This window comes from Marinobacter daepoensis DSM 16072, assembly GCF_000421165.1.
Taxonomy (GTDB): domain Bacteria; phylum Pseudomonadota; class Gammaproteobacteria; order Pseudomonadales; family Oleiphilaceae; genus Marinobacter; species Marinobacter daepoensis.
Genome location: NZ_ATWI01000010.1, coordinates 342,428 through 397,886 on the forward strand (window position 1 = coordinate 342,428; position 55,459 = coordinate 397,886).

Consider the following 55,459-nt stretch of genomic DNA (forward strand, 5'->3'; position numbering starts at 1 on the left):
GTCCAGCGGAGATCTGAGGGCGGTACAGGAACTGTTGGGCCATGCGGACATCGCAACGACTCAAGTTTATACTCATCTTGACTTTCAACATCTTGCCCGGGTTTATGATCAGAGCCATCCCCGGGCTCGCCGACGAACGACAGATCGCACCGGGTGCGAAGCGGAAGAAGGTCGTTCCGGCCAATAAGGGAGTGGTTCATGGCATCTGATGATTCCTGGAAGGAAAAGTATTTCAGGGAACTGGAGGACGCTGAGCACCGGGAACAACAGTGGGAATCTGAACGTAACCTGCTGGAGAGAATGCTGGTGCGCACCAGCCTGGCCTCGGAGGGGCAGCGTCCGGATCTTGATACGCTGTTGGCTCAGTTGCGGAGTGATCTCCGAAAAAAGCGGTTTGATCTGCAGAGCTGGCGAGAGCTGCAGGACCAGATCGATCGCCAGATTGCCTTGCTGGATGAGCAGGGGCCGTCCCGGCCGGTCCCGGTTTCGCCCGGTACGGCGGAGCGTGAGACGGGGGGCGAAGCGGAACACCATATCCAGCGGTTGCGGATTGCCCGACGAATTGGCCAGCTTCTGGGGCAGTTGATACAGCAGGTGGCTTTCGAGCCCCCCACGGAAGCGGAAGCCCGCGCGCTGCAGCAAACCCTGCTGGCGAGCCAGGACTGGGAGGTGTTGCGTGAGGGGCTGAACCGGGTGGCTGACCTTGTGGTCGCCGCTATTACCCGAAGCCAGCGTGAATTTGAGGCATTTCTGAAACGTCTGGATGAACGCTTGCAGTCACTCCGTGAACATTTCGCCGAACAAAGCAACGCGCACTCTGGTCGGCAGGATGCCACTGAAACGCTCAACCGGGAAATTCGTTCGGAGTTGGATCTGGTGGGGGATGATCTCCGGACCAGTGAGGATTTCCACTCCCTGAAACAGTCCGTGAGTCGCCGCCTGGAGTTCATTGGCAACGCTCTGGAAAAATTCCGGACCCGGGAACGTGAACGTGAGAGCACACTGACTCATCAGTTAGAGGCCATGCAGGAAAAAGTGGTTGCCATGGAGGCTCACTCGGAACAGATGCAGGCCCAGGTGCGTGAAGAGCGCCGGCGGGCCATGACGGATCTGCTTACGCAGCTTCCTAACCGTGAAGCCTGGCAGGAACGGTTGTCGTTCGAATACAACCGCTGGCTGCGTTACCAGAACCCACTGACCGTCGCCGTTCTGGATGTTGATCTGTTCAAGCGCATCAACGATTCCTACGGACACAAGGCCGGGGACCGGGTGCTTCAGCTGGTGGCCCGTGAAATGGGCGCACGATTACGCTCCACGGATTTTATTGCCCGGTTCGGGGGCGAGGAATTTGTCGTGCTGTTGCCAGAGACCCGGGCGGCAGATGCCTGTAAGGTGCTGGACGAGATCCGGGGGCACGTGGCCAGGCTACCTTTCCACTTCAGTGGCGATCCGGTCAGCATTACCTTTTCTGCCGGCGTGGCGGAATTCCGGGACAGTGATACTGAAGAATCGGTGTTCGACCGTGCTGACCGGGCGTTGTATCAGGCCAAGGAAGAGGGCCGGAATCGTGTGGTTACCATCTGAGTGCCCGCTCAGTGCCTGAGCAGGGCGTCCAGCTCATCAATCACTTCTGCCCAGTCGCTATCCTCTTCCAGCCCTTCTTCCAGAAAGTGAGACTGGCTCGCTGACCAGAACGGCGCATCCTGAAGGGCGATGTCGCTGGGCAATGGCGCGTACCGGGCAATAAAGCGTTCGATGTCGCCTTGCCCGGACGGTAATCCCAGTTGTTCAAACAAGGTGCCCAGGCTGTGTTGGCTGGTGTCCATTGTACTGTCCTCCCATCCGATCAAGAGCAAAATGCAATTCTGCCGTTTTGCAGGTATCGTTTCCATGAAATGTAGTGGACCCGCCGAGGATATCCAGTGAAGTCTCGTTCAGCGATCATGTTTTGCCTGTTGTACCTGCTGTTTCAGGGAGTGGCGTTGGCGGATCCACCTCAGGCATCGCCTGCCCCTGTGCTTGGGGTTGAGGATCTGCGCTGGCTGTCTGAACAGAAGGGATTTAATGTCGGCGTGCGGCATACTCAGGTGCCTCTGGTGTTTGATACCGGGGAAGGCCGGATGGCGGGTATCTGGGTGGACTATCTTAATCGGCTGTCCACCAAGCTGGGGTTGCCTATAGAGCCGTTCCAGATGAACCGCACACTGGCGGAAACGCCCGAACCCGATGTGATCCTGACCACCCGGTTACCCGGAGCCCCGGTTATTCCCGGTGTCAGGCATACGGCACCGCTGATGACATTGACCTATGGAGTGTTTGTTAATGCAGGTGATGCCGGCATCCGGAACCTGACGGATCTTGAGTCGGCAAAAGTCGTGATCGTAGGGGATGATCCCAACCAGTTTCCGCTGCTGGACCCGGTGGAAAACTTCACCCCCGTGCCGGTCTCGAATCTGGGGGAGGCGGTCAGCCGGGTGATGTCCGGAGAAGCCGATGCGTTTCTCGGGCCGGTTCCAGTGGTGTCGGACTACCTGGAATCGGCCATGATCAATGGCGTTGGGCTGGCGGTACTGCTGGACCGCCGCCCAGTGGATGTGGTGCTGCAGGTGCCGGTGGACAAGGAACGCCTGTTTCGGGTTTTTGACCGAACGGTGACGGCGCTGTCCCATCAGGAACATCGAAACATACGTCAGTCCTGGCTGGCGGGTGAGACGCCTGAGATTCAGAGCCGGAACGTAGTCCTGACTGCCAGTGAACTGGACTGGTTGGCCAATAATGCCGGAATAACGGTCGGGCTCCGTCCGGATTGGCCGCCGTTTGAGTTTGAGCAGGATGGCCGGCCTGCGGGCCTGGTGGCCGATCTCCTCAACCGCCTGGAAAAGGATCTGGGCATTCGTTTTCAGAGAGAGGTGGTGAGCAGTCGCGCCAGTGCGGAGGAACAACTGAAATCGGGGGAGTTGAGCATCCTTCCGGGGATGTCGAGAACGCCCCGCACCGAACAGACTTTTCTGTTTACCCGCGCTTATGTCAATGTGCCGATTGCCCTGGCGATCCGCGATACTGGCCGCTTTATCGGCGATCTGCGTGAACTCCGTGACGAACGCGTGGGCGTGGTGAACCGTCAGGCCAGCCATGACTACCTGCTGATTAATCACCCCAACCTTGATCTCTATCCTCAACAGACGGTAGAAGACGGACTGCTGGCCCTGTCCAATGGTGATCTGGATGTGATGGTGACCCACATTCCCGCTGTGAGTTACACCGTTGCGCGACTGGGACTGTCAAACCTGAGAATCACCAGTATTACGCCTTACCAGTATGACTTGCGACTGGCGGTGAATCCGGATAACCCGGAACTGCATCGTATCCTCAACAAGGCGCTGGGTAGCTTGCCGCCCTCGGAGACCGAGGCCATCTATAACCGCTGGATTCACCTGGATATTGAGCAGGCCGCGGATTACACCGTGGTTCGGCGGATCATCCTGATCGCCATCGTCGTGGTGCTGATCTTCCTCTACTGGAACCGGAAGCTGTCGCTGGAAGTGGATGAACGCATCCGCTCAGAGAACGCCTTGCGACGAAGTGAGGATGAGTTGCGAGCCGCCAAACTTGAAGCGGAACGGCTCGCGCGGGAGGCCGAGGCGGCCAGTCGTACCAAGAGTGAGTTCCTGGCCAACATGTCGCATGAGATCCGGACGCCGATGAATGCGGTGATCGGGTACAGTGATCTGCTTTACAACTCGGTGACGGATCCCCAGCAGCGAAACTATCTGAATGCGATTCGCGCAGGCAGCCGAAGCCTGCTGATGCTGATCAACGATATTCTCGATCTGTCCCGGATTGAGGCGGGAAAAATGCGTCTCGACTTCGGCCCGGTGTCCGTGCGGCGTCTTCTGAGCGATGTTCGCCATATCTTTGATCTGAGGGCGACCGAACAGGGGATCACGTTGGAAGTGAGTGTGGTTTCAGGTATGCCGTCGGCGATGATGCTGGATGAAACCCGTTTGCGACAGGTGTTGTTCAATCTGGTGGGCAACGCGATCAAGTTTACCCACGACGGTGGCGTGACGGTGCGGGCGGTTGCGGAAGCGTTGGGGGAGCCGATTGATGACGCCCCGGACGTTTGTTATTACCGGCTCGAGGTCACGGTCTCCGATACCGGGATTGGTATTGCCCCGGATCAGCAGGAGCGCATCTTTGATGCCTTCGAACAGCAGGAAGGACAAAGCTCCCGTCGCTACGGCGGCACCGGTCTCGGGCTGGCAATCAGCCGGAAACTGGTTGAAATGATGGGTGGAGAGCTGACGGTGGAGAGTGAGGCCAACGTCGGCTCCACCTTCCACGTGGTGCTGCCGAGGGTAGAGGCGAGCGTTGAGCAGGTCGATGATGACGGCGCACCCGAGGAGTCCGAACGGCTTCTGGCCCAGACCATGAGCATGCATGAGCGTGGCTGGCTGCGGGAGAAGCTGGCCGAAGACTTCGGTGATGAGTGGCAGGACGTGCGGGAAAGCGGGGACCCTGAGGAAATGAAGGATTTTGCGGTTAGGGTGATTGAATGGGGGCGCCGGCACCGGTCATCTTCGGTGACCCGTTATGGCGAAAAGCTGCTGGTTGATGTTGAAGCTTTCAACCTGGATGCGGTCAACACCGCTCTGGACACGTTCCCTCGCCTGCTTGGTCAGGATTAAGGGGAGCGTTCAGAGGCAGTCGAACTGGGACTGGCGATCAAAAGCGACAGAGACCATGTCGTAGCCGGAATCGGACAGAGAGCGGATCAGTTCACGGTCTTTCAGGAGCGTCATGCAGACTTTGTGTACGCTGGCCTGCAGTTGTTCGGAGGGCAGCTGCTGGTTTTGGAACCGGAAATCGACAATCAGGTACTTTCGTTCAATCTGGGACTGAACGGGAATATCCTCTCGTTCGACGCTCTCGTACCCGATGTAGGTCGCCTCGTTGGCCTGGAAAACTCCGCTCATGAGCACATCAAGATTCTCGGCAGAGACCTGGGCCGATGCGCCGTATAGCGCCAGGCCAGTCAGTAAACTTGTGATGAGTGCGCGCATAGTGAACTCCCGAGGCAGGCTGAGGTACGTGTGTGACATCACGTAACGCTTGGTTACTTTTTATTGTTGCAGAGTGTTGGCGGTTTTTCCTCCTGCCAGCAGAGAATTTTTCAATTGTTTGCAATACTGAAATAATATCCGGATGGTAAGCCGCGGCGGTGGTTTAGGCCTGTAGCGCCCCGTGATTTCCGTTATGATTGGACAACAGTTGTTGTAAAGCAGAGGGATAGCCATGTATCAGCTTGTGTTCAGAGGCGAGTGCACCCCAGGCACCACCCAGGAAGTCGCCCGAAACAATGCCCGGGCACTGTTCAAGGCCAGTGTGGAACAACTGGACCGGATGTTCAGTGGTCAGCCGGTGGTTATCCGCAACAAGCTTGAGCAGGAACAAGCTGAGAAATACCTGGCGGTTCTGAAGAAGCACGGGATGGTTGTTTACGTTCAGCCGATGCCCGGAACTGAACCCGCCAAAGTGTCCCCTGCTCCGGAGGCACCGTCCCGGCCAGCACCTGCCGCCCCCCGTGAGTCGGCCGGTCCTGAGACGGCAGCGGCTGGCCCGGCACCTTCGGTTGAGCCCGGCGACCGGCTGCCCGTGGCCGGAGAAAAAGTAGATGATATTCTCGCCGGTTCCGGGTTGAGTCTGGACCCGGTTGGGGTGACCCTGGTGGAACATGAAGACGTTGAAGCGCCGATGTTCGAGCACCTGGATGACTGGACTCTGGCGCCGGCCGGCAGCGATCTGGGTGTGGAACGTGACGTGCCGCCGCCCATTGTTCCGGATACCTCACACCTGTCTCTGGCTGACGATGATTCCAAGTCGAGTTCGTAACCGTTCCCTGATCAAACGCCATTGTGCCCTGCAGGTTTGCGTGCTGATGGGCCTTCTGTTATCTCCCTTGGCCGGTGCGCAAACAAGTGGGGCGGACCGGCCGACCATTGGTCTGGTCCTCAGCGGAGGCGGTGCCAAGGGCATGGCGCATGTTGGTGTGCTGCGGGTGCTGGAAGAGATGCAGGTGCCCGTCGACCTGGTGGTTGGCACCAGTGCTGGCTCAGCGGTTGCGGCGCTCTATGCCACCGGGATGCCGGTCGCAGAGATTGAACGCCGCTTTATTGCGCTGGACTGGTTGTCCAGTTTTCGGGATAACCCGGGCAGGGCCTACAAACCCGTGCGCCGGAAACAGGAGGACTGGCGGCTGCCTCTGGTGCCCGGCATTGGTGTGAGCTCAGAGGGCCTGCACGTTGGCGGGGGCTTGGTCACCGGCCAGAACCTGGGGTTCATCCTGAACGAACTGACCCGTAATGCTGCACTGGTGGATGATTTCGACCAGCTGCCGCTTCCCTTTCGCGCTGTCGCCACTGATCTGGAAACCGGCGTTGAGGTTGTCATCGGGGATGGCAACCTAGCGGATGCTCTTCGTGCCAGTATGAGTGTTCCAGGAGTCTACGCGCCGGTAGAGCGGGGCGGGCGTCTGCTGGTCGACGGTGGGGTAGCCAATAACCTTCCCGTCAGCGTAGCACGCGACATGGGGGCTGATGTCGTGATCGCTGTGGACATCACGGACCCGTTGTTGAACACAGATGATATACGGGAAGCGTTTTCCGTGGTGGGGCAGTTAACCACGCTGATGACCCGGCGAAACACGGATTACCAGTTGGCTCTGATGACGGATCAGGATGTGCTGATTCAGCCCGATCTTGAAGGACACACCTCTGCAGATTTCTACGATGCCCCGGTACTGTTTGAATTGGGGGCCAGTGGTGCCCGTGAACATGCGGTGGACCTGAACCGGCTTTCCGTGAGCGATGCGGAATGGTTGGCCTACCGTGGCAGACTGCAGGTAGAAGCGGTGCCTCCTGGCCCCATTGCCCGAATTGAATTCCAGAAGGGCAAACGCCTGGCCAGTGACTTTTTACGGGAACGTATACGACAGAAAGAAGGTGAACCGCTGGATATTGAGGCTCTGGAGGCCGATCTCAAGCGGATATACGGCCTGGGTTATTACGAAACCGTTTCCTGGTCTCTGAGCCCGTCCCGGGAGGGGCCGGTTCTGATTATTCAGGCCAGAGAGAAAAGCTGGGGGCCCAATTATCTCTCTTTCGGCCTGAATTATGAGGACAACTTTGACGGAGATACCCGTTTCAATCTGGCCGCGGGTCTTCGAATGACCGAGCTCAACCGCCTGGGCGCGGAGTGGCAGAACAGTTTTCAGCTGGGCACCCAACCCTGGGTGCGCAGCCAATGGTATCAACCTCTGGATTACGGCTACGACCGGTTTGCCGTTCTCGGCATGGAATACCGCCGAGATGATTACAGCATCTATGACGAGGGTGACCGGGTTGCTGAGATTGACGTGACCTTCCGCCAGATGGATCTGGCTCTGGGCATGGAGCTGGGTGGCGATGGCGAAGTCCGGCTCGGCTACGTGCGTGGTTATGCGACGGTGGATGACGAAGTCGGTACGCCGGTTGTGCTCTCCGACCGAGTGCATCAGGGCTATGTCAGCCTTCAGTTGGTACACGATTCCCTGAGTGATGCGTTTTATCCCAAGTCGGGTGCATTTGCGGGTATCCGGGCTCGTGTGGAGCGGGAGGAGCTTGGTGCAGACCGCAAGTTCGATTCGGTCACCGGCATGCTTCTGGGTACCGGGACATGGCAGCGTTTCAACCTGACCGGTCTGGCGTATACCCGACAGGTGATCCGGGGCGACGCCGGGGTTGAAAACGCTGCTCGCCTGGGCGGCTTCCGTCAGCTATCGGCCTATGCCCCCGGCGAAATTACCGGTAACGATGCGGCGCTGCTGGCGGCCTGGGCCAGGAAAGAGTTTGGAGGCCCGTTCATGCCGTGGTTTGCCGGGGTCGGGTTTGAAACCGGCAATGCCTGGGAGCAGATGGACGATGCCACCTGGTCTGGCCTGGTCCGCTCCTGGAGCCTGTTTGCCGGGGTCGACACGTTCCTGGGGCCGGTGCAGCTGTCGGCAGCGTATAACAACGAAGATGACTGGACTGCGTACCTGAATATCGGCTTCTCGTTTACCCAGCTGTTCTATTGATTCACGGCGCCAGCGCGGCAAGCACCTGCTCGCACTGCTGTATGGCGTAGCGGTGAAGAATGTCAGCCAGAGCTTGTTCATCCCGCGCGCGGATGACCTGGATAGAGTCTTCCATCAGCGCCAGGTTGTCGGCGAGTACCTGGCGGCCACCATGCCGGAAAGCCACAAAGGCGCAGCGTTTGGCGGAAGGCCAGAGGTCCTCAATGGCCGATACAATGAAGTAGTTGTCGGCATAGGCCAGGGATGCCTGGGTGTATTCAATCCCCAGTTCCAGAAAGGCCATCAGGTCGTTGTTCTGAAAACATCCCACCATCTGTTCATGCAGGGATTCCAGCCGCTGCATGTCATCCGGTTGCCACTGGCGGGCGAGTTTCCGGCCGGTGTGGGTCAGGTAGAGCTCCAGAATCTCGTAGAGGCTGCGGACAAAGTGCTCATCCAGCGGTGTCACGAAGGCCCCTTTGCGCGGAACGTTGCGAATCAGATGGCGTTTTTCCAGCAATAGCAGGCCTTCGCGGATAGACCCGTGACTGACATCCATTTGCTTGGCCATGGCGCCTTCGTAGATACGTTCACCAGACCGGAGCTGCTCAAAGGCGATCAGGTTTTCGATGTGGCGGGCGACTTGTTCGGTCAGTGTTTCTCTGGGTTTAAATGCATTCATGGACTGGTCATTTACAGCAAGCACGGACCGCCATGTTCGCACAAGGTTTGTGCCGGAACCAGATCAAAGCAGGGGCGCCAATAGTCGCACGGCCCGGCAGCCCAGCCGGAACAGGATGGAGCGCTGGCGATAGTCGTCTTCGGTCATGCGCCGGCACGCCTTCAGGTCTTCTTCCAGCATGCCCTCTACCTGCGCAATAAAGGCCGGACTGGTGTTGATAGCGGTGATCTCGAAGTTAAGACGCATGGATCGGTTATCCAGGTTTGCTGTGCCGATAGCGGCATAGCGGCTGTCCACCAATACCACTTTCTGATGCATGAAGCCCGGCTGGTAGCGATGGATGCCGATGCCGGCCTGGCTGGCCTGAACCAGGTATGAGTAGGCTGCCAGCCGCACCAGTTGGCTGTCGCTTTTCTCCGGGATCAGGATGCGAACATCCACGCCCCGAAGGGCGGCGAGCTGGAGTGCGTTCATGACCTGGAAGTCGGGTACAAAGTAGGGGGAGGCAATCCAGATGCGGGTCCTCGCATTGTTGATGCAGTTCAGGAAAAACAGGGTGCAGGTTTCCCAGGTGTCGGCGGGGCCGGTGGGTAATACCAGTACTTCCTCATCGCCGGGAGGCGGTGTTGCCGCTGCCCAGTTCAGGTCAGGCCGGGTATTGCTGGCCCAGTTCCAGTCTTCCAGCCAGGCCAGTTGCAAGCCGGTTACGGCGGGCCCTTCGATCCGGCAGTGGGTGTCGCGCCAGGGTTCCTGATCCATGGCGGTGCCCAGATATTCATCACCAAGGTTGATGCCGCCCACGAAACCAACCACACCATCGCAGACCATCAATTTCCGGTGATTCCGGAAGTTGATCTGGAAGCGGCGTCGTCGGATGTTGCCGTCGCCGAAGGACGCGATTTTTGCCCCTGCCGCGGTCAGTTCGTTCAGCCACTTTCGGGACAGAAAGACACTGCCGATATCGTCGTATAGGAACCAGACTTCGACGCCCTCAGCCAGTTTGCGTTCCAGAATGGCCTTGATCCGCTGCCCCACCCGGTCTGATCGGACAATATAGAATTCCAGCAGCAGATAATGGCTGGCATTCTCCATGGCCTCAAACAAGGCTTCGAACGTGGCTTCTCCGTCTTGCAGCAAGGTACAGTGATTACCACTGGTAAATGGCTGGCGGCCCAGCTTACACAAAACCTGAAGCTCATCACTGAAATGGTCCTGGCCGGGGGCGGCGATGGACGTGGTCTGACTTTCAAACTGATCCAGCAGATTGGTCAGGCTTTGATCTCCCATGCGGCGTGCTTTGACGTAACCGCCAAAGCGGTAGCGACCAAATAACAGGAACATCGGGACCGCAATGTATGGCAAACCGATCAGGGCGAGGATCCAGGCAATAGCGCCTTGGGCCGTCCGATATGTCAGCAAGATCCGATAAATGCACGCAAGCGCGGCGAGGTACAGCAGGGCGAGCGGAATGGCAAGCAGCGACAGGTTCTCGGCGATCATGGTGCCCCCTCCTTGTGACTGGCCCGGAACTGCGCCGGGGCAACCCCGGTCCAGCGTTTAAAGGCGCGGCTAAACGCGCTGAGTTCCGAGAACCCCAGAAGAAAGGCGATTTCTCCTAACGCGTATTGGTCGTCGGCGACGTATCGCAGAGCTTTGTCTTTGCGCACCTGTTCCACCAGATCGTGAAAACTCAGGCCCTCTTTTTTGAGCTTACGATAGAGGGTTTGCCGGCTCATGTGACAGTGTCTGGCCAGGGTGTCGGCGTCAATCCGGTCGGTGGCCATCTGACGGGAGATCAGTCGCCGCACCTTGCGACCGAAGGTGCGGCGGGTCTGTAATCGGGCCAGTACCGCGTTCACCTGTTTCAGCATGGCCGAATAAACATAAGGGTTGCGATGGGGAATCGGGTGTCCCAGGTGTCGGCTGCTGAACGCCATGCGGGTCATGTCGCTGCCGAAATGGACCGTGCAGCCGAACAGCGCCTGGTATTCATCGGCATATACGGGTTCAGGGTGGGCAATTTCCAGCCAGTCAGCGTGAATACCTGCGTGGATGAAATGGCGGGTGCGACACAGGGCCGCCGCCAGTGTGCGGTCCATATCTTGTCTGCAGTAGTGTGCAGGGGTATCCGGATGCCAGGTGAGAATGGCCTGTTCCGGAGTCTGTTCGAAACTCAGGATGACTGATTCGTTGATCAGGCGGTGGAGACGCACATATTGCACCACTGCCTCGCCGAGCGTATCGCAGTTAAAGAAAACATGGCCGACCAGCCCCATGCGCTCCGGGTCGACCACCTGTCCGGCGTGCAGCCCGACCCCAGGGTCTCCGGTCAGTTCCTCTGCCAGTTCCCAGAGCCGATAGTGGGTGCCGGCGGGTATCCGGAGATCCGGATCGGTCAGGGCTTCGAGGCTCAGGCCAGTGACCTGTTCAATGCGGGCACGGTTCAGCAACCCCCGGGTGTCCAGATAGTGAACCAGTGCCAGCGTGCTGGAGGCGGCAACCTGGGGCGTTTCCGGTTGGTCGGATGAGGCCTGCATGCCTGGAGTCTGCTCCCGGTAGTGGTCTGGTGAACTGATACAGAATGTCAAACGATTGCGACAGTGAGTCAATGGGTCGTTATTGCTTAAACGATAGCATGTTGTCTATCAGGTTGAAGCAATGCATTGCGACGTGGAGGTATTGTATGGAACAGGAAATCTTTGTGCCCCATAGCGAAGCCGAGCGCAGAAACGTTCTGGCACTCGCGGAATACCTGGACAGCATCTTCTATTGCTGATCTTTCAGGCGTATGTCTGTGACCTTCCAGCCGGGCATTGGCCCGGCTTTTTTTATCCGCTAATTTCCCCTTGCCCCGAGTTCTGGCGATGGTAGTGTATCCGGTTTGATCCGATAACCGGAGGCATGCCAGCCCATGAGTGTAAACCTGAATTCTCGAGTTTCCGGCCAGGGAACGCCGTTGATCCTGCTGCACGGACTGTTTGGTTCACTGGAAAATCTGGGCGGTATTGGTCGCCGTCTGGAAGACAGCTGGCAGATCCACGCGCTGGATGAGCGCAACCATGGTAGCTCTCCCCACTCAGATGTGATGGATTATCCGGCCATGGCTGAAGATGTGATTGCTTATCTTGATGCCCAGAGCATTGATAAAGCGATCCTGCTTGGCCACTCCATGGGGGGCAAGGTGGCAATGCAGGTGGCTCTGACGTACCCGGAGAGAGTTCAGGCGCTGATTGTGGCGGATATTTCACCGGTGACCTACAAGCCTCATCATGACGCGATACTCGAGGGGATGCAGAAACTGGATCTGACGGGGGTGAAAACCCGCCGTGAGGCCGATGCGAGACTGGCGGAGTTCGTGGCGGTGGAGGGGGTCCGGCAGTTCCTGCTGAAAAACCTCGAGCGTATACCGGCCGAAACGCAAAGCAGCGAAGATGTGTTGTTCCGCTGGCGGCTGAACCTGCCGGTTATTGATGCCTGCTACGACAATCTGGCCGCTGCGCCAGAGGGCTCAGCGCCTTACCGGGGCCCCGTGCTGTTCATCAAAGGCGCAGACTCTGCTTACATTCAGGACAAGCACCGGGACACCATCCGTGAGCTGTTCCCTGAGGCCGAACTGAAGGTTATTGACGGGACTGGCCACTGGCTGCATGCGGAAAAGCCGGACGATTTTGCCACGCTGTGCCGGGATTTCCTCAAGCAATCGTGAACTTGTCAGGCGCAGGGTGATATCTGCTAAGGTAGAACGCAGGACGTGATCCAGCGGGCTCGCTGGAAACAAAAATCATAAAAAGATCGGGCGCTTACGATGAAATGGCTCTTGGGTACCTTGCTGGTTGTCTTTCTTTTAGCGGGCGGTTTTCTGCTGGCACCTTCCCCCATTGACAGCAAAGCCTGGGTTGCTCCTTCAGCACCCGCCATGACGGGCGTGCTGGCCCCTAATCATCGTTTGCAACAGGCCGAGCTGATGGCCCTCGGGCAGGTTTACGGGCCGGAAGATACCACGGTTGATCGTCAGGGGGTGTTGTATACAGGGACTCAGGACGGCTGGATCGTCCGGGTGCATCCAGACGGCATGGTTGAGCGTTGGCTGCAGACGGAAGGGCGTCCTCTGGGCATGGTTGTTGATCAGGGGGGCAACCTGATTGTGGCCGATGCCTGGAAAGGCCTGCTGTCGATTTCACCAGAAGGTGATGTCTCTGTCCTGGCCCGTGAAGCGGGTGGAACGCCCTTCCGGTTTACCGACGACGTGGTGATCGCCCCGGATGGCCGCATTTACTTCACGGACGCCAGTTCCCGCTTCCATCAACCGGACTATGTTCTGGACTTACTGGAGATGCGTCCGCACGGGCGCCTGTTGCGCTTCAATCCAAAAACGCGGAAGACCGAGGTTTTGCTGGGGAATCTGCACTTCGCCAATGGGGTTGCGGTCTCTCCCGAAGGTGATTATCTGCTGGTCAACGAAACCTGGAAGTACCGGATTCTTCGCTACTGGCTCAGCGGGCCGAAGGCGGGCCGGACTGAAGTGTTTGCCGATAACCTGCCGGGTTTTCCGGACAATCTGGCCGTGGATGATGCTGGTCGTTATTGGGTGGCGTTTCCAACGTTACGAAATCCCCAGGTGGATTCGATGCACCAGACACCCTGGCTCAAGGATCTGGTGGCTAAACTGCCGGACAGCCTGAAGCCCCAGCCTCAGGATTACGGGCTGGTGGTTGCCTTTGATCGTGATGGCCAGATGCTCACCAGTCTGCACGATCCCCTTGGAACCCATCTGCGCGAGATTACGTCGGTGAATCCCCACGACGGAGCTCTATACTTTGGTTCACTTCACAATGACCGCATTGGCCGGCTACCGTTGCGGGCCATTCCTGGCCTTGGAGAGAATGCCGAATGACCGATACTCATGCTCTGAACTGGGATCTGCCGGCTCCTTTCACCCTTGAAATCACCGTTCAGCCAGACGATACCGACCGTTTGGGGCATGCCAATAATGTGGTTTATATTCGCTGGCTGGAAGAGGTGAGCTGGGCCCACATCGAGAGTCTTGGGATGACCTGGGCGTTGCATGAAGAAACGGGCAAGGCCATGGCGATAACCCATACCGACGTTGACTATCTGATGTCCGCCAATGCTGGCGACGAGCTGGTACTGGGAACCTGGCTGACCGACTGGGATGGCCGTTTCCGTTCGGCCCGGCAATTTCAGTTGATCCGCCCTTCCGATGGCAAAACCCTGCTCCGCGGGCTCTCTACTCACGCCTGCGTCGATCTGAAATCCCAGCGCCCTTCCCGAGCGCCGCAAGCGTTCGTCGATATTCTGTCCGGCGCACAGGTGCCCGGTGGTCGGGGGCTGACTCGCTAAGGCCGTAGGCAGGAATATCTGCTAGTCTCATCCTTGATACCCGCTAATGGGCCTGTGACCCCATGCATTCCGGAGGCAGCCATGGAATCATCTGATGTCGTTGACGCAACCCCCATGCAACATGTGGTCTACCGCGAGTTTGGTGAACGGGAGGTGCTTCAGGTGGCTCAAGCCCCTGTGCCTGAGCCCGCAGAGGGAGAGGTGCTGATCCGGGTGCACGGTGCCGGTCTTAACCCGATCGACTGGAAAACCCGCCGAGGGCTGGGGTTCGCCGCCCGTCAGATTGAGAGCCGGTTGCCCTGGACACCCGGGTACGATGTGGCAGGAGAGGTGATCGCGGTAGCGGATGGTGTCACCACCCTGGCCCCTGGTGACCGGGTGATGGGGATGGTTGGCTTTCCGATCGGCGGTGGGGCTTACGCCGGGTATGCGGTGGCCAGGGCCGACGAGTTGGCAATCGTGCCCGACGAACTGAATCTTGTGACGGCAGGTGCGGTGCCTCTGGCGGCTTTAACCGCCTGGCAGGCATTGTTTGAGGTGGCTCGCCTGGAGTCCGGCCAGAAGATACTGATCCACGCCGGTGCCGGTGGCGTTGGCCACTTTGCGGTTCAGTTTGCGCTTGAGCGGGGGGCCCATGTGGTGGCGACGGCTTCGCCGGCCAACCGGGATTTTCTGGCGGAACTTGGGGTACATGAGGTCATCGATTACCACACGACCGACGTGGCCGAGGAATGTTATGGCCTTGATGTGGTGCTGGATCTGGTGGGAGGAGACGCCGGTAAGCGATCCCTGCATACCCTGGCAGAGTCTGGTGTGCTGGTGACGATTCCTACCATCACGGCGGATGAGATTGTCAGTGCCGCAGAGGCGATGGGGCTTCGGGCCCACGGCATGACCGTGCGCCCCGATGTTTTTCATCTGGAGGAGATTGCGGAGCTGATCGAAGACGGCGATGTACGGGTGCACATTGAGCAGGCTTTCCCGATGGATCAGGTGCAGGCCGCGCACGCCTTGCTTGAAGGTGGGCATGTGCGCGGCAAGCTTGTGCTGGACTGCCGGTAACCAGAGGCGGGCCAGTCAGGCCGGGCCAGTGCTGGTTACGGTTCTGTCGCCATTGGTTTCCTTACGTTCTTTCTGAGGTTGTGGCGGAACCAGGCTGATCAGAATCCAGTCGTTGTCGGGCTGCAGGGTTTCCATATCTTTCACCGGATGCATGTGTTCCTTGCTGTCCCGGACAAACAGGACCAGCGCCTGATTCTGGTACTGGCTCAGAAACTGCTCGTAACTGAACTCTTCACTCAACTGCGTGGTTTTCACGGTGTAGCCCTGGCTGACCAGGCTTGCCAGCTTGGCGTAACTCACGCCGTCGAACAGACCTCGGGTGCGCTGTACCTTACCGGCGGTTTGAAGCCGGGCTTTCTGATCCTGGTCGCCTTCGACCAGGCCATACACTGAATCATCGCCAAACCAGTCCAGAAAATGGTACGTCGCCTGGCTGTTCAGCTGCTTGTAGGGCGACAGGATCAGGAGATTGCCAATTCCGGTCAGGTCCATGTGCGTTGCAGCGTGCTCTGAGACCGGGTTGCCGAAATAGACCGGCAGGTTCTCCATACGCGCCTGACGCACGTTTTCCCAGTTGGTATCCGTGAGGATGGTCGGAATTTCATGCTTCCTGAGCGCCTGGGCAATAAGCCGGGCAACCGGGTTGGCGCCGAGGATCAGGAAACCGTGAGCCGGCGGCTCCTGCACGCCCAGCAGTCTGGCCACCGGGCGAGCGGTCAGGCTTTGCAGGGTCACGGTGGTGATGATCAGCATGAACACCAGAGGCACCAGCACGCCCGCGTTGTCATAACCAATGCGTTCAAGCTGGAAGGCAAACAGAGCCGAGACCGCCGCTGCGACAATCCCCCGGGGGGCAATCCAGCTCAGGTAGAGCTTCTCTCGCCAGTTCAGCGAAGTGCCGATGGCTGAGAGAAAGACACTGACGGGACGCGCAATCAGCATCAGGCAGGCCAGTACCGCTACCAGCCCCCAGCCCAGATCGGCAATGGCGGCAAACTCAACCCGGGCGGCCAGGATGATAAACAGGGCGGAAATCAGCAGAACGCTGAGGGATTCTTTGAACTCGAGAAGGCTGTCGACCGGCACCTGTTTCATGTTGGCCATCCAGATGCCCATGACGGTGACCGTCAGCAGGCCCGACTCGTGGGCCATTTCGTTGGAAATTGCGAAGACGCCCAGCATGAAGGTCAGTGTGCCGGCGTTGTGCAGATACTGGGGCATCCAGTGTTTTCTGAGTACCAGGCCATTCAGGTAGCCGGCGGCCGCGCCGATGGCAAAGCCCACAAGCAGCGTTTTCCCGAAAATATAGACGGAATGTCCGAAGACGTTGCCCTGGCCCCAGGAAACGATTCCCTCGAATACCAGCACCGCCAGCAGAGCGCCCACCGGGTCGATGATGATGCCTTCCCAAGTCAGGATGTTGGCGAGCTTGGAGGTCGGGCGAACGGCCCTGAGCAGCGGCGCAATGACGGTGGGCCCGGTGACCACGGAAATCGCACCGAAAAGAAGCGCCACCTCCCAGGAAACCCCGAGAATCCAGCGTGCAGCCAGAGTGCCGATCAGGCAGGTTACGATACTGCCCACCGGAATCAGGTTGCGAACCATCTTGCCGTGGTCTTTGATCTCCTCGTACCTCAGGGTGAGGCTGCCTTCAAACAGGATGATGGCCACGGCCAGGGAGACCATCGGGAACAACAGGTCATTAAAGATGGTTTCCGGGTGCAGAAAACCGGTCACCGGGCCAGCGAGTATGCCGCCTGCGAGCAGGAACAGGATTGCCGGCATGCGTACCCGCCAGGCCAGCCACTGGCAGACCAGGGACGAAACGCCGATACCGGCAAGGATTAAGGTTGTGCTAACGGCCATAAAAGGGCCTCGATGGTTGAGTTAGAGATTGGCCTTGCGGGCGATCCGGTTCAGCAGTCGGGATGCTGCAAAAAAGCCAAAGCTGGCGGTGACCGGGCTCGCAGCCCCGAAACCTGTGGCGCAATCTAGCCGCACAGGGCCCCCGGTCGATGGCTTTTGCAGGCACACTCCGCCGTCTGGCGCAGGATAGGTCAACTGTTCCAGAGAGTAGACGGCTTCCACCCCAAACCGTCGTTTGGGATTCCGGGAAAAACCATATTCCCGCCGTAACATATTACGGACTTTCGCGAGCAGTGGATCCTGAGTGGTTTTCGCCAGGTCGGCAACCTGGATCTGGGTGGGGTCTGTCTGGCCTCCGGCCCCGCCAGCACAGATGATCGGAATCTTGTGTCGCTGACAGTGGGCAATAAGCGCCGCCTTGGGTTTGACGCTGTCGATCGCGTCGACCACACCGGACATCTCGCTGGTGATCAGCTCCGCGACGTTCCTGACCGTGAGAAACCCGAAATGCACGCGGATATCCGCCTGAGGGTTGATGGCCCTGAGGCGCCGGGCCATGGCCTCGGTTTTGGTCTGGCCGTACTGACCTTCCAGTGCGTGCAGTTGCCGGTTGGTATTGGAAACGCAGATGTCGTCCATATCGATCAGGGTGAGGGTGCCTATGCCGCTGCGAGCCAGTGACTCCGCAGCCCAGGAGCCCACGCCGCCGAGACCGACAATCGCGATGTGGGCCTGGCGGAAGGCGTTCAGCGCCGTTCGGCCGTAGAGTCGTTCGATGCCGCCAAAGCGGAAAGCGTAGTCGTCGGTGGTCATGCAATCTCTGTCGAAGTGTCAAATGCAGGTTGCATTGTACTTGCCGAGCGGGAATCGCGAAAAGAATTCATAAAAAAAGCCGTACAACGCACAACTTAACGAAAGGACCCGTCTCGAGAGAAGGCGGGGTGGCCTGAACGTATGGGTTTTTCGTATCAACGGCATGGCATTGATTGATAGAAGGGAGGTGCCCTGATGACGACGGTTATCGCCGGAGTATCCGGTGCGATCGGTGAGGCCCTGGCTCGTGACTACCTGAGCTCGTGCCCGGAACAGAATCTGATCGGACTGTGCAGGGAACCCGCGAAGGTATCGGAGGACTTGCGCAAACATCCCGGGGTGAAACTGATGGCCTGGGACGCAGAAGAGGCTCAACGGCTTGATGAGGCTGCGCTTCATTCAGTCCTGAATGCTTCAGGCCCCTTGCATACCGTGATTTATACGGCAGGCCTGTTGCACGATGGCCGGATGTTCCCGGAGAAGCGACTGGAGGACCTGAATGCACCTGACATGGTCCGTGCCTATCGGGTGAACTGTGTGGGGTTTGGATTGCTGATGCAGACACTGGTGCCGTGGTTGCGGGGGAAACACTTCAAGCGAGTTGCTGCGATCTCTGCGAAGGTTGGTTCGATTTCGGACAACCGTCTGGGAGGCTGGTATGCCTACCGTGCCTCGAAAGCGGCCCTGAACATGTTGGTCAGGAATCTCTCGATTGAGTTATCCCGGCGTTGCGCTCCATTGGCCTGTGTTGCCCTCCACCCGGGCACAACACGGTCGGCGCTGAGTCAGCCGTTTCAGCAATCCCTTGAACAACTGAACGTGCACGAAGCCGATGAGACTGCGGATCATCTGTTCGCGGTGCTGCAACACCTGACGGAGCAGGACAATGGGCGGTTCATTAACTGGGATGGCAGTGATCTGCCGTGGTGAAGAAACTGCGGCGTGGCCGCAGTCCTGTGTTAACGGAGAAAAGGGTTCAGCAGGCGGGTGAACCTGCCCGTCAGTTTCAGCGGGGCACTGAGCACGGACAGAGTGATGCAGTCATCGCAGCCAACGGCAACCGGGCGGTGTTCATCCTGTTCGTTCAGCACGACAAAGTCCCATTGATTGAAAACACCGTTCTGATCGGCAAAGGCGCCTTGCAGCACAAGGGTGGTTTCGTTACCCCGGTGGGTATGAGCGGGCGCTTTGCCTCCGGCCACCAGTTTCTGAAGCACCACCCGTTCGTTCTGCCCCGGAAACCTGTCGGTAATGTCCAGCACGCTGACGTCCGCCAGTTGTCGCTTCCAGGGCAGGTCGTTGATGTCATTTCCGAGCAGCTTCTGCAACGGACTGACCCTCGGCTCTGGCATGACGGGGGCTGGCCCACCTTCGTCACCGTCAATGCGAGCCATCAGCTGGTCAAAGCTGTTGTCTGACAGCGTGACTTTTGGCTGGTGCTCCATCATGATCGCCCCGAGACTGTTCAGCGTATCAACCCGGCTGCGGCAGTGCGGGCATTGATCCAGGTGCAGACGAATGCACAGAGCGTGGGGTTCACTCAGGTTGCCCGCACTGTACTCCATCAGGCTCAGGCTATCGGGATGATGCCGTGTCATACGTTCTGATCCTGCAAAATCACTTTCAGTTTGTTCAGCGCGAGACGCACCCGGCTTTTGACCGTACCTAAGGGGATATTGAGCTCATCGGCCACCATCTGGTGGGATTTGTGCTCCATGTAAACCTTGGCAATCACGGTAATCTGCTCTTCCGGAAGCAGGCTCAGAGACTCGCGGATACGCCGTTCGGACATCAGACGGTGCAGGGATGTGACCGGTTCGTTCTCGTTGTCACCGGGAATCTGCCAGAGATCTTCGGTCTCGACGGCTATCTCGGCACTGGTCCGCTGCATTTTGCGCAGCATGTCGATGCGCTGGTTACGGGCGATGGTGAAGATCCAGGTAGAGGCGGCGGCCTTTCGCCAGTCGTAAAGACAGGAACGACGCCAGATCGACACAAAGACTTCCTGAACCAGCTCTTCAGCATGACTGGCCAGGCCGTTGGAAATGGCGTAGTACTTGATTTGCGGAGCAAAGTGCTCGAACAGGGCGTGGTAGGCTGCCCGGTCCTGATGTTTGCCGACATTTTCCAGCAAGACGCCCCAAGGGTCTTTTCGTCCCTCGGTTTTTGCCGGTTGTTGCTCCCGTGTTGTCACCGGGCGCTCCTTGATTGTTCTCTTGTCTGAGCTGGCTACCGTCATCATTCTAGGTACTCATCACCGGTTTGTCAGTGAGAGTGTTTACGCACGGTAGCCCCCGGTGGATTCATGGTGCGGGCAATATTTGCCAGGGTGGCCGGGCCCTCCGGGCAGCCTATTCTTCCAGATAGGTGTAGCCTTCCAGTCCGGCAGATAGCTCTTCCAGCAATGTCTGCTGTGTTGCGGGTGCCAGCTCGCTGAGCCGGAATTTGCGCCGGTAGGCTTCGAGCAGGTTGTCCGGCTCGAAATTCACGTAGCGCAGCACCTTGGCCACGGTGTCCCCGGTGATAGGTTGTCCAACCTGGTAATCTCCCTGATCATCCAGTTTTACATCAACGGAATGGGTGTCTCCGAACAGGTTGTGCATGTCTCCGAGAATTTCCTGGTAGGCCCCTGTCATGAAAAAGCCGATCAGCAAGGGGGTCTCCGGGTCATGTTCGGGTAAGGGCAGGGTGGTTTCGATGCCTTGGCCATCCACATACTGGTCGATACGGCCATCGGAGTCGCAGGTGATGTCCTGAATCACCGCCCGACGGTTCAGTGGCCGGTCAAGCCCGTTGATGGGCATCACCGGGAAGATCTGGTCGATGCCCCAGACGTCAGGCAGCGACTGAAACAGGGAAAAGTTCACGAACAGTTTTTCTGCCAGTTTTTCATTCAGTTCGTCGATGATTTCACGGTGGGCGCGATTGGCGCTGTCGAGCTCCGACCGGAGCATCCGGCAACTGCGGACATACAACGTCTCGGCCTGGGCTCGTTCGGTCAGCGATAACAGGCCGTGAGCAAACTGGGCGTGAACATCCGCCATGGCATGCAGAATGTCGTGGTAGATCTCCGCCAGTGAGCGGGGTGAGTGAGGGTCCTGCAGGCTTTGCAGATCCCGCCACAGGTCTTGCAGGGGCGCCGGAGCCTCCGTTGCCGGCTCCGACGGTGTGCGGTTATCCGGAGCCTCCAGATCAATCACATTGGTAACCAGCACCGAGTGATGGGCGGTCAGAGCACGGCCAGACTCGCTGATCAGGTCCGGGTGTGGAATACCTTGTCGATCACATTCCGCCTGCAGCACATGCACAACATTGTAGGCGTACTCAAAGACGCTGTAATTCATGGAACAACTGCTGCGAGAACGGGTTCCTTCGTAGTCGACTCCGAGGCCGCCACCAATGTCTACGGTGCCGATGGGGGCTCCCATGGCGCGGAGTTCGGTGTAGAACCTGGCGCATTCTTTCAGGCCGGTCTGAATGTCGCGGATGTTGGCGATCTGGGAGCCCAGATGAAAATGCAGCAACTGCAGCGTGTCCAGGGCTCCGGCCTGCCTGAGGGTTTCAACCACATCAAGCACCTGGCTGGCGGACAGCCCGAATTTGGATTTCTCACCCCCGGTATTCTGCCAGTTTCCTTTGCCAATCGTTGCCAGGCGGGCACGAATCCCGATGAGCGGGGAAACGTCCAGTTTTTTGGCTTCGTCGAGAATCAGGGGCAGTTCCGACTGTTTTTCAACCACAATGAATACCCGGTGGCCGAGTTTCTGGCCAATCAGGGCCAGACGAACGTACTCGCGGTCCTTGTAGCCATTACAGACTATGACCGAACCGTTCTGGCGGGCCAGCGCCAGTACGGCCATCAGCTCAGGTTTGCTGCCAGCTTCGAGACCCACCTGATTGGCCGAGGCCGCGGGTTCTGCCGACAGCAATTCTTCCACAACCCGGCGTTGCTGGTTCACCTTGATCGGGTACACGGCGGTGTAGCGCCCCTGATAGCCCTGTTCCTGGGTGACCTTGTTGAACGCCCCGCACAGTTTGTTAACCCGGTCGTGGAGAATGTCGGTGAAGCGGACCAGTACAGGAAGCGGTATGCCGGAGTCCGCCAGGGAGCGGGTCAGTGCCGGCAAATTAATGCGGGCTTCGCTGCGACCGCGGTCCGGGCAGATCTCTACCTCACCCTGGTCATTGACGGAAATGTACCCGTCGCTCCAGTGAGCGATGTTGTATACCCGGTGGGCGGGTGATGCAGCGGTTTCAACCATGATTGCTATCCTGTCAGAAGACCCGGGGCGGCCGGCTGGCCGTTAACAGGCTGCATTGTAGGAGCAGACCACTGCACCTACAATACGCCTCTTTCAGATGCCCCGGCACGTCGCAGCGGCACACAGTGGGAGACAGACATGACCGCAATGAACGAAGGCTGGTTCACCGAGGTTTTTCAGGATCAGGGCACGGCCTTTTCCCTGCAAGTGAAGCGTAAGCTTCATGAAGAACAAACCCCTTTCCAGAAGCTCGAGATCTACGAGACCGAAACCTTCGGTCACCTGATGGTGCTGGATGGCTGTGTGATGCTGACCACCCGGGATAATTTCCTGTATCACGAGATGATGACGCACCCTGCGCTGTTCACGCACAAGGAACCGAAAAAAGTCGTCATTGTCGGGGGGGGAGATTGCGGCACCCTGAAAGAAGTCCTTCGTCATCCGGGTGTAGAAGAAGCCTGGCAGGTTGAGATTGATGAACGGGTTACCCGCGTGTCAGAGACGTATTTCCCTGAACTGTGTGAGGCGAACGGCGATCCTCGTGCAAATTTTTTCTTCGGCGATGGTATTCAGTGGATGCGCGACATTGAGCCGAACAGCATCGATGTGCTGATTATCGACAGTACAGACCCGGTGGGGCCGGCGGAAGGGCTGTTTGCTCTGGATTTCTACCGGGATGCCATGCTGGCGTTGCGGGAAGGAGGGATCATCGTTCAGCAGAGTGAATCGCCGCTGTTGCACACTGATTCCATCATCAAGGGCATACATGACGACATGCGCAAAGCTGGTTTTGGTCACGTGCAGACGCTGCCATTTCCGCAGCCGGTCTACCCGACTGGCTGGTGGAGTTGCACCATGGCCAGCAAAACCAACCCCCTGAAGTACTTCCGGGAGGAGGACGTCAACAACCGTCCTTTTGTGACCCGTTACTATAACGCCGGGATTCACCACGGCGCGCTGGCCATGCCGCAGTTCATGGTAGACGCTCTGGAGGACGAGGTTCATCCTGGCGAAGGGTGATCTGGGAGTGGACAGCTTCCAAGGCTGAACTAAACTGGTTGCAATGATCAGGTATTGGTCATGTTGCCCGTTTGCAGTCAGAAGGAGTTGCTATGGACGTCCGCAGAGGAGAACAGGAGCGTCACTGGTTCCGGTGTGACCGGTTTTCGCTGGTCAATGGACAATGGTATTTCCAGACCCGGGAAGGAACGGCCGAAGGGCCGTTCGACCATGTTCGTGAAGCCGAACTCGAGTTGATGCTTTATCTACGCCATGCTGAAGATGCCTTGTTTCAAGGGCCGGCGACGACGGCGTAGAGCCTGAAAATAAGAAAAGGGGCGCCAAACGGCGCCCCTTTTCTGTTTCTCCGTCAGGGGTTATGGCTTACCGCTGACAAACTCCGGATAGGCTTCCATACCGCACTCGGAGAGGTCGACGCCCTCGTATTCCTCCTCTTCGGTGACCCGGATACCCATCACGGCCTTCAGAAGGCCCCAGACAATCAGGCTGGCCACGAACACCCAGATGAAGATCGTGAGCGCGCCGATGAGCTGACCGCTGAAGCTGACGTCGCCGTTGGTTACGGGAACCAGCAGCAGGCCCAGCAGGCCACAGACACCGTGGGCAGAGATTGCGCCGACCGGATCGTCGATGCGCAGCTTGTCCAGAGTGACGATGCTCAGCACCACCAGAATACCGCCGAGAGCACCCCAGAGAGTGGCTGTCAGTGCGCTGGGGGTGGACGGTTCTGCAGTGATTACCACCAGGCCCGCGATAGCACCGTTCAGCAGCATGGTCAGATCAGCCTTGCCAAACATCAGGCGGGCAGTGGTCAGAGCCGCAATGGCACCACCGGCAGCGGCTGCATTGGTGTTCAGGAACACCATGGCGACCGAGTTGGCGCTGGCCACGTCGCCGAGTTTCAGCACGGAACCCCCGTTGAAGCCAAACCAGCCCATCCACAGGATAAAGGTACCCAGTGCTGCCAGAGGCATGTTGGCACCCGGGAAGGCCCGGATCTCGCCGTTGGGGCCATACTTGCCCTTGCGTGGCCCCAGCAGAAGCACACCGGCCAGGGCCGCTGCTGCACCTGCCATGTGGACGATGCCAGAGCCGGCAAAGTCGCTGAACCCGAGGTCACCGAGGTTGTAGAGGCCGAAGACGTCGGCACCGCCCCAGGTCCAGGAGCCTTCCAGCGGGTAAATAAAACCGGTCATGAACACCGCAAACACCAGAAACGCCCACAACTTCATGCGTTCGGCCACGGCGCCGGAGACAATGGACATGGCGGTGGCCACAAACACCACCTGAAAGAAGAAGTCCGAGGCTGCCGAGTAGATAGAGCCGCCGGTGAAGCCGTCTTCACGGGTCGCGAAGTCGCCCAGTACCCCGTCTACATCCACATCTGCAATGCCGGAGAGGAAGATGTTTCCGCCATACATGATGGCGTAGCCGCACACCAGATACATGGTGCAGGCCACGGCGAACAGGGCGACGTTCTTGGTCAGAATTTCGGTGGTGTTTTTAGCACGCACCAGGCCGGACTCGAGCATGGCAAAGCCTGCGGCCATCCACATAACTAATGCGCCACACACGAGAAAATAAAACGTATCTATTGCGTACTGCAGGTGAAAGAGATTGCTTTCCATGGGAAGCCCTCCGCACAAGGCTCTTCAGGTGATAGTTTTTTGCGTTGGCTGGCTGTCAGTTCCGGCTCAGACCGCTTCTTCGCCGGTTTCGCCTGTCCGGATCCGGATTGCCTGTTCCAGTTCGGTCACGAAAATCTTGCCGTCACCGATCTTCCCGGTATTGGCTGCCTTGGTGATGGCTTCGATGACCTGGTCCAGCAGGTTGTCGCCAATGGCGATCTCCACTTTTACCTTGGGCAGGAAATCCACCACGTATTCCGCGCCACGGTAGAGTTCTGTGTGGCCTTTTTGCCGACCGAAGCCTTTGACTTCAGTGACGGTTACGCCTTGTACGCCAATCTCGGATAGTGCCTCACGGACATCATCCAATTTGAAAGGCTTGATGATCGCTGTCACAAGTTTCATTGCTTTCTCCTTGGTAAAGCCGTCCCAACAGTGAGGGCCCGTCGGCCGATTGTTGAGTTCGGGATGCTGCCACCTCGCACTTCAATTGTGCGGATTGTGTACGAGAGCTTTAGCATCGGGTGTGCCAACGCAAAAAAATAAAATAAAAACAAATGCTTAACTATTGCCTGTCCCGAAATGGAGCAGGCTGGCGCACCATGATGGTGCGTAGAGCCTGCTCTTGTCTCAAAACAGAGCAGTCCGGCCTTTGGCCGCAGCCATTATAATGCTGACCGGGTACAGTATGGCAGGGGGCGTGGTGTGATACACTCCCGCAAATAGCCTCGGTGGTATGGAAAATGGTCTTATGCTGCCGAAGAACCCGTATAAGAGGTGTTTGATGAAAGGGCCGCAAGAGATTTTTTCCCAGCTACAGGGCCAGTTTGGTCAGTTTGTTCCGGATATGGCCAAAGCGGCCAGGGAAGACTTTGAAACCCAGGCCAGGGCGACGGTGATGTCGGTGCTGGCTCGCCTGGAGCTGGTGACCCGAGAGGAGTTCGACGCGCAGCAGGCGGTCCTGATGAAAACCCGAGAAAAGGTGGAAGCTCTGGAAAAACGCGTTGCAGAACTGGAGCAGCGCCTGAGTTCAGATTCCTGACCGGTCGCCCGGGCAGCAGGAGCGCTGACCGGGCCATTGATACGTACTGCCATGGAAGGTTGTCATGCTCGCTATTGTCCATTCGCGCGCCAGTCTTGGCGTGTCTGCTCCCCCGGTGACCGTTGAAGTCCATCTGTCCGGTGGTCTGCCCGCACTCTCCATCGTTGGTTTGCCTGAAACTGGAGTCCGGGAAAGCAAAGACCGGGTGCGGAGTGCGTTGCTTAATGCGGGGTTTGAATTTCCGGCCCGTCGCATCACGATCAATCTGGCCCCTGCGGATCTGCCCAAGGAAGGCGGTCGATTCGACCTGCCGATTGCACTGGGCATTCTGGCGGCATCTGGTCAGATCCCGGCGGATAGCCTGGCGGGCCTGGAGTTCATGGGAGAGCTTTCCCTTGACGGTGCGCTGAGACCCTTGAAAGGCGTCCTGCCAGCAGTGCTGGCGGCGCGGCAGGCGGGGCGCTCTCTGTTGTTGCCCGATGGCAACGCCGAAGAGGCAGCTCTGGCCAGTTGTGAGGACGTGCTGACGGCGAACCATTTGCTCGGGGTCTGCGAACACCTGACTGGCGAGGCTCGGCTGACTCCGGTGCCACGGTCGGTAGCCTGCCAGGAAGGGGCGGGCCCGGTCTCAGCGGCAGATCTGTCGGATGTCCGGGGGCAGCAGGTGCCGCGCCGGGCGCTGGAAGTTGCGGCGGCTGGTGCTCACAACCTGTTGTTTTTTGGACCGCCTGGAACCGGTAAAAGTATGCTCGCCAGTCGGTTACCCGGCATCCTGCCCTCGTTGGCGGATGAGGATGCCATGGAAGTGGCCAGTGTCCACTCGGTTGCCGGTCAACCTCTGAAGCCAGGAGGCTGGCGTCATCCCCCGTTTCGAGCGCCTCATCATACGGCGTCGGCGGTGGCCCTGGTGGGGGGTGGAAGCAGCCCCCGCCCGGGAGAAATCTCGCTGGCGCACCGGGGTGTCCTTTTTCTGGATGAGTTGCCGGAGTTTGAACGCCGGGTACTTGAGGTTCTGCGTGAACCGATGGAAAGCGGGGAGATTTCCATCAGCCGTGCGGCCCGCCAAGTAACGTTTCCGGCACGCTTTCAGGTGGTCGCCGCTATGAACCCCTGCCCCTGTGGGTACCGCGGCCACCCCAATATCGAATGCCAGTGCACACCGGCTCAGGTGATGCGCTATCGGGCCAGGATCTCCGGGCCACTGCTGGACCGGTTCGATATGCATGTGGAGGTTCCCGTGCAGTCCGGCGATGTGTTGTTGGGCGCTGGTCACGGGGCGGAAAGCAGCGCGCAGGTCAGAGCCAGGGTGCTGTTGGCCCGCCAGCGTCAGGAAGCCCGTGGCGCGCTTAACTCCGGGCTGGCGGGGCGGGGTCTTGACCAGGCTTGTCGTCTGGACTCGGGTAGTGAGCGTTTGCTGACCAGAGCCATGGAACGGTTGGGGCTGTCCGCGAGGGCGCTTCACCGAATTCTTCGGCTGGCGCGCACCCTCGCCGATCTGGACGGGGCTCAGTCGCTGGAGCAGTCGCATCTGATGGAGGCCCTGGGATATCGTCAGCTGGATCGGCAGTCCGGGCAGGGGGCTGGGGTCTCCGCCTGATGGTACGGACTCTGATAAACTGTGCCCAGGTTTTGACTACCAGATCCGTTTTCATGCTTGAGGATACAGAATGACTGACCAGAACGAGACTCAGGACGCAAATCCGGTCACCACTCGCCGCGGCGTTCGTAGCTTTGTGCTCCGCCAGGGGCGGATGACGGAGGGTCAGAAAAAGGCCTTTGAACGCAACTGGGCAAAGTATGGCCTGAGCCGGGACAACGGAATGATCGATCCCCGGGAAGTGTTTGGCCGGGATAATATGCTCAATCTGGAAATCGGGTTCGGCATGGGGAAATCCCTGGCAGACATGGCTGAGGCTGCGCCGGAGCAGGATTTCATCGGTGTGGAAGTGCATCTGCCCGGCGTGGGTGCGCTGCTGAAAGAGGTAGAAGCCCGGGGGCTGGAAAATGTGCGGGTTTACAGTATTGACGCCAACGACGTCATTGATCTGTGCCTGCCGGACGCCTGTCTTGACCGGGTGATGGTGTTCTTCCCGGACCCCTGGCATAAGAAAAAACACCATAAACGTCGTCTGATTCAGTTGGAGTTTATCCAGCGTATCCGTCACAAGCTGCGGGTGGGAGGTGTTCTTCATCTGGCGACAGACTGGGAGAACTATGCAGAGCATATGCTTGAGGTGATGGACGCCTCTGAGGGATTTGCAAACACCCGTGAAGAGGGGGGGTATTCACCCAAACCGGAGGAGCGCCCGATGACCAAATTTGAAAAGCGTGGCGAGAACCTGGGGCACGGTGTCTGGGACTTACTGTTCTATCGCACCAACTGATCTAGTGAGATGGCGTCAGGGGCCTGCGTCGGGAGGCACGGATGACCACAAGCCCGGCCATACCGAGCACCAGGCCCGTGAACTTCACCAGTGCCAGAATGGTTGCGGTAAGGCTCATCGTATCTGATGGCGGGTTGAGGTTATTCAGAAGGGCGATGTTCTCTGCGATATCGCTGATGCCGGCAAGGACGAACAGCACTCGAACCCAGCGCGCGACCATTCGTTCCCGGACTCCGGGGCGGTCCCGGGTGAAATGACGGGTCAGCTGAAGCGCGGTGGCCAGATAGACAATGATAAACAGGAAGTCGATCCACAGTGATAACCTGGCCTGGCTCAGTTGGTCATCGTGCCAGCTGGACAGAATTGCCCGGGTCTGATCGGCGGTGCCGGCGAGCTGCAGGCTGATCATTCCCTGAGGGGCAGCGGAAGTATGGAGCGGCTGATTCAGGGCGATTAGCAGCAGCCCGAGCGCCAGAGCGGTGACCAGAGACATCTTCATGGGCAACTTCATCGGGCGCATGGGAAAGAGCGGCGGTCGCTGGGCTGAATCCATTAGAGAAAATGCTCCAGAAGGCTGTTCAGGTACCGCTGCCCGTGCTCCGTTGCCTGAATACGGGTTGGGGCAAGCAGATGTTCTTTTCTTAGTTGGCTCAGTTTTACCGCAATGGAGGAGAGGGGTAAACCTGTACGCTCGGTATACGTGTTTTCTTCGGAGCCTGCTTTGAGTCGCAGGGCGTTCATCATGAACTCCAGTGTTCGTTCGCCCGTCTCAATCGCCTCGCTGCCGGCTGTTCTCGACCCGATCCGGTTCAGAAACGCCTCGGGCTGACGGGTTTTCCAGTAGCGCAGGATGCGGCCGTCGGCCAGGCTTACCTTGCCATGGGCGCCGGCGCCCATGGCAAGGTAGTCCCCGAAGGTCCAGTAATTCAGGTTGTGCTGGCTTTGCGCCCCTGGCTCACTCCACGCTGAGACCTCATAGTCCTCCAGCCCGGCTTTGCGCAGGTATCGCGCCCCCTGTTGGTAGATGTCCCACAACCGGTCGTCGTCGGGTAAGTCGGGGGGGCGGGAAAAGAATTCGGTGTTGGGTTCAATCGTGAGCTGATACCAGGACAGATGGCGTGGCTTGTGGCTCAGCGCCGCCTGCAAATCCTCCAGAGCCTGGCCGGGTGTCTGCCCAGGTAAGCCGTGCATGAGATCCACGTTGAAATTGTCGAAACCGGCCTTGCGCGCAGCCTCAATCGCCTGATGGGCGGAAGCACTGTCGTGAATTCGCCCAAGAGCTGTCAGCTGGTTCGGATCAAAGCTCTGCACTCCAATGGATAGCCGATTGATGCCGGCTTCCCGGAAACGCTCGAAGCGCCCGGCTTCGAGCGTGCCGGGGTTTGCCTCCAGAGTAATCTCGGCACCGGGCTGAAAGGCCAGGCGCTCGCGCAGGCTGTTGAACAGTCTCTGGTAGAACTGGCCGCTCATCAGGGACGGGGTTCCGCCACCAATGAATACGGTTTCAATGGGACGAGCCCGCACCAGTGCCAGGTCCGGTTCCAGGTCGTCAAGAAGTGCGGTCAGGTAGCGCTCTTCGGGGATGTCTCCCCGGATGGCGTGGGAGTTGAAATCGCAGTAGGGACACTTGCGCACGCACCAGGGCACATGTATGTAAAGGCTCAGGGGCGGGCAGACCGCCACAGGGTCGGTGGCGGTCATCGTATCAGAGCTCCGCCCGGAGTTGCTCCAGAAGCTTGCTCAGAGCACGCCCCCGGTGACTGATTTGCCCTTTCTGTTCCCGGGTCAGCTCAGCGGCACTGCAGTTGTATTCCGGGCACAGGAAGACCGGGTCGTAGCCGAAACCAGCGTCGCCTCTGGGGGCAGGCAGAATTTGTCCGGGCCAGCACCCATGACAGATGATTGGCGTTGGGTCTTCGGCATGGCGAAGGAAGACGAGTACGCAGTGGAACTGGGCCTGGCGCTTGGCTGAAGGTGTTGCTTCCAGGGCGGCCAGCAGTGCCTCCACGTTCTGGCGGTCCGAGGCTTGATCGCCGGCGAACCGGGCCGAGCGAACACCCGGCCGTCCTTGCAGCGCATCGACGGACAATCCGCTGTCATCGGCGAGGGCTGGCAGCCCCGTCAGCCTCGCGGCATGGCGGGCCTTGATGAGGGCGTTTTCAACAAAGGTGATGGCGGGCTCTTCGGCTTCAGGCACGCCGAGTTCACCCTGAGCGACCGGGGTGAACCCAACGGGGGAGAGCAGTTCCGTCAATTCGGCAATTTTGCCCTGATTGTTGCTGGCGATGACAAGTTTCTGGCTCATGGGGTCAGTCATTGAACAGGGTGTGGGAAAAGCGTACTGGCAGATCCTCGGAACTACCGCTGGGACGCGCTGTGATGTTGAAGGTCATCAGGTCACCGGACTGGTACTGGTACTGGGCAATGAAATAGACGGCTTCACCTTCCTGAATGCGCCGGAATGCCAGAAAGTTGACCTGTTGGATGTCATTGGATACCTGGCCTTCAACCTGACCGCTAACGGGGGTGATCTGGCCGTGTTCCCCATCGGTCATAATTGCGATGTTGACGATGCCTATGCCCCGGCTTCGCTGCAGCTTATTGGCTTCAGCTACCTCGGGGGAGAGGAATGTGCTGGGGAAAACACTCCAGTGCACTTTATGTTCCCCGAAATCCTTCTCTCCGGCCTGACTCTGAAGTGGCAGGAGGATCAGGGTGAGCATCAGGCACAGGGCCTTGCTTGTGTTTAAGAGGTTCATCGTCAGGTCTCCCGTGAGATTCGGTAGATGGCTATTTCCCCCAGCAGGTTGGGCCAGAGCCTGGCCAGCCAGCTGTTCTGGTGTTGTCCGTCTACAACCCTCCGACTCTTGATCCGAATGCCTTTTTGCCGGCACAGGGCCTCGAAGTCCTTGAAGGTGCAGAGCCGGATATTCGGGGTGTTATACCATTTATACGGCAATGCATCGGATTCGGGCATTCGGCCGCTCAGCGCCAGCCCCCAGCGCAGGCGCCAGTGAGCGAAGTTGGGAAACGTCACAATGCCTTCCCGGCCGACCCGAAGCATTTCATCAATCACTTTGTCAGGCCGACGAACCGCCTGCAAGGCCTGGGTCATCAGGACAATATCGAACATGCCGTCATCGAAGTTGTCCAGCCCATGAGAGTCCAGGTTCTGCTCAATGACCCGAACGCCACGCCCCATGCAGGTAGTGATGTGATCGGGGTTGATCTCCAACCCAAACCCGGTGGCGCTGCGTTCTCGTTGAAGAAAGTCCAGCAAGGTCCCATCGCCGCACCCCAGGTCCAGAACGTGGTGACCGGGACGCACCCACTGCTGAATGATTTCGAGATCTGCCCTCATGCGCCCACCTCCCTGGCAACCCGGTCCATATAGGCGGTAAAAATGTCGGTGTATCTGGGGGTGGGGATCAGGAAAGCATCGTGTCCCCAGGGGGCATCAATTTCTGCATAGCTGACCCGTTTTCTCGCTGAAATCATGGCATCGACCATTTCTTCCGAACGGGCGGGTGAGAATCGCCAGTCGGTGCTGAACGACAGCACCAGATACTCGCACGTTGCTGGTGCCAGAGCCTTGGACAGGTCCCCGCCGAACTCGTAAGCGGGGTCAAAGTAATCCAGAGCCCTGGTCATCAGCAGGTAGGTGTTGGCATCAAACGTTTCGGAGAAACGTTCACCTTGATAGCGCAGGTAACTTTCCACCTGGAACTCAGCGCCGAAGCCGAACTTGTAGGCTTCCTCACGCAGTTCACGGCCGAATTTCTCGCCCATGGAGGCGTCTGAAAGATAGGTGATGTGGCCAACCATCCGGGCCAGCATCAGGCCACGCTTTGGCACCAGATTCTCGTCGTAGTAGCGGCCCTCGAAAAACTCCCGGTCCGAGGTGATGGCTTGCCGTGCGACTTCGTTGAAGGCGATGTTCTGGGCGGTCAGGCGCGGTGTTGAGGCGATAACTACGGAATGCCTTAGCCGGTCAGGGTAGTCCAGGCTCCATTGCAGGGCCTGCATGCCTCCAAGAGAGCCGCCAACCACCGCGGCCCATTGCTGGATGCCCAGGTGATCGGCCAGTCGGGCCTGGCTTGCGACCCAGTCGGCCACGGTCAAGACCGGGAAATCCGGACCATAGGGCTTGCCTGTTTCCGGATTGTTGGAGTTGGGGCCGGTGCTGCCGTGGCAGCCGCCAAGGTTGTTCAGGCTGACCACAAAAAAGCGGTTGGTATCAATGGGTTTGCCGGGGCCGATACAGCTGTCCCACCATCCGGGCTTCCGGTCATCGAGAGAATGATAGCCAGCGGCGTGATGGTGGCCACTCAAAGCATGGCAGATCAGTACCGCGTTGCTGGCGTCGGCGTTTAGCTTACCGTAGGTTTCAACCATCAGGTCGTAGCGTTCAAGAGACTGGCCGCAGGACAGCTCCAGAGGTACGTCAAAATGGATAGTTTTCGGGGTTACAAGGCCCACGGAGTCCGAGGGCAGGGAGTCAGGCATGGGTGTGATGAGTTCCTGGTCCGGTCCATTGGCGTCTGGCCTCAGGCCTTGACGGGCGCCCGGCGAGCGCGCCAACACATCAGTTTAATGGCGGCGGAAAAATGCTGCAACTGGCGGCTGTGCCGGGGCGCCCCGCCAAGCCGAACTTTATGAGTGCCTGGCGGGGTACGGGTCAAACGGCTCCGGAGATATTGACCACTTTTTGCTGGATTGTGGTAGGGGCTGGTTTTCGGATCTGACGCATCATGGCGTCTGCCAGCTCCAGCTGCTTGCGCAGGTCGGCAATGGCGTGATCCAGTCGCTGGCGCTCGGCCCGGCTGTCCTTGTCGGTTCTGACTGTGTCTCGCAGTCGGCGGATCTGGTGTTCCAGAAGCTGTTTCTGCTCCATGGAAAACTGCATGATCGGGAGCAGGGCCTCGTTGGGCCAGCGCTCGACGTCTTTGCGCACCCGGCCATGCAGCGTGCGGGCCTCACTGACCATCACATTGAAGAAGCGCCGCACCAGTGTTGACTGTTCCGAGAGCAGGTTCTTGGGGCTGATCCGAAACCGTTTAGCTTTCTTGCGAAGGTCCCGGATGGCGATGACGTGTCGGCCGGCCCGCAGAGGGATGGGTTCAAGATGGCGGGCCCGGGTGTCTTCGTTGTATCGGCGATAGATGGCACCGACCATTTTCTCCGCCAGTCGCCCTTCGCTCAACAGGTTGGTGAGATCGCCTTCCAACAATTCAAAGAAGTGTTCCATGGCGCGGTTCATGCCCGCGGTGGTCCAGCTTTTTGACATAGCGGTGCGCACCTGAGTGGCGTGACTTTCGAACCGTTCTTCGCTCACGAGTTTGGCCAGCATATCCCCCTGGGACTCCATCAGTCGGCGTGACGAGCGCAGGGTGATCAGCTTTTTATAGTAAAAGTCGTAGTCTTTCTGGGCCCGTTCAGCCAGGCGGGAAAGGGCTGCTTTGTCCAGAGTGCTCCCTGTGCAGGCCTGACGCTCTTCCTCCAGGGCCTCCAGACGATACTGCATGGCCGCCTGACTGTTTTGCAGCATGCCCAGCAAGTCGTTGATCAGGTTCTGGGTGATCAGCTGTTCCTTGTGCATCAGAATGCGCTGGACGATCAGCTGTTCCAGTTGGTCAATGTTGGAGCGGGCAAACAGGGCGCTGTCTTTGCGCACCCGGCTCAGGAGCCCCTGTTTTGCAGACAGGGGGATTACGTCCTGCTGCCGTATGCCCAAATGGTCGGCGGTGTAATTGCGGACGCGCTCGATGGATTCCTGTGTGTGCCGGTCTCCCTGAAGGTCGTCCCAGAGCACGTCAATCTTGTTGAGCACAGCAAACCGGCCGGCACGATGATCGGCATGTTCGGTGTCGATGTGTTCTTTCCAGATGGTCATGTCACTGGCCGTGACGCCGGTGTCTGCGCTGAGAACAAAGATGACGGCATGGGCCCTTGGCAGCATGCTGATGGTCAGCTCGGGCTCCGAGCCCAGAGCATTGAGGCCCGGTGTGTCGAGGATGCGCAGACCGCGTTCAAACAGCGGGTGGCGGATGCTGATCTGTGCGTTACGCCACGCCGGCACAAGAACGTTGCCCGGATGGTTGCGGTCGTGTTCCAGCATGGCCTCATCGAAGCCCAGCTCCCGAGCCTCTTCGGGGGACACGCTTTTGATACGGGCAACCTCGGCGAGGACGTCGCGCATGACTTCTGGGTTGCGATCGTCAAGTTCGTGGCGAATCCATTGGTTAGGCTGTTTGCGCAACTGTTGCAGCGAGAGTTCGCCGGTACGGGTCTCGATTGGAAGCAGCAGCAGATAGTTCTGGTTGGCACTGCGATCGAAGAACAGCTCGGTCGGACACATGGTGGTGCGCCCGGCCTGTGAGGGTAGCATCCGTTGACCATAGTCCGAGAAGAACAGGGCGTTGATCAGTTCGGTCTTGCCCCGGGAATATTCACCGACAAAGGCGATGGTCAGCTCATCTTCTATGAGCAGTTCCAGGCCATGGCGAATACGGGTGCTGATGTCTTCTGAAAACAGGTTGTTGTCCTGCAGCCAGAGTCGGTATCGACCTATCTGCCGGATCAGCTCTTTCTTCCAGTTATGGTATGCCTCAACCTGCTGCGACAGAGTCCCCTGCTGGTTCATCGGATAATCCTTCTGCGCGACTTCCGGGTGTGTCCTGAGCGGGCCAATTTATTAGAGGTGATTAAGTTGGTGATCGCTCGTTCAGATTAAATGGGTTTAATAGTAACCGTTTTTTTCCGCCCGGGAGGGTGGTCAAGGTAGTACTTTGGGCAGGGGTTGGCTGCCTCTCTACAAAAAAAGCCAGCAATTCAAATGGTTGAATTGCTGGCTTTTTATCGTAAAGAATCAGCGCGTTATGTAACGGAATGTATATTTGAGACTCAGGTTACATTCCGAGGCCTATGGAGCCCAGGCCGGCGGCGACTTTCATATGGTCTATGACCACGGTAATCACGTTCAGTATCAGAAAGACGATGATCGGGGACAGGTCCAGTCCTCCCATGGACGGCATGAGGTTTCGGACGGGGCGCATCACCGGTTCGGTAATCTGGGCAACCAGCTGGATTGCCGGGTGGCCACTCTGAGGGGCAATCCAGCTCACCACAACGACCGCAATCACCGACCAGAAGTAGATCTTTACGATCAGACTCAGCACATTCAGGACAGCCCATACCAACAGGGTAATGGGGTTTATGGCGGGGACGCCTCCGTTCAGGGCCACGAGAATGAAAAAGAACGTAATGGCCTGAATGAGGATGGCCAGAACCAGAGAGGCGCCATCGATTCCACCCCACCCCGGAATAAAGCGTCTCAGGGGGCGCAATGGCGGGTTGGTTGCCTTGACCACAAATTGTGAAATCGGGTTGTAAAAGTCCGCCCTGGCCAGCTGCAGGAGAAACCGAAGCAGGACAATGGTCATATAAAAGGTAGACGCAATCAGCAGGATCGTAATGACAATATCTGCCAGCATGAAGCTGAATCTCCGTTATGGGTTACTGTTTGTCTGCCAGTTCTTTTGACATCTCGCGTGAGCGTTCGAAGGCGGCGTTGTAGGCCTTGTTCACCAGGTCGCGCAGGCCGCCGTCTTCAAAGGTATTGATGGCACGCTCTGTGGTGCCTCCTGGTGACATCACATTCCGCTTGAGCTGGCCAGGGTCATCGTCACTGCGTGCCGCCATTTCCGCAGCGCCAGCCATGGTTTGTATCGCGAGGGCCCGCGCTGTTTCCGGCGCAATGCCTGCTTCTGTGGCGGCCGCTTCCAGAGCTTCCAGCATCAGGAAAAAATAGGCGGGGCCACTGCCGGAGAGTGCCGTTACACTGTGAAGGAGGTTTTCATCCTCTACCCAGAGTGCAGAGCCAATGCTCTCAAAGACGGCCTGCACGGCATTTTTCTGATCGTCCTTAACGTGGCTGTTGGCAAACAGGCCCGCAGCCCCCTTGCCGACCAGAGACGGGGTGTTGGGCATCACCCTGATCAGCGGTAACCCGCCGCCCAGCCAGGTATCCAGTGTGTCGGCGGTCAGCCCGGCGGCAATAGAAACCATCAGCGGCCTGGTGTTCTGGACCACCGGTGCTATGTCCTGGCAAACGTCGGCCATAACCTGGGGTTTCACTGCCAGAACGACGATGTCCGCCTGCTGGGCGCAGTAGCGGTTGTCGGTGGTGATGCTGATGCCAAACCGTTTGCGAATGGACTGCAGGTGGCCATCATCCGGCGCGCTGACCCAGATGTCGCCAGCCTCGAATCCGCTGTCCAGCATGCCACCGATGATAGCGCTGGCCATGTTGCCTGCGCCGATGAACGAAATGGTGGGTGATCTGCTCAAGGTTCACTCCCGGTCTTGGTCGTTTGATTCGTTGATCTGGATAATAACAGGATCTGTGCCGCTCAGCTCTGGCTGCGTTTGGCTGGCCGGCTCCCGAACAGGGCCGAGCCTACTCGTACCCAGGTTGCACCCTCGGCGATGGCAGCCTCCAGGTCGTCTGACATGCCCATTGAGAGGGTGTCCAGAGGGCCTGCGTCGGGATGATCCCGTTGCAGCTCGCTCAGGGCTGTGGCCAGGGTTCGGAAGCTCTTCCGCAGGTCGGTTTCAGACTGCTCCGGATCGGGGATGGCCATCAGCCCCCGCAGGCTCAGCTTTGGCAGTTTGCCAATCTCGGCGATCAGGTTATCGAGATCGTCAAGTCGACAGCCGGACTTGCTGGTTTCGTTGTTGATGTTCACCTGCAGGCAGATGTTCAGGGCTGGCAGGGCCTCTGGCCGCTGTTCGTTGAGACGGCGGGCTATTTTGAGCCGATCAACACTGTGCACCCAGGCGAAGGATTCGGCAATCTGTCGGGTCTTGTTGGACTGGACCGGGCCAATAAAATGCCATTCAATGTCTGCTTTCCCTGACAGGGCCTGAATCTTGTCCAGGGCCTCCTGCAGATAGCTCTCTCCGAACGCCTTCTGCCCAGCGGCGTAGGCCGCGATCAGATCGTCCGCTGGCCGGGTTTTGCTGACGGCCAGCAAATGCACGCTGTCGGGCTCACGGCCCGATTGCAATGTTGCTTTTTGTATGCGTCGGGTTACGCTCCCGATGTTGTCTGCTATGCTGCTCATAATGTGAGTTTGCCGCTTCTGGACTAAAAGAAAAAGCCCTCCGAGGAATCCTATGGATATTACTGAACTGCTTGCCTTTTCGGCGAAACAGGGTGCGTCGGATTTGCACCTGTCTGCCGGCTTGCCACCTATGATTCGTGTCGACGGCGACGTGCGCCGGATTAACCTTCCCCCCATGGAGCACAAAGAAGTGCATGGGTTGATCTACGACATCATGAACGACAAGCAGCGCAAGGATTATGAGGAGTTCCTCGAAACCGATTTCTCGTTCGAGGTTCCGGGCGTGGCCCGTTTCCGGGTCAACGCGTTCAACCAGAACCGGGGCGCAGGTGCGGTTTTCCGGACCATCCCCTCGAAAGTGCTTACCATGGAAGATCTGGGCATGGGCCAGGTTTTCAAGGATATCGCCTCTGTGCCTCGCGGCCTGGTGCTGGTGACAGGGCCGACCGGTTCCGGTAAATCCACAACCCTCGCGGCAATGATGGATTACATCAACGACACCCGGTATGAGCACGTTCTCACCATCGAAGACCCCATTGAATTTGTGCACGACTCGAAAAAGTGTCTGGTCAACCAACGGGAAGTGCATCGGGACACTCTGGGGTTCAATGAAGCCTTGCGTTCGGCCTTGCGGGAAGACCCGGACATCATTCTGGTGGGCGAGCTGCGGGACCTGGAAACCATCCGGCTGGCGCTGACGGCCGCAGAAACCGGACACCTGGTATTCGGTACGCTGCATACAACCTCCGCTGCCAAGACCATCGACCGGGTCGTTGATGTGTTTCCCGCGGAAGAAAAGTCTATGGTCCGTTCCATGTTGTCGGAGTCTCTGCAGGCGGTTATCTCGCAGACCCTGATGAAAAAAATGGGGGGCGGCCGAATTGCCGCGCACGAAATCATGATTGGGACGGCGGCCATCCGGAACCTGATCCGGGAAGACAAGATTGCCCAGATGTACTCGGCGATCCAGACCGGTGGTTCACTGGGCATGCAGACGCTGGATCAATGTCTGGAGCGTTTGTTGCAGAAAGGCCTGATCTCCCGTGAGGCGGCGCGGGCCAAAGCCAAGATGCCTGATAACTTCTGAGACTGAAAACTGGGTAGACACATGGAATTCGAAAAACTGCTTCGGCTGATGGTGGAAAAGGGTGGCTCTGACCTGTTTATCACGGCAGGGGTTCCGCCAAGCATGAAAGTAAATGGGAAAGTGTTGCCGGTAACCAAGAACGCACTGACGCCAGAACAGACGCGGGAACTCGTCTATGGTGCCATGAATGATAAGCAGCGTGCAGAATTTGAAGAAACCCACGAGTGTAACTTCGCGATCAGTGCCCGGGGCATCGGGCGATTCCGGGTTTCTGCTTTTTTTCAGCGCAACCTGTGTGGCATGGTGCTTCGCCGGATCGAGGTGAAAATCCCCCAGATTGATGACTTGTCGCTGCCGGAAATTATCAAGGATCTGGCCATGACCAAGCGCGGCCTGATCATGTTTGTGGGCGCTACGGGCACGGGTAAGTCGACGTCTCTGGCTGCCATGCTCGGGCATCGAAACCGGAACAGCCGGGGGCATATCATTTCCATTGAGGATCCGATTGAGTTTGTTCACCAGCATCAGGGATGCATTGTGACTCAGCGGGAAGTGGGGATTGATACCGAGAGTTTTGAGGTGGCGCTGAAAAACACACTCCGTCAGGCACCGGATGTCATTCTGATTGGTGAGGTACGGACTCGGCAAACCATGGAGTATTCGGTGCAGTTTGCTGAGACTGGTCACCTGTGTCTGGCAACGCTCCACGCCAACAACGCGAACCAGGCGCTGGACCGGATTATTCAGTTTTTCCCGCCGGAGCAGCACAACCAGATCTGGATGGATCTGTCGCTCAACCTGAGAGCTATTGTCGCCCAGCAGTTGATACCGACGCCCGATGGTAAGGGGCGCAAGGCGGTAATCGAAGTGCTGATCAATACCCCGCTGGTAGCGGACCTGATCCGTAAGGGTGAAGTTCACAGGCTGAAAGAGCTGATGGCCAAGTCCAATGAGTCCGGCATGCAAACCTTCGACCAGGCGCTCTACACGCTGTATTCCGAAGGCTCCATTACCTACGAAGACGCGCTGGCCCATGCAGATTCCGCGAACGACCTGCGTCTGATGATCAAGCTGGGAACCGATGCCCAGGGGGCAGACAAGCTGTCGTCATCGGTTGACAAGCTCACCATTCAGGACGATTAACGTCCTTGTTTTTCGCCCCCGCTTGCCGGGGGGCGTCCGCCTAATACCAAAGTTGTAATTTGTTAGCTGAACGAACCAGTAGTTTTGGCATTTGAGGCCATTGGCCTGTGCTGCGTATACTCCGCGCGATTCTAAAAAAGGAGTACACCATGCACAAAAATTCCAAAGCACTCGTAAAAGCAATTCGCCTGGCCTCGTTGGCGGCCATTGCTGCTCCAGCCAGCGTTATGGCCGGTGGCTTCTCGTTGAACGAGCAAAGCGCCAGCCAGATGGGTGTGGCCAATGCCGGTGCGGCGGCAAACCCTGAAAACGCGACCACCGTTCTTTTTAACCCCGCTGGTATGAGCCAGTTGTCGGGTACCAACCTCTCGTTTGGTGCGGCCTTTCTGGACATTGATGCCGAAGCGAAGAGCGGGAGCGTCGAATCTGGCCGGAACAACCCTGGTGTGCCGGTGACTCCTGGCAGCGATGGTGGTGATATTGCAGACCTCGCGGTGTTGCCGAACCTGTACCTGACCCATGAAATTAACGACTCAATAGACGTTGGTTTTGGTATCCATGCGCCCTATGGCCTGGCTGCAGACTATGACAATGACTTCGCAGGCCGTTTCTTTGCGGATAAGACGGAGTTGAAAGCCATCGCATTTACTCCCTCTATTGCGATCAATAACGGCCAGGGTCTCTCAATGGGGCTTGGGCTGAACATCCTGTACGCAGAAGGTCGCCTGAGCCGGTTTCAGGACCTGAGTGCGAGTGTCGGCCCGGCGGCTCTGATGCTTGAAGAGCCCTACGCCGATGCCGAGGGTGATGACATTGGAGTGACCTTTCGGGTGGGCTTCCTCTATGAATTATCGGAAGCGACGCAGCTGGGCCTGACCCTGCAAACGGGAACCGAACTGGAACTGGATGGTGATCTGGAAATCTCCGGTATTCCCAACCCGGCGAATCCGACGGGCCCGACCCTGACCGTCAGTGAAGATATCAAGGTACCGTTGGCGATTCCTGAGAGTGCCACGCTGGGTATTCGCCATCGCTTGACGGATGACGTCACGCTGCTGGCGGGTGCGACCTACGCCCGTTGGAGCCGCTTTGAAGAGCTGGATATTGTCAGCGATCAGGCAGGTGGCCCCATTGCCCAGGCTCCGGTGGATGGTGCGGTTATCTCTCACGTTACCGAGCGCTGGAAGAATACCTGGCAGCTCAATGCTGGTGCGATCTGGCAGGCAACTCCGGCATGGGCATTCAAGGCCGGATACGCCTGGGATGAGTCCCCGGTTGATGACTACGTCACGGCACGAGTGCCCTCCAGTGACCGCCACTGGCTGACTCTGGGTGCGCGCTGGGCCGATGTTCAGAGTGGCTGGAGCGTGGATGTTGCCGTCGGTACGCTGCTGTTCAAGGATGATCCGGAGTTCACCGAGCGGAATTACCAGCACGGAAACCCGGGCCAGGTGGCGGAACTCGCGCCGGGCATTTCAGATCCCAGCTATTATAAAGCCGAGTACGACCTGAGTGCCTGGAGTGCAGCCTTCGAAATCAGCAAAGCGTTCTAACAATTTGCTGGCTCCGGTTGGCTGAATCCATCCAGGTTTTAGCCGACGACCTGCCCCCGGTAGATGATCTTTCGCTGCCGGGGCGCGTCCTTTCCCCCTCCTGCTTTGGCAGGGTCTTCCTGAGGTCTGCAGGACTTCCCCAGTTCCGGGACTCTCTGTTTCAGCACTTCCCACGTCTGTATCAGGTGTTTTGAGCGGGTTTTGCCAGCATAGGTGGCAAGGCTAGTGGCCAGGTTGGCTTCATCAAGGTGGAGCTTGACGCCAAATTCAGACTGTATGAGACGACGGCATTGATGAACGAGTTTGAGCAGGCTGGGGTCGAACAGCCAGTTGCGTTCGTTGGTTGCGGAATTCATCGCTTGGACCTCGCATTGATGTCGCTGTACGGGGCTTTTGCCCCGAGACCCGGATAACAATGCAGAATCCATGCCCTTATGGCAGGGCGCGTGTTTATTCACTTTCGGGGTGATCTGGCTGGGCGTTGTGCGCCCTGTTTCTGTGCCCGGCGGCGGGATCTGGGCAGAAACAGGGCAGGGGCTTTCTTAGTGGGCCTGATCCCAGTTGTCGCCAATGCCGGCTTCCACCAGCAAAGGTACATCCAGGTTCGCGGCTGAGGACATGCGTCTGACCAGGCCGTCCCTTACATTTTCCACCGCGTCTTCGCGGACCTCGATGATCAGTTCGTCGTGCACTTGCATGGTCATGCAGGCGTCACTGGCGTGCTCGGTACGCAGCCAGTGATCAACATCAATCATCGCTCGTTTGATGATGTCAGCTGCCGTTCCCTGCATGGGGGCGTTAATGGCGGTGCGCTCGGCGGCCTGCTGCAGCTGCTTGTTGCGGGCATTAATCTCGGGCAGGTATAGCCTGCGGCCATAGAGCGTTTCGACATAGCCATCGTCGTGGGCCTGCTTGCGGATGTTGTCCATGTATGTCAGGACGCCGGGATAGCGTTCGAAATAGCGGTCAATGTAGGCCTGGGCAGTTTTGCGGTCGACCTCCAGCTGGCGAGCGAGTCCAAATGCGGACATGCCGTAGATCAGGCCGAAGTTGATGGCTTTTGCGCTGCGTCGCTGATCTCCGGTGACCTCGTCGACGGAAACGCCAAACACTTCCGCCGCCGTCGCTTTGTGAATGTCCTCACCGCGTTCAAAGGCTGTCAGCAAGCCTTTGTCGCCAGACAGGTGAGCCATTATCCGCAGCTCGATCTGGGAGTAATCCGCCGCCAGCAGTTTGTAACCCTCCGGTGCGATAAACGCCTGGCGTATGCGCCGGCCTTCTTCGGTCCGGATCGGGATATTCTGAAGGTTTGGTTCAGAGGATGACAGGCGCCCTGTGGCGGTCACGGCCTGGTGGTAGGAAGTGTGAACGCGGCCAGTGCGATGGTGAATCAGCTCGGGCAGGGTGTCGGTGTAGGTGGACTTGAGCTTGCTCAGGCTCCGGTGTTGCACAATCAGGCGGGGCAGCTCATGTTCATGGGCAAGTTCCTGAAGGACCGGCTCGGCAGTGGACGGGGCGCCTTTGGGGGTTTTCTTGATGACCTTCAGGCCCAGCTTGTCGTAGAGAATCGCCTGGAGCTGTTTGGTCGATCCCAGATTGAAGGCTTCCCCGGCCACGTCGTGGGCTTCCTTCTCAAGCGTTGCCATGCGCTCGGCCAGTTCCTGACTGTGCCGGCGCAGGGTGCTGGCGCTGATCAGGGTGCCACGCTGCTCCATTCGGGAGAGTACCGGCACCAGGGGCAGGTCTATGTTCCGGTAAACCGACTCCAATCTGCCGGTGCCTTGCAGGAGCGGGCTGAGGACCTGATGCAGCCGAAGGGTAATGTCGGCGTCCTCCGCCGCGTAGGGGCCGGCTTTTTCCAGATCGATCTGGTTGAACGTGAGTTGCTTGGCTCCTTTGCCGGCGATGGACTCATAGCTGATGGTCTCCTCGTCGAGGTAAGCCTTCGCCAGACTGTCCATGTCGTGCCGGGTTGCCACCGAGTTGAGGACGTAGGACTCCACCATGGTGTCCTCCGCAATCCCTTCAAGATGAATGTCGTGGTTGGCCAGAACGTTTTTATCGTACTTGAGGTTCTGCCCGACCTTTTTCTTTTCGGGGTCTTCCAGCAGTGGTTTCAGTTGCGCCAGGATCGACTCGCGATTCAGTTGCTCCGGTGCACCCATGTAATCGTGAGCCAGTGGCACATAGGCGGCTTTTCCCGGCTCGATGGCAAAGGAGACGCCAACGACTTCCGCTTCCATGTACCGAAGACTGGTGGTTTCGGTGTCAAAGGCGAACAGGTCTGCGTCTTTCAGCTCCTGGAGCCACTGGTCGAATTCAGCCTGGTCGGTAATAACGTCATACTGTTTCTCCACTTCAGCTCGGGGTGCGGTGTCCGGGAATGGCTGCTGCGGATTTGCATCGTTCTCCAGTTCCGTAATCCAACCTCGGAACTCATACTCTTTAAACAGATCCAGCAGGGTGGTGTTGTCCTGCTGGCGCTCCTGGAGGTCTTCCAGGCCAAAGGCCAGTTCCACGTCGGTGCGTATGGTGGCCAGTTCGCGGCTCAGCGGCAGCGTCTCAGTGGCGTCCCGGAGGTATTCTCCGATTTTCCCTTTGATCTCATTGGCATGGTTGATCAGGTTATCCAGGTCTTCGTATGCCTGAAGCCATTTCACGGCGGTTTTGGGCCCACACTTGTTGACCCCGGGGATGTTATCAACCTTGTCGCCGACCAGTGCGAGGTAGTCGATGATCTGTTCGGGGGTTACCCCGAACTTTTCAATCACGCCTTCCCGGTCCATGGCGGTTTCCGTCATGGTGTTGATGAGCGTGACATGGTCACTGACGAGTTGCGCCATGTCTTTGTCACCGGTTGAAACCACAACGTCGATGCCTTTGCTGGTGGCTTCGTGGGCGAGGGTGCCGATAACGTCGTCGGCTTCAACGCCCGGGACGACGAGCAGGGGCAGGCCCATGGCACGGACGATGTTGTGAATGGGCTCAATCTGCATTGCCAGGTCGTCCGGCATCGGGGGACGATTCGCTTTGTATTCTTCATACATCTCATGCCGGAAGGTCTTGCCCTTGGCATCGAAGACCACCACGGTTTTCGAGCCCGGGAAATCCTGCTCAATGCGCCTCAGCATACTAATGACACCTTTAATGGCGCCCGTTGGGTGATTCTTGCTGGTCGTCAGCGGTGGCAGGGCATGGTAGGCACGGAACAGGTAGGACGATCCGTCCACCAGAACCACGGGAGGGTTGGTTTGGTCAGTCATATCAAAACAAGTCCGGATTCTGATTGAAGCGTGGATTGGCTTGTGCAACGCTTGTGGTTATAACGATGGTTTAAAGGGTACCACGAAAATGAAACGAATCGCCTTCTCCGCCCTGCTGCTGGGCGGCTTCTCTTCGACTTTGCTGGCTCAGGATGAAGGAGCCCTGGATGCGACGCCAGTGGTGACGCCTCAGGAGCCCGTGGTGATTTCGGATTACCAGCCGCCAGAAGGTGGCGCGGAGATTGTGATTCGCCCCGGCGAGAATGAAGTGTTTTACGAATACCGGGTCAATGGCCAGTTGATGGAAATTAAAGTGGTGCCAGAGGTTGGTCCTGAGTACTACCTGGTGCCCGCAGAGGGCGGTGGCTGGGCGCAGGATACCGAGTCAGATCTGATGGTTCCGAGTTGGGTCATTTTCCGCTGGTAATGCCCGCGCCTTCCCTGCGTTCAGATCAGGTTGACCTCGACCGGGTCTGAACGCTGGCTTTCCAGGCCTTCTACATCAATGGTGGTGATCGAAAACTCGTAGGCGCCTGGCGGCATGTCTGCCAGTGTGTACCGTGTTGTGCTGCCGTCGCTCAGGGGAATAACATTGAAACTGTCGCGGTGCTTGAGCCGGAAGTAAATCCGATACCCGGCAATCTGGCCCGGCGTTAGGGCGGTGCCGTCTTCGCGGGTCATGGGGGGATTCCAGGTCAGTGTTTTCGGGGCTGCGGTTTCCGGGGTGTCTTGGCCAAGCGTGGCGAGAAGATCGCCCTGGGCCTGTTTCAGGCGGGAGTCTGCCACTTCCGAAGCGCGCTTGGAGTCCAGTTTGCTGGCCCGGGTGTCCTCCTGACAACCTGCCACCAGAAACGCGGCACAAAGGGCCAGCGCCATGGCCATTGCGCGCGGCAAATGGCCCCGGATTAATAATCTTGTCATGGCTACTCGCATACGGGGTGCTGTTAGCACCCTCACGCTGTCGTTTTTACGTATGGCACCGGAATAAATCAGGGAGACGGCTTCGTTCAATAAGAAGTGTGCGATTATGCCAGCGGGTACTCTGTGATCAAGTGAAAAATCGGTAAAAACCCGTATTTTGGTTTAGTGTGAACATTCTAATTTTTGATCGTAACTTGGTAGGCGAATGTTACCAGTGGCCCGGCAGAGTCCGGAGCCAGACGACTCGAAGAGAGGGAGAGTAATCATGGGTAAGCTGAAATCCTATCAGGAACAATTGCAGGACATCGTAGAGAAGGGCATCAACGCAGCGGAAGATCAGCAGAAGAAACTGGCTTCCAAGCCGTTCGACTATGCCGAGAAGCTGGAAGCCGAAGCTCGCGAGTACAGCGTGAAGAGCTTGCGCGAGCGTTACAATGGTTATTCAGAAAACCTGTTCGGACAGCTGCGTTCTCTGAATACCCGTTTTGGCAATTTTGCGGCTGAACTGGTCGCCAAGCTGGAAAAAGAGGCTGCCGAAGGTGCGGATGCTGTCTCTGAGGTGGCTGAAGATGTGGCCGATGCTGCGCAGGAAGCCAAGAAGACCGTGGTGGCTAAAAAGCCAGCCGCCCGCAAGACCGCAGCGCGGAAGCCGGCTGCGAGCAAGGCCGGGGCCGCGACTGCCTGATCAGCTCGCCGGTGCCAGAAAAAAAGGGCGCTCTCAAGAGCGCCCTTTTTTATCGGGTTGTTTAATCGCTTTCCGGCTCAATAGGCAGGGTTCGTTTTTCACCGGTGATTTTCTCAAGCCGCCGAATGTCGGTTTCGTAGGCTTGTGTCATTTCGCTGATGTCGTGTTGCTGGGCTGAGATTTCCCGCTCGACGTCCCGGATCTGCGCTTCCAGCCGATGAATCTTTTCCAGAGTGCTCTCTGGAATTGGGCGTCCTGCCCGTTCCATATCCGCTGCCCGGCTCTGCTCGTTGTCCAGTTGGCTGGAAATCACCGAGATGTTGCCGCGTTTGAGCTGGATAATGCCTTCAAGTTCCCGGATTTTACGATGCATGGCGCGCACGGCCTGATCCGGGTGGCTGAAACGTTTCAGCAGAATACGGTCCTGTTCCTGCTGGATCTCCAACTGGTGCTTACGTTCCTTCTCGGCCTCCCGCGCGGCTATTTCCTCGGCGGTCGGGGCCGGAGGGATGGACTCCACCACCCGGCCATTATTGCTCAGGATGTCATAGCCCCGAGTGGTGGCCTCCTGAGGAATCGTGTTGCTGATCACCAGTCTGCCGTTTTCATCTGTGTAACGGTACATGGTGGCCTCGGCGCTGGCTGCCAGCAACAAACCCAAGGCCGCAACGCCGGCAACAACAGGAGAAGCGGTCAGTCGGTAACGCATGCCTCAGACTCCGTAACGATCCCGGTAACTGGCCACGGTCTCCGCATGGCCGGAAAACTCCGGATTGGCCTTCAGGTAATCCAGTACCTGATCAAGACGAATGATACTGATCACAGGGATGCCATATTCTTTTTCGACTTCCTGGATGGCGGACAGCTCGCCATTGCCTTTCTCTTGCCGATCGAGGGCAATCAGTACACCGGCCGGTTCTGCGCCCGCAGCCCGGATGATGTCGATGGATTCGCGGATGGCGGTGCCGGCTGTGATCACATCGTCAACAATCAATACCTTACCTTGTAGTGGAGCGCCAACAATATTGCCACCCTCACCATGGTCTTTCTTTTCTTTGCGATTAAATGCAAAAGGCTTGTTTTCGCCGTTGGTTGCCAACGCCATGGCGGTAACCGTAGCCAACGGAATGCCCTTATAGGCAGGCCCGAAAATGATGTCATAATCCAGCCCGCTGCGCGAAACTGCCGCAGCGTAGGCTTTGCTCAGTTCGAGCAGGTCGTTTCCGGTGTTGAACAGCCCAGCGTTGAAAAAGTAGGGGCTGGTGCGCCCGGATTTGAGTGTGAATTCTCCAAAACGCAGAACATTCCGCTGGATGGCAAACTCTATAAATTTTTTCTGATAGTCATGCATGGCAAGGCTTCTGGCGGGGTTTGATCTTTAATTAAAGCGTAAAAACGGTATCATACACACAAACCGAATCAGGGAACACGTATGCGGGTAGTATCAATCAGCGTCAATGGTCTTGAACAGGCTGTTGAAAAAGGTTTTTTTGACTGGCTTGCCGGGCAGGACGCTGATGTCGTCTGTGTGCAGGATCACCGCATGCGTGCCTACGAGATTGAAGACAAAAACCTGATTCCGGAAGGCTATGAAGCGTATTTTATTGATGGTGAACTGAACGAGCATGGGGGAGTGGGGATTTTTACCCGGCATTTCCCTAAGGCCATCATGTACGGCTTTGCGAATGAGCAGGCCGACCGTGAGGGGCGCTTCATACAGGCCGATTTCGATAAGGTATCGGTGGCCTGCGTGCTGGCACCCTGCGCCCTGGGGCGAGAGGAAGAGCTGATTGGGGAAGACGACCTGACGGTTCTTGATCACAAAGATGAGTTTATGGATGCTTTCGGCGTACACATGCAGAAAACCCTGCGTAAGCGCCGGCAGTTTATTTTCTGTGCGAACCTGCAGACAGCGCACCATGTGACGGATGCAAGCCCTCTGTATCACAAAACGGATTTTTCCGGTTTCCTGCCCCATGAACGGGCATGGCTGGATCGCCTTTTTGATGAAATGGGCTGTGTGGATGCCTTCCGTGAAATCAACAAGCAGAGTAATCAGTTCACCTGGTGGCCCGAACAGACTGAAGGTTCCCGCAAGAAAGCGGGTATCCGGGTGGATTACCAGCTGCTGACGCCGGGTATTCGCAAGACCATTCGTGATGGCTGGATTGATGAGGAGACCCGTTTCTCCGATCACGCTCCGGTGATTATGGATTACGACATCGAAATCGGGCTCTGAGCCTGACGGTTTAACTGAGTTGTCGCGGGCCTGGAAACTCCCTCTCCGGGCCCGCGGTCGGTCTACTCGGCCAAAGCCGCTTTCTGAATTTCAAACAGCTCGTTAATCGCTTTTCTTGCCAGCACCAGCATGCTGTCCAGTTCAGACTGCTCGAACGGAGCGCCCTCTGCGGTTCCCTGAATTTCAATAAAGCCGCCACGGTCAGTCATGATCACGTTCATGTCGGTTTCGGCTTCAGAATCTTCCGGATAGTCCAGATCGGCCACCGGGGTGCCCTTGAATACACCGACGGAGATGGCCGCAACCATTTGCTTGAGCGGCGATTTCTTCAGGCGCTTTTCCTTCACGAGGTGATTCAGTGCGTCGACCAGCGCCACGCAGCCGCCGGTAATTGCTGCAGTACGAGTGCCACCGTCTGCCTGAATAACATCGCAATCAATGGTGATGGTGTGTTCACCCAAAGCTTCCAGGTCGACGGCTGCGCGCAGGCTGCGGCCGATCAGTCGCTGAATTTCCACGGTACGGCCACCTTGTTTGCCGCGAGCTGCTTCGCGCCCCATCCGGCTGCCTGTTGACCGGGGTAGCATGCCATACTCAGCGGTAATCCAGCCCTTGCCCTCGCCACGAAGGAAGGGAGGTACCTTGTTCTCGACAGAGGCCGTGCAGATGACCTTGGTGTCGCCGAACTCAACCAGCACTGAGCCTTCGGCATGGCGGGTATAGTTACGGGTGATGCAGACGTCTCTGGGTTGCTCGGGCGTTCTGCCGCTTGGTCGCATAGTAGGTCCTGTCGTTCAATGAAGAATGTCCGGCCTTTGCCGGGTGATTCGTAAGAAAGGGCCGGAGTATAGCACGCCCCTGGTGCCGGCTGGACTGTGCGGCTTTAGTCGGGTTCGCAGGCCGGGTCTGTTGGCTGGTAGACTGGCCTGATCTGTCTACCGATGGGGAGCCATTATGATTCGCAGTATGACTGCTTTTGCCCGCAAGGACGTCCGTGGAGACTGGGGGACGCTGACCTGCGAAATCCGTACGGTTAACCACCGCTATCTGGAGCCTTCATTCCGGCTGCCGGAGGCATTCCGGGAGCTGGAAAACCGGTTCCGGGAAGAGCTTCGGAGGAAGGGGCTGAAACGGGGCAAGGTGGATATTTCCATGCGGCTGCAATCCGAGGAGCAGGCAGTGCAGGGGTTTGAAATCTGTGAGGACGTCGCCAGAGCGGTTAACGATGCGGCTAATCACATCAACCGTATGCTCGACAATCCGGCGCATATCAATGCGCTGGATATTTTGCGCTGGCCGGGGGTTTTGTCGGTTCCGGAGCAGGATTACAGCGCCGCACGTGAAGCGGCTGTTGAGCTGTTTTCTGAGACGATCACTGAACTCGTCAGTGTCCGGGAGAGGGAAGGAGAACGTCTTCGCCCGCTGTTCGAAGAGCGTCTGGCAACCATGGGGGCGTTAGTGGAAGAAGTGCGCACCAGGTTACCCGAGTTGTTGGCGGCTCAGGAGAAAAACCTTCGGGATCGCTTTGAAAAGGCGCGGGTGGAGCTGGATTCTGACCGGGTGGCCCAGGAGATGGTGATGCTGGCCCAGAAGTGCGATGTGGCTGAAGAGTTGGATCGGCTGGAGGCGCACATCAGTGAAGTCACAGAGTCCTTGCAGGGGAATGATGCGGTTGGCCGCAGGCTGGATTTCCTGATGCAGGAACTGAACCGGGAGGCTAATACTCTTAGCAGTAAGAGTATTGACGCCGGTGTGACCCGCTCTGCGGTGGAGCTCAAAGTATTGATTGAGCAAATGCGGGAGCAGGTTCAGAATCTGGAGTAGGTTCCCGGGCGGAGTATGCCTCCGCCCGGTTTTGCCAGCTAGCCGGCGGGCTTGATGGCGAGAAGGTCGGTGCGAAGGTGAGTCAGGACTTTTTCAGCGGTGTTGCCGATGACTCGTGCTGCTAAGCCGGTTTTTCCCGTTGTGCCGATGACGACCATGTCGGCTTTGATGCGGTTGGCGACACTGGGAATGACTTTCTGTGCCGGACCGGCTTCGAGGTGGATCTGTTCCGGGGGCAGATGCCAGGTGTTGCACAGGTGTTCAATTCTGGGCTTCAGTGCAGCTTCACGTTTGCGTGCGTGAGCTGCCATGTCGATGATATCCAGATCGGCGAGAACAACCGATGTGTGCAGGGCATGCACCAGGTGCAGATCGGTTTCCATGGCCCTGGCCAGTTTCGAAGCCTGCTCGATAATTCGGGTGTTCAACGCTTTTTTCGCCGGTTTGTCCGTGCTCAGGTCGACGGCCGCCAGGATCGGGTGTGCCCGGTTCCATTTTTTTTCGGCGACCAGCATGACAGGGGCAGGACATTCCCGTATCAGGTGCCAGTCTGTGGGAGTGTACAGAAAGTGCTCTGAGCGGTGCCCGGTCTTCACAACCGCCATAGCGTCCGTCTGTTGGCATCGCTCAATGATCCACTGATGGATGTTCTTTTCCCAGACGGTAAGAAGATCGATCTGCAGATCCTGGCAATCAGCCAGCGCGAGCATCTGTTCCAGCCATTTCTGCCGATGTTCGATCAGGGCTTCCCTGGCGGTTTGCTGAACCGTGGGATCTGCTGGCAAGGCGTCCAGATACTCGTGAACGAAGGCCACGACCTCAAGCGCTGCACCGGTTGTCCTGGCCAGCTCTATTCCCCGCCCCAGTGCTTTCTGATGCTTGTGAGCGGGGTCCATGATGATAAGCAGTTTGTCCATGTTCCGTTCCATCGTGTTGGATAGTTCTAGTCCGGGATACTATCAGCTGTTCCGGCTTCGGGGTGCGGATATAAGTCAAACCCCGTATAATTCCGGCTTTTTCCGGTCACGCGCATGGCGTGCGCCGCAATGCATTCAGGGGGCTACAAGTCATGAGAGAGGCCGGTGTTCAGGGCACGCTGTTCGTCATTTCTGCACCGTCGGGCGCGGGAAAAACCAGTCTTGTTGCCGAAATGTTACGCCAGGATGGCCGCTTGGGGGTGTCTGTTTCCCATACCACCCGGGGCATGCGCGATGGTGAGCGGGATGGTGTGAACTACCATTTTGTGAGCCGTGACAGTTTCGAGTCGATGATTGCCGCCGGTGATTTTCTGGAGCATGCAGAGGTTTTCGGCAATTACTACGGAACCTCCCAGACCTGGGTGCGCGAAACGTTGAGCCAGGGGCAGGATGTGATTCTGGAAATCGACTGGCAGGGGGCTGAGCAGGTGCGCCGCCTGATTCCTGAATGCGTCAGCATCTTCATCGTGCCGCCCTCGGCCGAGATTCTCCGGGAGCGCCTTGTTGGCCGGGGTACCGATGCCCCGGAGGTCATTGAGCGACGGTTATCGGAAGCCGAAGAAGAGTGTCGGCATGCTGTGGCGTTCGACTATCTGGTTGTGAATGACGTTTTTGCGACCGCTCAGGAGGATCTGTTGGCGATTGTCCGGGCTCAGCGCCTGAGAATGGCGCAGCAGCAGGTTCGCCACGGCGGACTTCTGGAGAGTCTGTCGAGCCGCCCGTGATGGTGGTTTTCACTGTATACAAATTGAGCCGGGGCCAGTAAACTACGCGGTCTGCTAAAACAGTGATTTTTTTGTTCGGGGAAGATAATGGCACGAGTTACCGTTGAAGATTGTCTGGAAAACGTAGATAACCGCTTCCAGCTGGTCATGCTGGCCACCAAGCGCGCCCGCCAGATTGCCACCAAGGGTGCTGAGCCGATGGTGCCGGAAGAGAATGATAAGCCGACGGTCATTGCCCTGCGTGAGATTGCTGAAGGTAAGGTAAGCCGCGATCTTCTGTTGGAAGAAGACGAAGACTGAGAGGTTTTGTTGCCGGCCCCGGCCTTTTGGGGCGGGAAAGTGCGTGCCGGTAACCGAGAAGCATTGAAATCTGCCTCCGCAGTTTTATAGTGTATCTATAGAACCTGCCAGGAAGGAAAAAGAAAGCCCGGATGCTTGCATTCGGGCTTTTTTTTCCCGGTTAGAACAGAGACAACGGAGGCGCGGTGGCGGTAGCAGAGTCAACAGTGGAAGAGCTGGCGAAACAGCTCAGTTCCTACCTTGATACCAATCGCATCAATCAGGTGCGACGGGCATACTATTACGCGGAACAGGCCCATGAGGGCCAGATGCGAAAAAGTGGTGACCGCTATATAACCCATCCGCTGGCTGTGGCTGGGATTCTGGCCGACCTGCGTCTTGACCATCAGAGCCTGATGGCCGCCATGCTTCATGATGTCATTGAAGATACGGGGATTCCCAAAGACGCCCTGTCCGAGCAATTCGGTGAAGACGTGGCCGAACTGGTGGACGGGGTTTCCAAGCTGACTCAGATCGAATTCCGGTCGCGGGCTGAGGCACAGGCAGAAAATTTCCAGAAAATGACCCTGGCGATGGCCAAGGATATTCGGGTCATTCTGGTCAAGCTGGCTGACCGCTTGCACAATATGCGTACATTAGGCCCGATGCCCTATGAGAAGCGCCTGCGCATCGCCACGGAAACCCTCGATATCTATGCCCCGATCGCTAACCGCCTGGGCATGCATTCCATCTGCACAGAACTTGAAGATCTGGGCTTTTCATCGCTTTACCCCATGCGTTCCAAATACATCTCCAAAGCGGTGGAGAAACTCCGGGGCAGTCACCGGGAAATTATTGAGGATATTCGGGGCAAGCTTCAGGAGAAGCTCGAAGAGCGCGGGTTGCCCGGCCGTATCATGGGCCGTGAGAAACACTTGAACTCCATCTACAACAAAATGAAGTTCAAGCAGAAGTCCTTCCATGAAATCATGGATGTGTATGCCTTCCGGATCATCACGGACACCGAAGACAACTGTTACCGCATTCTCGGAGCTGTACACAGTCTCTACAAACCATTACCCGGGCGATTCAAGGATTACATCGCCATGCCCAAGGCCAATGGGTACCAGTCCATCCACACTACGTTGTTTGGCATGCATGTGAACATCGAGATCCAGATCCGGACGGAAGAGATGGAGCACATAGCCAATAACGGGATTGCCGCGCACTGGATGTACAAAAACGAAGCCTCTGGTGTGACCACCATTAATCAGTCACGTGTAGACCGGTGGGTGAAGGGCCTGATGGAAATGCGCGAACGTGCCGATGACTCCATGGAGTTTATTGAGCACGTGAAAGTGGACCTGTTTCCGGATGAAATCTACGTCTTTACGCCGAAGGGCCGGATTATGGAGCTGCCCAGCGGTGCCACGCCGGTGGATTTTGCTTACGCTATTCATACCGATATCGGCAACGCAGCAGTTGCCTGCCGGATCAACCGGAACCTTGCCTCTCTGAGCCAGCCTTTGCAAAGCGGTCAGACCGTCGAGATTATTACGGCCCCGGGGGCCCGGCCCAATCCAGCGTGGCTCAGCTTCGTGGTGACCGGCAAAGCACGGAGCAGCATCCGGCACGTACTTAAAACCCGAAAACGGGCAGAGTCCATGGAGCTTGGCCGCACTCTGCTCAAGCGTTCGCTCAAAGGATTCGGAACGAAGTTGTCGGATGTCAGCGATGCTCAGAAGCAATCAGTGGTTAACCATAACCAAGTCAACAGCTTTGACGACCTGATCAGCGATATCGGTCTTGGCAATCGGATGGCGTATCTGGTGGCCCGTCAGCTGGTTTCTGGCAATGAGGTGCTGGACGCGCCAGCAAACCTGGAGAACGCGCCGGACAGCAAGCAGGGCGCGGTCACCATCCGGGGCACCGAGGGCCTGCTGGTGCGGTTTGCCAGTTGCTGCAAGCCGATTCCCGGAGATCCCGTGGTTGGGGTGATGGATTCCGGTAACGGTATGGTGATTCATTCGGATACCTGTTTACGACTGCCGGAGGACGATGAAGGGCGGGCACGTCTCACGCATCTCAAGTGGGCCAAAGACATCACCGATGAGTTTTCGGTTGAGCTCAGAGTAGAGCTGGAACGTCAGCGTGGTGTGATTGCCGAAATGGCGAACGCGGTGGCCATGGCGGATGGCAATATTGAACGCATCAGTGTTGAAGACCAGAATGCGAAGTTCGGGATCGTTAACCTGGTGGTGCATGTTCATGGCCGGAAGCATCTGGCCAGAGTAATGCGACGGGTCCGCAATATTCGGGCTGTGACCCATATCAGCCGGGTGCGGCACTAAGACCTTTACGTGGTTGACAGTAGCCTCACCCAAAGGTGACGATTGGCGTTTTGGAAAAGAGGAAAATGCAGGACATGACCAACAAATCTGTTATCCAGACCGAGAGCGCCCCGCAGGCGATCGGTACATACTCCCAGGCAGTAAAGGCCGGAGATACCGTGTATCTGTCTGGCCAGATTCCACTGGACCCTGAAACCATGGAGGTGGTAGCCGGTGATTTTGCCGCCAAGACCCGTCAGGTGTTTGAGAACCTGAAAGCCGTTTGCGAAGCGGCGGGCGGAGAGCTCAAAGACATCGTCAAACTGAACATCTACATGACCGACCTGGCGAACTTTGCCACCGTCAATGAAATCATGGCGACCTACTTCCAGGAACCCTATCCGGCGCGCGCCGCCGTTGGTGTGGCTGCGCTGCCGAAAGGTGTGCCAGTGGAAATGGAAGCCGTGATGGTGCTCAGCTGAGCCGTCAGAGCTGCCTGATCATCTCCAGGTACCCCGTACGGAAGTCGGGGTACCGGAAGGTAAACCCGCTTTCCAGTAGTTTCTGATTGCTGCACCGCTTGCTTCCGGCCCGTCCTCCCTTGCGGGCTCCCTCGACGGGCGCCTTGCACGGTATTTGCTCTCGAACCCAGTTAACCACTTCGTCCAGCCTCACTGGCTCACAATCACTGGCAATATACAGCGGCTCAGGCGGATGCCCGGAGAGCGCTTTCTGAGCCAGCCACGCCACGGCATTGGCTGCATCTGTTTCGTGTATGCGGTTGCTGAACGGCGCTGGGGTCTGAGGGTTCATTCGACCTTCCAGCACCTCTTCCAGAAAACGTTGGCGACTGGGGCCATAGATGCCGCTGAAACGGATCACTGTCGCGGGTTGGCCACTGTTCAGGGCCGTTTGTTCCCCTTGCAGGATTTGTTGGCCGGTAAATCGATCAGGGGCGGCCGAGCTGCTTTCATTCACCCAGCTGTCGTCGTCCTGGGCAAAGACGCTGGTGCTGCTGATGAAGATCAGGTGCTTGAGGGGGCGATTGCCAATGGCAGAGAGAAGGTTTTCAAGGCCCGTTACGTAAGCCTGATTA

Annotated in this window: 56 protein-coding genes (2 of these 56 cut by a window edge); 26 read left to right on the top strand and 30 right to left on the bottom strand. The window is 57.8% G+C overall.

Going from position 1 to position 55,459, the window contains the following annotated elements:
* Positions 1 to 187, top strand: the final stretch of a protein-coding gene (gene xerC / locus K325_RS0111460) for a tyrosine recombinase XerC (protein WP_029654407.1). 791 nt of this gene lie to the left of the window's left edge; the window shows 187 of its 978 coding nt (coding positions 792-978); its start codon lies beyond the left edge, outside the window; the stop codon is at positions 185 to 187.
* Positions 188 to 198: 11 nt separating this feature from the next.
* The gene (locus tag K325_RS0111465) at positions 199 to 1,584 is read left to right on the top strand and encodes a GGDEF domain-containing protein (RefSeq protein WP_029654408.1); all 1,386 of its coding nucleotides are present in this window, start codon (positions 199 to 201) and stop codon (positions 1,582 to 1,584) included.
* An 8-nt stretch (positions 1,585 to 1,592) separates the two neighbouring features.
* On the opposite strand, the gene K325_RS0111470 is transcribed toward K325_RS0111465, so the two are convergent.
* Entirely contained in the window at positions 1,593 to 1,826 is a 234-nt protein-coding gene (locus K325_RS0111470; RefSeq protein ID WP_029654409.1) for a DUF2789 domain-containing protein, read from the bottom strand.
* Between the two features lie 96 nt (positions 1,827 to 1,922).
* Here K325_RS0111470 and K325_RS0111475 point away from each other — a divergent pair, with 96 nt between their 5' ends.
* Complete coding sequence (locus tag K325_RS0111475; protein WP_029654410.1) at positions 1,923 to 4,688, top strand: ATP-binding protein; 2,766 nt, start codon at positions 1,923 to 1,925, stop codon at positions 4,686 to 4,688.
* A 9-nt stretch (positions 4,689 to 4,697) separates the two neighbouring features.
* Here the strand turns inward: K325_RS0111475 and K325_RS0111480 are convergent, their stop codons facing one another.
* Positions 4,698 to 5,063, bottom strand: a complete 366-nt coding sequence (locus K325_RS0111480; protein ID WP_029654411.1) for a hypothetical protein — start codon at positions 5,061 to 5,063, stop codon at positions 4,698 to 4,700.
* Positions 5,064 to 5,295: 232 nt separating this feature from the next.
* Between K325_RS0111480 and K325_RS0111485 the strand changes: the two genes are divergently transcribed.
* Both K325_RS0111485 and K325_RS0111490 read left to right on the top strand, forming a co-directional pair.
* Complete coding sequence (locus tag K325_RS0111485) at positions 5,296 to 5,892, top strand: hypothetical protein (RefSeq protein WP_029654412.1); 597 nt, start codon at positions 5,296 to 5,298, stop codon at positions 5,890 to 5,892.
* Positions 5,893 to 5,938: 46 nt separating this feature from the next.
* Entirely contained in the window at positions 5,939 to 8,113 is a 2,175-nt protein-coding gene (locus K325_RS0111490) for a patatin-like phospholipase family protein (RefSeq protein ID WP_228128446.1), read from the top strand.
* A 1-nt stretch (position 8,114) separates the two neighbouring features.
* Here K325_RS0111490 and K325_RS0111495 read toward each other — a convergent pair whose 3' ends face one another.
* From K325_RS0111495 to K325_RS0111505, 3 genes are all read right to left on the bottom strand, one after another.
* On the bottom strand, positions 8,115 to 8,774 hold the full coding sequence (locus K325_RS0111495) for a GntR family transcriptional regulator (protein WP_029654414.1): 660 nt from the start codon (positions 8,772 to 8,774) through the stop codon (positions 8,115 to 8,117).
* Positions 8,775 to 8,837: 63 nt separating this feature from the next.
* Positions 8,838 to 10,274, bottom strand: coding sequence for a cardiolipin synthase (gene cls, locus K325_RS0111500; protein ID WP_029654415.1), 1,437 nt, complete (start codon positions 10,272 to 10,274; stop codon positions 8,838 to 8,840).
* Positions 10,271 to 11,311, bottom strand: coding sequence for an AraC family transcriptional regulator (locus K325_RS0111505; protein ID WP_036193433.1), 1,041 nt, complete (start codon positions 11,309 to 11,311; stop codon positions 10,271 to 10,273). The genes cls and K325_RS0111505 overlap by 4 nt, the downstream gene beginning before the upstream one ends.
* Before the next feature lie 374 nt (positions 11,312 to 11,685).
* On the opposite strand from K325_RS0111505, the gene K325_RS0111515 reads away from it, so the two are divergent.
* From K325_RS0111515 to K325_RS0111530, 4 genes are all read left to right on the top strand, one after another.
* Complete coding sequence (locus K325_RS0111515; RefSeq protein WP_029654417.1) at positions 11,686 to 12,480, top strand: alpha/beta fold hydrolase; 795 nt, start codon at positions 11,686 to 11,688, stop codon at positions 12,478 to 12,480.
* A 99-nt stretch (positions 12,481 to 12,579) separates the two neighbouring features.
* The gene (locus tag K325_RS0111520; RefSeq protein ID WP_029654418.1) at positions 12,580 to 13,668 is read left to right on the top strand and encodes an SMP-30/gluconolactonase/LRE family protein; all 1,089 of its coding nucleotides are present in this window, start codon (positions 12,580 to 12,582) and stop codon (positions 13,666 to 13,668) included.
* Positions 13,665 to 14,135, top strand: a complete 471-nt coding sequence (locus K325_RS0111525) for an acyl-CoA thioesterase (RefSeq protein ID WP_029654419.1) — start codon at positions 13,665 to 13,667, stop codon at positions 14,133 to 14,135. Before K325_RS0111520 ends, K325_RS0111525 begins: the two co-directional genes overlap by 4 nt.
* Positions 14,136 to 14,216: 81 nt before the next feature.
* Entirely contained in the window at positions 14,217 to 15,197 is a 981-nt protein-coding gene (locus tag K325_RS0111530; protein WP_029654420.1) for an NADP-dependent oxidoreductase, read from the top strand.
* Between the two features lie 15 nt (positions 15,198 to 15,212).
* On the opposite strand, the gene K325_RS0111535 is transcribed toward K325_RS0111530, so the two are convergent.
* Together K325_RS0111535 and tcdA are read right to left on the bottom strand one after the other, a co-directional pair.
* The gene (locus tag K325_RS0111535) at positions 15,213 to 17,063 is read right to left on the bottom strand and encodes a cation:proton antiporter (protein ID WP_029654421.1); all 1,851 of its coding nucleotides are present in this window, start codon (positions 17,061 to 17,063) and stop codon (positions 15,213 to 15,215) included.
* Between the two features lie 21 nt (positions 17,064 to 17,084).
* The gene (tcdA, locus tag K325_RS0111540; RefSeq protein WP_029654422.1) at positions 17,085 to 17,876 is read right to left on the bottom strand and encodes a tRNA cyclic N6-threonylcarbamoyladenosine(37) synthase TcdA; all 792 of its coding nucleotides are present in this window, start codon (positions 17,874 to 17,876) and stop codon (positions 17,085 to 17,087) included.
* A 195-nt stretch (positions 17,877 to 18,071) separates the two neighbouring features.
* Between tcdA and K325_RS0111545 the strand changes: the two genes are divergently transcribed.
* Complete coding sequence (locus K325_RS0111545; protein WP_029654423.1) at positions 18,072 to 18,806, top strand: SDR family NAD(P)-dependent oxidoreductase; 735 nt, start codon at positions 18,072 to 18,074, stop codon at positions 18,804 to 18,806.
* Positions 18,807 to 18,835: 29 nt separating this feature from the next.
* On the opposite strand, the gene K325_RS0111550 is transcribed toward K325_RS0111545, so the two are convergent.
* The 3 genes from K325_RS0111550 to speA form a co-directional block, all read right to left on the bottom strand.
* The gene (locus K325_RS0111550) at positions 18,836 to 19,474 is read right to left on the bottom strand and encodes a ChrR family anti-sigma-E factor (RefSeq protein ID WP_029654424.1); all 639 of its coding nucleotides are present in this window, start codon (positions 19,472 to 19,474) and stop codon (positions 18,836 to 18,838) included.
* A complete protein-coding gene (locus K325_RS0111555) occupies positions 19,471 to 20,118 on the bottom strand; it encodes a sigma-70 family RNA polymerase sigma factor (protein WP_211218151.1) in 648 nt (215 codons plus the stop codon). The genes K325_RS0111550 and K325_RS0111555 overlap by 4 nt, the downstream gene beginning before the upstream one ends.
* 109 nt (positions 20,119 to 20,227) lie before the next feature.
* On the bottom strand, positions 20,228 to 22,138 hold the full coding sequence (speA, locus tag K325_RS0111560) for a biosynthetic arginine decarboxylase (protein WP_029654426.1): 1,911 nt from the start codon (positions 22,136 to 22,138) through the stop codon (positions 20,228 to 20,230).
* Positions 22,139 to 22,276: 138 nt separating this feature from the next.
* Between speA and speE the strand changes: the two genes are divergently transcribed.
* Complete coding sequence (gene speE, locus K325_RS0111565; protein WP_029654427.1) at positions 22,277 to 23,158, top strand: polyamine aminopropyltransferase; 882 nt, start codon at positions 22,277 to 22,279, stop codon at positions 23,156 to 23,158.
* A 92-nt stretch (positions 23,159 to 23,250) separates the two neighbouring features.
* Positions 23,251 to 23,454: a DUF6316 family protein gene (locus tag K325_RS0111570; RefSeq protein WP_029654428.1), complete on the top strand. Its 204-nt coding sequence runs from the start codon at positions 23,251 to 23,253 to the stop codon at positions 23,452 to 23,454.
* Positions 23,455 to 23,514: 60 nt separating this feature from the next.
* Here the strand turns inward: K325_RS0111570 and K325_RS0111575 are convergent, their stop codons facing one another.
* Positions 23,515 to 24,786 (bottom strand): ammonium transporter, encoded by a 1,272-nt coding sequence (locus tag K325_RS0111575; RefSeq protein ID WP_029654429.1) that lies wholly within the window; start codon positions 24,784 to 24,786, stop codon positions 23,515 to 23,517.
* 66 nt (positions 24,787 to 24,852) lie between these two features.
* Entirely contained in the window at positions 24,853 to 25,191 is a 339-nt protein-coding gene (glnK, locus tag K325_RS0111580; RefSeq protein WP_011784068.1) for a P-II family nitrogen regulator, read from the bottom strand.
* Between the two features lie 379 nt (positions 25,192 to 25,570).
* Here glnK and K325_RS0111585 point away from each other — a divergent pair, with 379 nt between their 5' ends.
* The 3 genes from K325_RS0111585 (at position 25,571) to trmB (ending at position 28,212) form a co-directional block, all read left to right on the top strand.
* A complete protein-coding gene (locus tag K325_RS0111585) occupies positions 25,571 to 25,828 on the top strand; it encodes an accessory factor UbiK family protein (RefSeq protein WP_029654430.1) in 258 nt (85 codons plus the stop codon).
* Positions 25,829 to 25,892: 64 nt separating this feature from the next.
* Positions 25,893 to 27,425, top strand: a complete 1,533-nt coding sequence (locus tag K325_RS0111590; RefSeq protein ID WP_029654431.1) for a YifB family Mg chelatase-like AAA ATPase — start codon at positions 25,893 to 25,895, stop codon at positions 27,423 to 27,425.
* A gap of 70 nt (positions 27,426 to 27,495) precedes the next feature.
* Entirely contained in the window at positions 27,496 to 28,212 is a 717-nt protein-coding gene (gene trmB / locus K325_RS0111595; protein ID WP_029654432.1) for a tRNA (guanosine(46)-N7)-methyltransferase TrmB, read from the top strand.
* 1 nt (position 28,213) lies between these two features.
* On the opposite strand, the gene K325_RS0111600 is transcribed toward trmB, so the two are convergent.
* From K325_RS0111600 to K325_RS0111645, 10 genes are all read right to left on the bottom strand, one after another.
* Positions 28,214 to 28,765, bottom strand: a complete 552-nt coding sequence (locus K325_RS0111600; RefSeq protein WP_029654433.1) for a hypothetical protein — start codon at positions 28,763 to 28,765, stop codon at positions 28,214 to 28,216.
* The gene (gene hemW / locus K325_RS0111605) at positions 28,765 to 29,913 is read right to left on the bottom strand and encodes a radical SAM family heme chaperone HemW (RefSeq protein WP_029654434.1); all 1,149 of its coding nucleotides are present in this window, start codon (positions 29,911 to 29,913) and stop codon (positions 28,765 to 28,767) included. Before hemW ends, K325_RS0111600 begins: the two co-directional genes overlap by 1 nt.
* 4 nt (positions 29,914 to 29,917) lie before the next feature.
* Positions 29,918 to 30,517, bottom strand: coding sequence for an RdgB/HAM1 family non-canonical purine NTP pyrophosphatase (gene rdgB / locus K325_RS0111610; RefSeq protein WP_029654435.1), 600 nt, complete (start codon positions 30,515 to 30,517; stop codon positions 29,918 to 29,920).
* A 4-nt stretch (positions 30,518 to 30,521) separates the two neighbouring features.
* Complete coding sequence (locus K325_RS0111615; protein ID WP_029654436.1) at positions 30,522 to 30,971, bottom strand: DUF4426 domain-containing protein; 450 nt, start codon at positions 30,969 to 30,971, stop codon at positions 30,522 to 30,524.
* A 2-nt stretch (positions 30,972 to 30,973) separates the two neighbouring features.
* On the bottom strand, positions 30,974 to 31,573 hold the full coding sequence (gene metW / locus K325_RS0111620) for a methionine biosynthesis protein MetW (protein ID WP_029654437.1): 600 nt from the start codon (positions 31,571 to 31,573) through the stop codon (positions 30,974 to 30,976).
* Positions 31,570 to 32,718, bottom strand: coding sequence for a homoserine O-succinyltransferase MetX (metX, locus tag K325_RS0111625; protein ID WP_029654438.1), 1,149 nt, complete (start codon positions 32,716 to 32,718; stop codon positions 31,570 to 31,572). Before metX ends, metW begins: the two co-directional genes overlap by 4 nt.
* A gap of 172 nt (positions 32,719 to 32,890) precedes the next feature.
* Entirely contained in the window at positions 32,891 to 34,855 is a 1,965-nt protein-coding gene (locus K325_RS0111630; protein ID WP_029654439.1) for a dynamin family protein, read from the bottom strand.
* Positions 34,856 to 35,120: 265 nt separating this feature from the next.
* Positions 35,121 to 35,705 carry a YggT family protein gene (locus tag K325_RS0111635; RefSeq protein WP_029654440.1) on the bottom strand — a complete coding sequence of 195 codons (585 nt, stop codon included), beginning with the start codon at positions 35,703 to 35,705 and terminating at the stop codon, positions 35,121 to 35,123.
* A 22-nt stretch (positions 35,706 to 35,727) separates the two neighbouring features.
* Positions 35,728 to 36,561 (bottom strand): pyrroline-5-carboxylate reductase, encoded by an 834-nt coding sequence (proC, locus tag K325_RS0111640; protein WP_029654441.1) that lies wholly within the window; start codon positions 36,559 to 36,561, stop codon positions 35,728 to 35,730.
* Between the two features lie 62 nt (positions 36,562 to 36,623).
* Positions 36,624 to 37,337 carry a YggS family pyridoxal phosphate-dependent enzyme gene (locus tag K325_RS0111645; protein WP_029654442.1) on the bottom strand — a complete coding sequence of 238 codons (714 nt, stop codon included), beginning with the start codon at positions 37,335 to 37,337 and terminating at the stop codon, positions 36,624 to 36,626.
* A gap of 52 nt (positions 37,338 to 37,389) precedes the next feature.
* Here K325_RS0111645 and K325_RS0111650 point away from each other — a divergent pair, with 52 nt between their 5' ends.
* From K325_RS0111650 to K325_RS0111660, 3 genes are all read left to right on the top strand, one after another.
* Entirely contained in the window at positions 37,390 to 38,424 is a 1,035-nt protein-coding gene (locus K325_RS0111650) for a type IV pilus twitching motility protein PilT (RefSeq protein WP_029654443.1), read from the top strand.
* A gap of 21 nt (positions 38,425 to 38,445) precedes the next feature.
* Positions 38,446 to 39,567, top strand: a complete 1,122-nt coding sequence (locus K325_RS0111655; RefSeq protein WP_029654444.1) for a PilT/PilU family type 4a pilus ATPase — start codon at positions 38,446 to 38,448, stop codon at positions 39,565 to 39,567.
* A 149-nt stretch (positions 39,568 to 39,716) separates the two neighbouring features.
* Entirely contained in the window at positions 39,717 to 41,120 is a 1,404-nt protein-coding gene (locus tag K325_RS0111660) for an OmpP1/FadL family transporter (protein WP_029654445.1), read from the top strand.
* 38 nt (positions 41,121 to 41,158) lie between these two features.
* Here K325_RS0111660 and K325_RS0111665 read toward each other — a convergent pair whose 3' ends face one another.
* Positions 41,159 to 41,476 carry a hypothetical protein gene (locus K325_RS0111665; protein ID WP_029654446.1) on the bottom strand — a complete coding sequence of 106 codons (318 nt, stop codon included), beginning with the start codon at positions 41,474 to 41,476 and terminating at the stop codon, positions 41,159 to 41,161.
* 186 nt (positions 41,477 to 41,662) lie between these two features.
* Entirely contained in the window at positions 41,663 to 44,383 is a 2,721-nt protein-coding gene (polA, locus tag K325_RS0111670) for a DNA polymerase I (protein ID WP_029654447.1), read from the bottom strand.
* 88 nt (positions 44,384 to 44,471) lie between these two features.
* On the opposite strand from polA, the gene K325_RS0111675 reads away from it, so the two are divergent.
* A complete protein-coding gene (locus K325_RS0111675) occupies positions 44,472 to 44,810 on the top strand; it encodes a DUF2782 domain-containing protein (RefSeq protein WP_029654448.1) in 339 nt (112 codons plus the stop codon).
* 20 nt (positions 44,811 to 44,830) lie between these two features.
* Here K325_RS0111675 and K325_RS0111680 read toward each other — a convergent pair whose 3' ends face one another.
* On the bottom strand, positions 44,831 to 45,304 hold the full coding sequence (locus tag K325_RS0111680; protein WP_228128440.1) for a fibronectin type III domain-containing protein: 474 nt from the start codon (positions 45,302 to 45,304) through the stop codon (positions 44,831 to 44,833).
* Between the two features lie 265 nt (positions 45,305 to 45,569).
* On the opposite strand from K325_RS0111680, the gene K325_RS0111685 reads away from it, so the two are divergent.
* The gene (locus K325_RS0111685) at positions 45,570 to 45,989 is read left to right on the top strand and encodes a hypothetical protein (protein ID WP_029654450.1); all 420 of its coding nucleotides are present in this window, start codon (positions 45,570 to 45,572) and stop codon (positions 45,987 to 45,989) included.
* 61 nt (positions 45,990 to 46,050) lie between these two features.
* On the opposite strand, the gene K325_RS0111690 is transcribed toward K325_RS0111685, so the two are convergent.
* Positions 46,051 to 46,698, bottom strand: coding sequence for a DUF4124 domain-containing protein (locus tag K325_RS0111690; protein ID WP_029654451.1), 648 nt, complete (start codon positions 46,696 to 46,698; stop codon positions 46,051 to 46,053).
* A gap of 3 nt (positions 46,699 to 46,701) precedes the next feature.
* Positions 46,702 to 47,340 carry an orotate phosphoribosyltransferase gene (gene pyrE, locus K325_RS0111695; protein ID WP_029654452.1) on the bottom strand — a complete coding sequence of 213 codons (639 nt, stop codon included), beginning with the start codon at positions 47,338 to 47,340 and terminating at the stop codon, positions 46,702 to 46,704.
* An 81-nt stretch (positions 47,341 to 47,421) separates the two neighbouring features.
* Between pyrE and K325_RS0111700 the strand changes: the two genes are divergently transcribed.
* Positions 47,422 to 48,228: an exodeoxyribonuclease III gene (locus tag K325_RS0111700; RefSeq protein ID WP_029654453.1), complete on the top strand. Its 807-nt coding sequence runs from the start codon at positions 47,422 to 47,424 to the stop codon at positions 48,226 to 48,228.
* 62 nt (positions 48,229 to 48,290) lie between these two features.
* On the opposite strand, the gene rph is transcribed toward K325_RS0111700, so the two are convergent.
* Positions 48,291 to 49,007 (bottom strand): ribonuclease PH, encoded by a 717-nt coding sequence (rph, locus tag K325_RS0111705; RefSeq protein ID WP_029654454.1) that lies wholly within the window; start codon positions 49,005 to 49,007, stop codon positions 48,291 to 48,293.
* Between the two features lie 175 nt (positions 49,008 to 49,182).
* On the opposite strand from rph, the gene K325_RS0111710 reads away from it, so the two are divergent.
* Positions 49,183 to 50,052: a YicC/YloC family endoribonuclease gene (locus K325_RS0111710; RefSeq protein ID WP_029654455.1), complete on the top strand. Its 870-nt coding sequence runs from the start codon at positions 49,183 to 49,185 to the stop codon at positions 50,050 to 50,052.
* Between the two features lie 38 nt (positions 50,053 to 50,090).
* Here K325_RS0111710 and K325_RS0111715 read toward each other — a convergent pair whose 3' ends face one another.
* A complete protein-coding gene (locus K325_RS0111715) occupies positions 50,091 to 50,969 on the bottom strand; it encodes a universal stress protein (protein WP_029654456.1) in 879 nt (292 codons plus the stop codon).
* Positions 50,970 to 51,121: 152 nt separating this feature from the next.
* On the opposite strand from K325_RS0111715, the gene gmk reads away from it, so the two are divergent.
* The 4 genes from gmk (at position 51,122) to K325_RS0111735 (ending at position 54,845) form a co-directional block, all read left to right on the top strand.
* The gene (gmk, locus tag K325_RS0111720) at positions 51,122 to 51,754 is read left to right on the top strand and encodes a guanylate kinase (protein ID WP_029654457.1); all 633 of its coding nucleotides are present in this window, start codon (positions 51,122 to 51,124) and stop codon (positions 51,752 to 51,754) included.
* A gap of 87 nt (positions 51,755 to 51,841) precedes the next feature.
* On the top strand, positions 51,842 to 52,054 hold the full coding sequence (gene rpoZ, locus K325_RS0111725) for a DNA-directed RNA polymerase subunit omega (RefSeq protein WP_029654458.1): 213 nt from the start codon (positions 51,842 to 51,844) through the stop codon (positions 52,052 to 52,054).
* Positions 52,055 to 52,239: 185 nt separating this feature from the next.
* Positions 52,240 to 54,384, top strand: a complete 2,145-nt coding sequence (locus K325_RS0111730; protein WP_029654459.1) for a RelA/SpoT family protein — start codon at positions 52,240 to 52,242, stop codon at positions 54,382 to 54,384.
* A gap of 74 nt (positions 54,385 to 54,458) precedes the next feature.
* The gene (locus K325_RS0111735) at positions 54,459 to 54,845 is read left to right on the top strand and encodes a RidA family protein (protein ID WP_029654460.1); all 387 of its coding nucleotides are present in this window, start codon (positions 54,459 to 54,461) and stop codon (positions 54,843 to 54,845) included.
* Positions 54,846 to 54,849: 4 nt separating this feature from the next.
* Here K325_RS0111735 and K325_RS0111740 read toward each other — a convergent pair whose 3' ends face one another.
* Positions 54,850 to 55,459: the 3' portion of a sugar nucleotide-binding protein gene (locus tag K325_RS0111740; RefSeq protein ID WP_029654461.1), read on the bottom strand. 257 nt of this gene lie beyond the right edge of the window; only the last 610 of its 867 coding nucleotides appear in the window; its start codon lies off the right edge, out of view; its stop codon occupies positions 54,850 to 54,852.

Bases quoted from the DNA above. Each gene is read 5' to 3' on its own strand.
- K325_RS0111655 (WP_029654444.1), top strand. From the start codon at position 38,446: ATGGAATTCGAAAAACTGCTTCGGCTGATGGTGGAAAAGGGTGGCTCT.
- metW (WP_029654437.1), bottom strand. From the start codon at position 31,573: ATGAGGGCAGATCTCGAAATCATTCAGCAGTGGGTGCGTCCCGGTCAC.
- K325_RS0111465 (WP_029654408.1), top strand. From the start codon at position 199: ATGGCATCTGATGATTCCTGGAAGGAAAAGTATTTCAGGGAACTGGAG.
- K325_RS0111645 (WP_029654442.1), bottom strand. From the start codon at position 37,337: ATGAGCAGCATAGCAGACAACATCGGGAGCGTAACCCGACGCATACAA.
- K325_RS0111685 (WP_029654450.1), top strand. From the start codon at position 45,570: ATGGGTAAGCTGAAATCCTATCAGGAACAATTGCAGGACATCGTAGAG.
- K325_RS0111485 (WP_029654412.1), top strand. From the start codon at position 5,296: ATGTATCAGCTTGTGTTCAGAGGCGAGTGCACCCCAGGCACCACCCAG.
- K325_RS0111630 (WP_029654439.1), bottom strand. From the start codon at position 34,855: ATGAACCAGCAGGGGACTCTGTCGCAGCAGGTTGAGGCATACCATAAC.
- K325_RS0111545 (WP_029654423.1), top strand. From the start codon at position 18,072: ATGACGACGGTTATCGCCGGAGTATCCGGTGCGATCGGTGAGGCCCTG.
- speE (WP_029654427.1), top strand. From the start codon at position 22,277: ATGACCGCAATGAACGAAGGCTGGTTCACCGAGGTTTTTCAGGATCAG.
- K325_RS0111505 (WP_036193433.1), bottom strand. From the start codon at position 11,311: ATGCAGGCCTCATCCGACCAACCGGAAACGCCCCAGGTTGCCGCCTCC.
- K325_RS0111660 (WP_029654445.1), top strand. From the start codon at position 39,717: ATGCACAAAAATTCCAAAGCACTCGTAAAAGCAATTCGCCTGGCCTCG.
- rph (WP_029654454.1), bottom strand. From the start codon at position 49,007: ATGCGACCAAGCGGCAGAACGCCCGAGCAACCCAGAGACGTCTGCATC.
- tcdA (WP_029654422.1), bottom strand. From the start codon at position 17,876: ATGACCACCGACGACTACGCTTTCCGCTTTGGCGGCATCGAACGACTC.
- K325_RS0111520 (WP_029654418.1), top strand. From the start codon at position 12,580: ATGAAATGGCTCTTGGGTACCTTGCTGGTTGTCTTTCTTTTAGCGGGC.
- hemW (WP_029654434.1), bottom strand. From the start codon at position 29,913: ATGACCGCCACCGACCCTGTGGCGGTCTGCCCGCCCCTGAGCCTTTAC.
- metX (WP_029654438.1), bottom strand. From the start codon at position 32,718: ATGCCTGACTCCCTGCCCTCGGACTCCGTGGGCCTTGTAACCCCGAAA.
- K325_RS0111585 (WP_029654430.1), top strand. From the start codon at position 25,571: ATGAAAGGGCCGCAAGAGATTTTTTCCCAGCTACAGGGCCAGTTTGGT.
- K325_RS0111715 (WP_029654456.1), bottom strand. From the start codon at position 50,969: ATGGACAAACTGCTTATCATCATGGACCCCGCTCACAAGCATCAGAAA.
- K325_RS0111495 (WP_029654414.1), bottom strand. From the start codon at position 8,774: ATGAATGCATTTAAACCCAGAGAAACACTGACCGAACAAGTCGCCCGC.
- pyrE (WP_029654452.1), bottom strand. From the start codon at position 47,340: ATGCATGACTATCAGAAAAAATTTATAGAGTTTGCCATCCAGCGGAAT.
- K325_RS0111600 (WP_029654433.1), bottom strand. From the start codon at position 28,765: ATGGATTCAGCCCAGCGACCGCCGCTCTTTCCCATGCGCCCGATGAAG.
- speA (WP_029654426.1), bottom strand. From the start codon at position 22,138: ATGGTTGAAACCGCTGCATCACCCGCCCACCGGGTATACAACATCGCT.
- K325_RS0111570 (WP_029654428.1), top strand. From the start codon at position 23,251: ATGGACGTCCGCAGAGGAGAACAGGAGCGTCACTGGTTCCGGTGTGAC.
- glnK (WP_011784068.1), bottom strand. From the start codon at position 25,191: ATGAAACTTGTGACAGCGATCATCAAGCCTTTCAAATTGGATGATGTC.
- K325_RS0111635 (WP_029654440.1), bottom strand. From the start codon at position 35,705: ATGCTGGCAGATATTGTCATTACGATCCTGCTGATTGCGTCTACCTTT.
- K325_RS0111480 (WP_029654411.1), bottom strand. From the start codon at position 5,063: ATGCGCGCACTCATCACAAGTTTACTGACTGGCCTGGCGCTATACGGC.
- K325_RS0111470 (WP_029654409.1), bottom strand. From the start codon at position 1,826: ATGGACACCAGCCAACACAGCCTGGGCACCTTGTTTGAACAACTGGGA.
- K325_RS0111650 (WP_029654443.1), top strand. From the start codon at position 37,390: ATGGATATTACTGAACTGCTTGCCTTTTCGGCGAAACAGGGTGCGTCG.
- gmk (WP_029654457.1), top strand. From the start codon at position 51,122: ATGAGAGAGGCCGGTGTTCAGGGCACGCTGTTCGTCATTTCTGCACCG.
- cls (WP_029654415.1), bottom strand. From the start codon at position 10,274: ATGATCGCCGAGAACCTGTCGCTGCTTGCCATTCCGCTCGCCCTGCTG.
- trmB (WP_029654432.1), top strand. From the start codon at position 27,496: ATGACTGACCAGAACGAGACTCAGGACGCAAATCCGGTCACCACTCGC.
- polA (WP_029654447.1), bottom strand. From the start codon at position 44,383: ATGACTGACCAAACCAACCCTCCCGTGGTTCTGGTGGACGGATCGTCC.
- K325_RS0111665 (WP_029654446.1), bottom strand. From the start codon at position 41,476: ATGAATTCCGCAACCAACGAACGCAACTGGCTGTTCGACCCCAGCCTG.
- K325_RS0111490 (WP_228128446.1), top strand. From the start codon at position 5,939: ATGGGCCTTCTGTTATCTCCCTTGGCCGGTGCGCAAACAAGTGGGGCG.
- K325_RS0111535 (WP_029654421.1), bottom strand. From the start codon at position 17,063: ATGGCCGTTAGCACAACCTTAATCCTTGCCGGTATCGGCGTTTCGTCC.
- K325_RS0111555 (WP_211218151.1), bottom strand. From the start codon at position 20,118: ATGATGACGGTAGCCAGCTCAGACAAGAGAACAATCAAGGAGCGCCCG.
- K325_RS0111575 (WP_029654429.1), bottom strand. From the start codon at position 24,786: ATGGAAAGCAATCTCTTTCACCTGCAGTACGCAATAGATACGTTTTAT.
- K325_RS0111530 (WP_029654420.1), top strand. From the start codon at position 14,217: ATGGAATCATCTGATGTCGTTGACGCAACCCCCATGCAACATGTGGTC.
- K325_RS0111515 (WP_029654417.1), top strand. From the start codon at position 11,686: ATGAGTGTAAACCTGAATTCTCGAGTTTCCGGCCAGGGAACGCCGTTG.
- K325_RS0111700 (WP_029654453.1), top strand. From the start codon at position 47,422: ATGCGGGTAGTATCAATCAGCGTCAATGGTCTTGAACAGGCTGTTGAA.
- K325_RS0111675 (WP_029654448.1), top strand. From the start codon at position 44,472: ATGAAACGAATCGCCTTCTCCGCCCTGCTGCTGGGCGGCTTCTCTTCG.
- K325_RS0111590 (WP_029654431.1), top strand. From the start codon at position 25,893: ATGCTCGCTATTGTCCATTCGCGCGCCAGTCTTGGCGTGTCTGCTCCC.
- K325_RS0111680 (WP_228128440.1), bottom strand. From the start codon at position 45,304: ATGACAAGATTATTAATCCGGGGCCATTTGCCGCGCGCAATGGCCATG.
- K325_RS0111615 (WP_029654436.1), bottom strand. From the start codon at position 30,971: ATGAACCTCTTAAACACAAGCAAGGCCCTGTGCCTGATGCTCACCCTG.
- rpoZ (WP_029654458.1), top strand. From the start codon at position 51,842: ATGGCACGAGTTACCGTTGAAGATTGTCTGGAAAACGTAGATAACCGC.
- K325_RS0111550 (WP_029654424.1), bottom strand. From the start codon at position 19,474: ATGACACGGCATCATCCCGATAGCCTGAGCCTGATGGAGTACAGTGCG.
- rdgB (WP_029654435.1), bottom strand. From the start codon at position 30,517: ATGAGCCAGAAACTTGTCATCGCCAGCAACAATCAGGGCAAAATTGCC.
- K325_RS0111690 (WP_029654451.1), bottom strand. From the start codon at position 46,698: ATGCGTTACCGACTGACCGCTTCTCCTGTTGTTGCCGGCGTTGCGGCC.
- K325_RS0111525 (WP_029654419.1), top strand. From the start codon at position 13,665: ATGACCGATACTCATGCTCTGAACTGGGATCTGCCGGCTCCTTTCACC.
- K325_RS0111735 (WP_029654460.1), top strand. From the start codon at position 54,459: ATGACCAACAAATCTGTTATCCAGACCGAGAGCGCCCCGCAGGCGATC.
- K325_RS0111710 (WP_029654455.1), top strand. From the start codon at position 49,183: ATGATTCGCAGTATGACTGCTTTTGCCCGCAAGGACGTCCGTGGAGAC.